This window comes from Bradyrhizobium sp. LB11.1, assembly GCF_040549385.1.
Lineage (GTDB): Bacteria > Pseudomonadota > Alphaproteobacteria > Rhizobiales > Xanthobacteraceae > Bradyrhizobium.
Map to the genome: position 1 here is coordinate 53978 of NZ_JBEPTH010000003.1, position 56206 is coordinate 110183.

The following is a 56206-nucleotide window of genomic DNA, read 5'->3' on the forward strand; positions in this document are numbered from 1 at the left end:
GGCGGAATCGGTGCTGTATGGCTCACAATTTTTCGGCGGACCCGTGAAATACGTGCTGTCCGGCTCCGGCCACATCGCCGGCGTCGTCAATCCGCCGGCCTCGAACAAGTATCAGTACTGGACCAACGACAACGTCAAGGACGTCAATGTCGCCCAGTGGATGAAGGATGCGGTGGAGCACAAGGGCTCGTGGTGGCCTGATTGGCGCGAATGGCTGGGCCGGCTCGATCCGGAGGAAGTCCCGGCACGCAGCGTCGGTACCGAGGCATTGCCCTCGATCGAGGACGCCCCCGGCAGCTATGTCAGGGTTCGCGCATAGCGCAATGGCGCGCGCTTTCGTATAAGCTCACGACATCGACTCTAGAGGGGATGGGTTATGACGCGTGAATTGTTCTGGCTGACGTGCACAGTGATCCTGACCGGGATCCTCTGGATTCCCTACACCATCAACCGCTGCCAGATTCGCGGCCTCGGCGGCGCGATGGCCAACCCATCGCGCGGCGACAAGCCTCAGGCCGAGTGGGCGAACCGCCTGATGTTCGCGCATGACAACGCAGTCGAGAACCTCGTGCTGTTCGCTCCGCTGGTGCTGATCCTGAACGCGATCGACTATTCCTCGAAATGGACGGTGCTCGCCTGCGTCGTCTATTTCTGGTCGCGCGTCGCGCATTTGATCGTCTATGCGCTCGGAGTCCCGGTGTTCCGCACCCTCGCCTTCACCGTCGGATTCCTCGCGCAGGCCGTGCTGGCGCTGGCGATCTTCCAGATCTTCTGACCGCGCCGCCCTTGGGATGCGCGGCGATGTCTGGCGAATCCAGCCGCGATTTCGTTCAGCTCCATGATCTCAGCGCGGACGCGATCCTGTCGATCATCGATCGCGCGCAGATTTTCGCGACGGCGTGGCGCGACCGCGCCATGCCGCAAAACCTCGCCGGCAAGCGCGTCGCGCTCATCGCCGACGATGGCGGATGGCGGAACACGACCGCCTTCGACCTCGGCATCCAGGCAATGGGCGGCATCTGCATCCATTCACCCGTGAAGTTCAATGCCGCCGAGGCAACGGCCGATCTGGCGCAATATCTCGACAATTGGTTCGACATCCTGGTCGTGCGCACGCGGGAACTGTCAGCTCTGCAAGAGCTCGCAGCCGGCGCCGACGCACCTGTCGTCAATGCCAGAACGCGATCGAACCACCCCTGCGAAACGCTCGGCGATCTCGCTTATGTCAGGAGCAGGAGAGCCACGCTCGACGGCCTGAAAGTCGTCGGCGTCGCGCCCGATGCCAACATCCTGCGTTCCTGGGTTGAAGCCTCCATCGCCCTGCCGATCAAGGTCACCCAAGTGTACCCCGCGGATTGGCATGTCCGGGACATTGCAAGCCCTGGGTTCTCGGCAAGCACCGGTCTCGGCGCGCTGTACGATGCGGATGTGATCATCACGGACTGCTGGCCTGAGGGCGCACGCGCGGATCAACTGCGCGACTATCAGCTATCGGCATCGCTGCTCGACAGATGCCGTCCCGATGTCATTTTCCTGCCCTGCCCGCCCGTGACCAGAGGCCAGGAGGTCAGCGCTGACGCGATGTCGCATCGCGCCTGCCAGAGCCCGGCGGCGAAGGCCTACCTGCTCCACGCACAAAACGCGCTGCTGGAATGGATCGCGGCCTGATCGGCGCGGGCGACTGTCACGCTTGCGCTGACGATCAGCCGGCCGGCTTGCGTACGACGAGATTCAACATGCTGGCCGGCGTCTGGTCGAAACTCTGGATCTCGCTGGTATCCGCTGACAGCGTGAGCCACGGACCCGCGCTGGCGTATATCGCCTCGAGCCACTGGCGCGGCGGATAGTTGTAGTAGCGCCCGAGATTGTCCCGGCCGTCGCCCTCGCCCATCTTGTAGCTGGCGTAGAACACGCCCGACGGCATGAGCGCGCGATGAATTCTGCCGAGAATCCCGGCGAGTTCCTCGCGCGGCACATGCAGGAGACAGGCGCTGGCCCAGACACCGTCATAGGTCTGTTGCGCATCGAGTTCGTCGAAGCGCATCGCCTCGACGGGGTGACCGAGCCGCTGCGACGCGATCCCGGCCATTTCGGGCGATCCGTCGGTGGCGCGCACCGAAAACCCTTCGGCCAGCATCACGGCTGCATGATTGCCGGCGCCGCAGCCGAGTTCGAGAATAGCGCCGCCGGGGGGCAGCAAAGCGAGAAAGCCCCGCAGCCGCGTCGATGGTGCCTTCGCCCATCCGGCATAAGCCTCGGCGTTATCCCGGTAGAATTGCAGCGTGGTCTCGTCCATGGCGTCGCTCGCTTCGCTCGACCAGCCTGCCTACTCCGCGGCTAACCCGACATCAACCGCAGGTGTTGCCGCAAGATGACACTTCAGAAGAAACGACCAGCTCGCCGGTTTACCCCTACAGGTTGTCACCCATCTGCACGTATATTGACGCATCGCAATTGATTGATTCGGATCAGCCATGAATTGGAAGATTATATCCGCGCTCGGCGCGATCTCACTCGCAGCCGTCGCGACCCAGGCCAACGCCGCTGACCTCGCCGCCCGCCCCTACACCAAGGCACCGCCGATGATCGCTGCGGTCTATGATTGGAGCGGCTTCTACATCGGCGCCAACGGCGGCTATGGCACGTCGCGGAATTGCTGGGACGGCACTGCCGGTTTCCCGGCCGGCATCGCCGAAGGCTGCCATGATGCGACCGGCGCCGTTGCCGGCGGCCAGATCGGCTATCGCTGGCAGAGCAGCGCCTTCGTGTTCGGCCTTGAGGCTCAGGGCGACTGGGCCGATCTCTCGGGCCGGAATGACAGCACGGTGTTCGGCGTCGCGAACCGCACCCACATCGACGCCTTCGGGCTGTTCACCGGCCAGGTCGGCTACGCCTGGAACAGTGCGCTACTCTATGTGAAGGGCGGCGCCGCGGTGACCAGCAACCAATACCGCGGGATCGGTACCGGCGGTCTGGCCGGGGCCGAGTTCGATGGTGCCAACGAGACCCGTTGGGGCGGCGCAATCGGCGTCGGCTTCGAATACGGCTTTGCCCAGAACTGGTCGGTCGGCCTCGAATACGACCACCTGTTCATGGGGCACCACGACGTCGCGCTCACGGCCAATGGCGCGCTGGCGCCGGTCGGCGCGACCTCGCGCACCGACCGCATCGGCCAGGACGTCGACCTGATCACCGCCCGCGTCAACTACCGCTTCGGCGGCCCGGTCGTCGCGAAGTACTGAGGCTTGGTGTCCCGGACGCGCGAAGCGCGAGCCCGGACCCAGAAAGACAAGCAAGCATGGGCCCCGGCTCTGCAGCGCATCACTGAAGAAGTGCTGCGCTGCGTCCGGGGCTTCAGCCTGCTCTACTCCTCCGGCAGGCCCAGCATCAGCCGCATGTTCTGCACGGCTGCGCCTGACGCACCCTTACCGAGATTGTCCAGCCGCGCGACCAGCACCGCCTGGTGGTACTTGTCGCTGGCGAAGACGTAGAGCTCGAGCATGTTGGTCTCGTTGAGCGCTTCCGGCTCGAGCTTGCCACCCTTGGTCGCTTCGTTCTGAAGCGGCATCGCCGACACGTATTTTGAACCCGCGTAGCGCTTGGCCAGCGCGGCCTGTAGATCCGCGCCCGTCGGCTTGCCCGGCAGCGTGTCGAGCTGGAGCGGCACTGACACCAGCATGCCCTGCCGGTAGTTGCCGACCGAAGGAATGAAGATCGGCCGCCGCGTCAGGTGCGAATAGAGCTGCAGCTCCGGCAGATGCTTGTGCTCGAAACCGAGGCCATAGAGCTCGAACGACGGCGCGCTGCCGTCTTCAAAGCTGGCGATCATCGACTTGCCGCCACCGGAATAGCCGCTCACCGCGTTGACGCTGATGGGATAGTCAGGCGGCAACAGACCGGCATCGACGAGCGGCCGCAGCAGCGCGATGCCGCCGGTCGGATAGCAGCCGGGATTGGAGACTTTCTTCGCGGCCCTGATCTTGCCGGCCTGGTCCGGTGCCAGCTCCGCAAAACCGTAAGCCCAGTCCGGCGCGACCCGGTAGGCGGTCGAGGCATCCAGCACCTTCGGCCCCGCAGCGCCCATGCTGTCGATCAGCGCGACCGTCTCCTTGGCAGCATCATCAGGCAGGCAGAGGATGACGAGATCGACCTCCTCCATCAGCGCCTTCTTGGCCGCAGGATCCTTGCGCTTGTCGTCGGCGATGGTCTTCACCACGACGTCGTTCTGGAGCTTGAGCCGCTCATTGATGCCGAGCCCGGTGGTGCCGGAGCCTCCGTCGACAAAGACGGTGGCGGGCTTCTTGGCGGCACTATGGGTCGGCGCTTTCGTGGTCTCAGCGAGGCTCATGGTACGCTCCTTTCGAGCTTGTCGGTTTCGTCCGCGAAAGCCTCCGGCCTCACGTCCTGCATCAGTTGCGCGATCTCCCGGGCGTCGGCAGCGGGTTGCGCGCCGAGCGCATTGGCAATCGCCGTATAGTCGGCGTCGGATTTGTGCTGATTGAGCTTGAAGCTGCCTTCGACCTCTTCAACCGTCATGACCAGACCCACGATCGCCTTCTTCAACGTCTCGAACCGGCCCGCCGTCATCTTCGACGAATTCCACGGCGTCTTCGGCAACAGCCAGCTCTCGAACTTGTCGCTGAGCGTTTCGATCTGCACCGCCAGCTCATCGTCCGACAACAGCCGCACCGGGCCGCTCAGATGCACCGACTGGTAGAGCCAGGTCGGCACCTGATCCGGCGAGACGTACCAGTCCGGCGAGACATAAGCATCGGGGCCGTTGACCGCGAGCAGCCAGGACGTCGCGCCGTCCGCAAGCTTTACCAGCGGATTGTGACGGGCGACATGAAAGGCGGCCTGCGGCGTGCCGTCAGCGGCGTAGATCAAATAGAATGGCAGCGGCGACGCGACCGGCTTTTGGCCGTCGAAGGCGCACATCGTGCCGAAGCCGCGGTCACCCGCGAATTTCAGGCTCGCGGCGCGATCCGGCTTGAAAGAGGGTGGTGTGTACATCGTGGTCTCCTGCTGGGCCTCCTCGGGGGGCCGCCGGATCAGATCGCGCTGACAGGAGAGAGAATGCCGCGGATCGGATCCAGCGGCAAAGACGATGATCTCAAACGCGATCGACCGCCCAAACCGCTAGGATGCGGCGGCGGCGACGGGCGAACAGGATGGTCGCGGCGTTGATCATGGCGCGCGGCTATAGAGCGAGATGCGGTTCTCGTCAAGGTTCGGCGGGTCAGATCACCCGCCAGATCCATTCCATGACCTTGGCGATCACGTCGCCGAACAGCAGGAGCGTGGCCGACCAGACCAGCGCCGAGACAAAATTGGCGGCCTGGAAGCTCCAGTAAGGCATCTCGAAGATACCGGCCGCGAGCGGTACCGAGGCGCGCAAGGGGCCGAAGAAGCGGCCGATGAAGATGCTGGGCACGCCCCAGCTCCGTACGAAGGCCTCGCCCTTGGGGAGGAGTTCCGGATAGCGCGAGAGCGGCCACATCTGGGCGACGCGCTCCTTGTAGCGATAGCCGAACCAGTAGGAGACCCAGTCGCCCAGCGCAGCGCCAATGCCGCCGGCGATCCAGACCGGATAGAAGCTGATGCCGCTGACGCCGATCAGCGCGCCGATCCCGACCAGGGCGCCCCAGGCCGGGATGAGAAGCGAGATGAAGGCGAGCGATTCCCCGAATGCGAGTAAGAACACAATGGGGGCCGCCCAGGCCTGATGAGCACGCACGAAATCGGCCAGTGCGTGCGCGTACTGCTCCATTCCAGATTGCCTTCCCGCCCCGCCTTGAGGTGCTGCTCGAAAAGCACTGGTAAGCCAGGGACTTGTGTGACATCAAGTCACAAAGCTTGGCTCCGGCCGGACGACAAGGTCAAATTGCCGGGAATTTGGCGAGCGGGCGGCGTAAAATCGCCGGGATTGGCTCGCAACTCCGGCTTCGCGGCCGCCCTACGGTGACCTTTCCAGGCCAGCCGTGGCATAGTCGGCTCAACCGATTCGCCGCTTACACGGCCCTCAAAACACATCAAGATATATGTCCAAGCAATTGAAATCCAAAGCAGACCTATTCCCATCGGACGAGCAGAAGCCTCGTTCCTCCGCCAAGGCAGCCCCGCGCGCAAGCAGTGCCGAAGCCGACTACACGGCAGCCGACATCGAGGTGCTTGAAGGCCTGGAACCGGTCCGGCGCCGGCCCGGCATGTATATCGGCGGCACCGACGAGAAGGCGCTGCATCATCTCTTCGCCGAGGTCATCGACAACTCGATGGACGAGGCACTTGCCGGGCATGCGACTTTCATCGGCGTCGAGCTGAGCGCGGACGGCTTCTTGACCGTCACCGACAACGGACGCGGCATCCCGATCGATCCGCATCCAAAATTCCCGAAGAAGTCGGCGCTCGAAGTCATCATGTGCACGCTGCATTCGGGTGGTAAGTTCGACAGCAAGGTCTACGAGACCTCGGGCGGTCTGCACGGCGTCGGCATCTCCGTGGTGAACGCCCTCTCCTCGCTGCTCGAGGTCGAAGTCGCGCGCAGCCAGAAACTCTACCGCATGACGTTCGAGCGCGGGCACCCGAAGGGCAAGCTCGAGGATCTCGGCAAGATCAACAACCGCCGCGGCACGCGCGTGCGGTTCAAGCCCGACACCGACATCTTCGGCGCCAAGGCCGCGTTCAAGCCGCAGCGCCTGTTCAAGATGACACGCTCGAAGGCCTATCTGTTCGGCGGCGTCGAAATCCGCTGGAACTGCGCCCCCGAACTGCTCAAGGGCGTCGAGGATGTTCCCCCGGAAGCAACCTTCCACTTCCCCGGCGGCCTGAAGGACTATCTGGCGGCCGCGATCCACGCCGACACGCTGGTGCATCCCGACATCTTCTCCGGCAAGTCGGGCCGCAACGGTGCGCATGGCGCCTGCGAATGGGCTGTGGCCTGGACCGCGGATGCCGATGGCTTCCTGTCCTCCTACACCAACACCGTGCCGACGCCCGACGGCGGCACGCACGAATCCGGCCTGCGCAGCGCGCTGTTGCGCGGCCTGAAGGATCACGCCGAGCGGGTCGGCCAGGGCAAGCGAGCCTCGTCGATCACGTCGGAAGACGTGATGGTGGGCGCGGCCGTGATGCTCTCGGTGTTTGTGCGCGAGCCCGAATTCCAGGGCCAGACCAAGGATCGTCTCGCCACTGCAGAGGCGCAGCGCATCGTCGAACAGGCGATGAAGGATCCGTTCGACCATTGGCTGTCGGGCAATCCGAACATGGCCAACAGGCTTCTCGACTTCGTGATCGACCGTGCCGAGGAGCGACTGCGCCGGCGACAAGAGAAAGAAACTGCGCGGAAAACCGCGGGCAAGAAGCTGCGCCTGCCCGGCAAGCTTGCCGACTGCACCGACGCCGGCACCGATGGCTCCGAACTCTTCATCGTCGAGGGTGACTCGGCAGGCGGCAGTGCCAAGCAGGCGCGTGACCGCAAGACCCAGGCCGTGCTGCCGCTGCGCGGCAAGATCCTCAACGTCGCCTCCGCCGGCAAGGACAAGCTGACGGCGAACGCCCAGCTCTCCGATCTCGTGCAGGCGATCGGCTGCGGCCAGCTCTTGCAGTATCGCGAAGAGGATCTGCGCTATCAGCGCATCATCATCATGACCGACGCCGACGTCGACGGCGCGCACATCGCTTCGTTGCTGATCACATTCTTCTACCGGCAGATGCCGAAGCTGATCGACGAAGGACATCTCTTCCTCGCGGTGCCGCCGCTGTACAAGCTGACCCACGGCCAGAAGTCGGTCTACGCGCGCGACGACAAGCACAAGGAAGAGCTGATCAAGAGCGCCTTCAACGCCAACGCCAAGGTCGAGGTGAATCGCTTCAAAGGCCTCGGCGAGATGATGCCGGCGCAGCTCAAGGAAACCACCATGGATCCGGCCAAGCGGACCATGCTGAAGGTGGTCCTGCTCCCCGACGACCGCGACACCACGGCAGATTCGGTCGAGCGCCTGATGGGCACCAAGGCCGAGGCACGCTTTGCATTCATCACCGACAAGGCCGAGTTCGCGAGCGACGAGTTGCTCGACGTTTAATGCGGCGATTCCCGCTGAAAAGCCCCGGCCCGAGGCCGGGGCTTTTTCGTTTTGGGGGACGTGCAGCGTTCTCCCGGTGATTGATCCGCGGCAATCCGGTCCCGAAGATGCGACTCGGCCAACGACTCACAGAGTCAGTCCAGGTCCAGGGCTGAGGCAGGATTGCCCCCATTTCGGACAAAGGCGAATTCCTAATGAAAGCTTACTCTGGGCGAGGGCTCCGACATCCGACCAACCAATTGAAATCTAATACGCGACGGCGGCACCCCATAACCCGTCAGACTGGCGTTTCCCGGCGACTGTGCCTGTGCTGCAACAGCATTTCAGAGAGAACCGTCTATAGTCGGGGCATCAGATCACACGGACTTCAGAGCGCTCGCGCCTGCTACGGACCAAGGTTGGGGATTTTATCATGAAGAAGATTGTACTCGCGCTGACCGCGATCGCGGCGATGACCGGTTCGGCTTCGGCGGCTGACCTTGCGGCCCGTCCCTACGTGAAGGCCCCGATGATGGCTCCGGTTGCCAACTGGACCGGCTTCTACATCTTCGGTGGTGCCGGCGGCGGTCTCTCGGCCTCCGACCAGCAGATCCGCGATACCGCGACTGGCACGCCGCTGACCATCACCCAGCGTCAGGGTGGTTCGGGCTGGTTCGGCACCGTCGGTCTTGGCTACGACTGGCAGTTCAGCGGTACCTGGGTCGCCGGCGTGTTCGCTGACGGTCAGTTCGGCAGCATCCGCGCCACCGTGCAGGATCCGCTCCTCGGCATCACCGGCAACCAGAAGATCGAAGACTCCTGGGCCGCCGGCGTGCGCCTCGGCTGGCTGGTCGCTCCGAACGTTCTCTCCTACGTCAACGGCGGTTACTCTGGCGCCCACTTCGGCAGCACCGGTTTCATGACCTTGGCTGGCGCTCCGGCCGGCACGCACCTCAACGGCTACAACCGCAACGGCTGGTTCGTCGGCGGCGGTGTCGAGAACAGCCTGAACATCTTCGGCATCTCCTCCCCCGGTTGGTTCATGAAGACCGAGTATCGTTCGGCCTTCTACGACGCGAAGACCCGGGACGAAATCTCCGACATCACCAACCTGCCGACCGGCGTCAACAGCATTCGCGCCAACAGCTGGAACCAGACGATCTCGACCTCGCTGGTCTACCGCTTCAACTGGACCGGCCCGGTCGTCGCCAAGTACTGAGCTGAAAAGTACTGAGCTGATCTGAACTTCAGACGTCAAAGCCCCGGCATCGTCCGGGGCTTTTTCGTTGTGCGGTGCCATTAATAATGGCCGTTGCTCGCTTTCAGCGCCCGGTACGCCTTTCCTAGCTAGCTCCGCTCTCGCTCGAATTGCTAGCCGCGACCGCCTCGCATCGAGCTTCGCAAGCGGCAATCCGTGTCGCTTTGCTCCCGGACATGCGTCCTCCCGCGGTTCTGCATCTGCAGCCATTGTATCCGAACCGGAGCTACGGCTAGTCTGGCCGGAAGTTTTCGCGGCCTACGTCGATCCTCGATGCCGTAGGCTGCGACAGAATCAGACCGACGGGAGGAATGCATGCGCAGATTTCTGCTGATCGCAGGCCTGTTTGCCCTCGCTGTCGGACTGCTCTGGATCGGACAGGGCACGGGCACCGTCGCCTGGCCCCGGTCAAGCTTCATGGTCAACCAGCTGCAATGGGCCGGCTATGGCGCCGCCATGGCAGGCTTCGGGCTGGTGCTGATCTGGCAAAGCAATCGATAGAAGAAACCAGGAAGTGAAAGCATGACATCCAATCGGTTCGATCTCCGCGGCAAGGTCGCGATCGTCACAGGAGGCAATGGCGGCATCGGGCTCGGCCTCGCGCACGGGCTCGCCGACGCCGGCGCCGATATCGCGGTGGTCGGACGCAACGAAACCAAATCGGCCGCCGCCGTCGCCGATCTCAAGGCGCGCGGCGTGAAAGCAATTGCCGTCACCACCGATGTCACCGACAAGGCGGCGATCGCCGCGATGGTGGACCGCGTGGTTGGGGATCTCGGTCGTATCGACATTCTGATCAACAACGCCGGCATGAGCATCCGCAAGCCGCCGCACGAGCTCGAGCTCGACGAGTGGAACAAGGTGATCGACACCAACCTCACCAGTGCCTTCTTGTGCTCGAAGCTGGCCTACCCTGCGCTGAAGGCGTCCGGCAACGGCAAGGTCATCAACATCGGCTCGATGATGTCGATCTTCGGCGCCAGCTTCGCGGCGGCATACGCGGCCAGCAAAGGCGGCATCGTGCAGTACACGCGCGCCTGCGCCAATGCCTGGGCACCCGACAACATCCAGGTCAACGCGATCCTACCGGGCTGGATCGATACCGATCTCACCCGCGGCGCACGGAAACAGGTGTCGGGCCTGCACGAGCGCGTGCTGGCACGCACGCCTGCGGGGCGCTGGGGCGACATCGACGACTTCGCCGGCATCGCCGTGTTTCTCGCCTCGTCCGCCTCGAACTTCGTCACGGGCACCGCGATCCCTGTCGACGGCGGATTCTCGGTGATGGCGTAAGCCGCCTCTCGCCGCATCATGAAAAAGCCCCGGCGTGAGCCGGGGCTTTTGAGACGCACACCAAATTCGGGAGAGATCAGTACTTAGCGACGACCGGCGCCGCGAAATGATAGTTCACGCCGACACGAGCGACGTGCTCGCGTACTCGCAGATCGGTCTGAAAGCTGGCGCCCGGCGCAACCTGGGGCGGCGAACCGCAGACAACCACGTTAACACAAGCATCCGCGTAGCTGGCCTTGCCAAGATCCACGTACAGGTATTCAGCCTTGACTGACCAATTTGGGGCGAACATCCATTCGCCACCGCCGCCGACGGTCCAGCCAAAACGGGTGTCATCGAGCGATCCGGCATAGGTGTCCGGTGTGGTCGTGAAGGCAACGGCCGTCGCCGACTTGACCTGGCCGAACGCGAGACCGCCCGTCGCATAAATCAGGAAGTTCGGTGTAGCAGTGATGCCGGCCCGGCCGCGCACCGTTCCGAACCACTGCAGCTTGTCAGTCTCGGCGTGGAGCATCGTGCCGGCCAATGGCGCGACAAGCGGCCGAGCAATGGCAACGCCGTCATTGACGCCGTTGTAGTTGATGTCGTCTTCGACACCGAAGACCCAGCGATCACGCTGCCAATTGTAGCCCGCCTGCACGCCACCGGTGAAAGCCGCTTGGTTCAGCCGGTTCGAGTCCGAACGGATCGGGTTGTTCACGGGGCCGCCGCCGCACGTCACGGAGCTAAGAAAAACAGCCGGTCGGAAAAACGTCGGCGCGCGAGTCGTTCCAGGTCCCACCCAGGTTGAAACCGCCCCTTATCGAAATAATCAGACAACCATTTATGGAGACCCGTTCGGGCTAGCCCAGCGGAAATGTCTCACCACGCCGGGTTCCATTGCCGCTTCTTCCCGAACGTTGCATGCTTGCCACATAAGTGTGCGCTTGTGATCTGATGGCTGCATTCATATGCACGCCGATGGTTATATTTCAGATTGGCTATCCACACCGGTGTCCGTCCGCCACACCCGACTCGGCGCAACAAAAAGCCCCGGGAGTGACCCCAGGGCCTTCGCTTCTTATGACGCCTTCGTTGAAGTCTCAGTAGCGGGCGATGACCGGCGCGTCGAACTTGTAGCTGGCTCGGACGACGGCCCACTGAATGTCGCGCGGCTTGGCATCGAAGGTGTAGTTCCCCGAGGTGCCGCCGAGCTGATAGGTCTGGCTGCCGAAGGCCGCGTAATTGTACTCGAGGCCGACGATCCAGTTGCGGGTGATGCCGTATTCCCAGCCGGCGCCCACGGTCCAGCCGTTGGCCCAGTGGGTCTGACCGCCGTTGCCCGTCGCCGGGCCGACCGTGTCGGTCACCGACAGGCGGTTGTTGACGCCGGCATAGCCGCCCTTGATGTAGAACAAATTGTTCTGAACCGCGAAGCCGGCGCGACCGACGACGGTCGCCAGGACATTCGCGCGCCAGTTGAAGACATTGCCGCCAGGAGCGAACGCGGTGTTCACGACCGTGCCCTTGTTGTCGAGGCCGGAGATCGTGCCTTCCATGCCGAACACGTAGTTGTTGGCCTGCCAGTTGTAGCCGATCTGGGCGCCGCCCATGATGCCCGACTTGCGCTGACGGAAACCTTCACCCGGCGTCAGATCGCCGAACGGCGCGCCGACGCCATTGTTGATGAACTGCTCATTGGTCCACGCGCCACCGATGTGGCCACCGACATAGAATCCAGTCCAGTTGAACAGCGGCTCCATATAGGCAGGCGCCTTCGTATAGGGACGCGCGGCGAGATCGGCGGCGGAAGCGGCGCCGGTCGAAACCAGAGCGGTCGTGCAGGCGAAGGCAGCAATCATTTTGTTACGCATGGTACACCCCGTGTCCTTTGATGGGCGCACGCTCACACGCAGTTCTTACTCAAATTTGAATCAAGAAAGTTAAGGCACCGGATTGGCGCATCGCGGTCTTTGAATCCGCAGGCGCTGTTGCACGAACGCAACGCAACGCGCGCGATTTAACGCGACGTTATCCCTACTGAATCCCTGCGCTACGACGCCAGCGCAGCCTTCGAATGCACATGCTCGGGCCGCACACCGAGCGCAAGGAAGCGCGCCGGAATCCCCTGCAGCCATGGCACTGCGGAGATCAAACGCAGGAGCAGCGGCACCTTGAGCGGCCGATCGCCGCCCTTCAGCGCGCTGCTGATGATGCGGTTCTGCACCATCACTTGCATCGCCTGCGTCATCTTCACCGGGAACTCGCGACGCCGGCGCACGGCATCGAGCTGATCCTCCGATGGACAGCCGCGCGTCAGCGCGGCCGCGAGCAGGTTTGCGGTCGCGACCGCATCCTGCACGGCCAGATTGACGCCGACGCCGCCGACCGGCGACATCGCATGCGCGGCGTCGCCGATGCAGAGCAGCCCGGGCTGTGTCCAGCGGCTCAGGCGGTTGATCGCGACTGTGAGAAGCTTGACGTCCTCAAAGCTCTTCACGTCAGCAATTCCGTGCTTGAGCACCGGCGCCATGCGCACGACCTCATCGAGCAGTGCCTGCAATCCCCTCGCCTTCACCGCATCATATTGCCCTTTGGCGATGACATAGGCGCACTGCCAGTAATCGCCGCGGTCGAACGTGACCATCATCTTGCCTGGCTCGATCCGCGCAAAGAGGTTTTCGGTCTCGTCCGGCTTGCGGCCAACGCGGAACCAGAGCACGTCCATCGGCGCACCGATCTCCTCGACACCAAGCCCTGCGCGCTCACGCACCGTCGAATGCCGACCGTCGCAGGCGATGGTCAGATCCGCCTCGATGTCGACGATGCCGTCGGGCGTCCTGGCGCGCACGCCGCCGATGGTGTCGTTGCGGCGGATCAGGTCGACGGCCTCCGTGCTCATGAGCACCTCGAGCGAGGCAAAGCGTCGGCCCGCCTCGCGCAGGAAATTGAGAAAATCCCATTGCGGCATGAAGGCGATGAACGGGTACTTCGTATTCAGCCGGCTGAGATCGGCGATCCGCACCTTGGTGCCGCCGAACAGGCCATCCATCGTCTGCAAGCGCTGATGCGGCAGCTTGAGAAAGCCGTCGATCAGGCCGAGTTCGTCCATCACCTGAAGCGTCGAAGGATGCACGGTGTCGCCACGAAAGTCCCGAAAGAAATCGGCGTGCTTTTCCAGCACCACGACATCGATGCCGGCCCGTCCCAGGAGATAGCCGAGCATCATGCCGGCAGGTCCGCCGCCGACGATGCAGCAGCGGACTTTTCGAACGCGCGATGCCGGCTGTTCCGAGGTGACTGTTTCCATGACCCGACTTTCGCTGGCGCTTCGATCCGCGATCCGGATTGTAGCGTCAGCCTGCGTCGCGGATAGGCTCAATTTGACGAGGCACGGGTTGAAACCGCTCAATTGTTGCTGCGGTTGGCCGTACGAAAACTCTTGATCTCCGACACGCTGCCATCGCGATAGGTCAATTCGACCGACATGAACTGCGTTGTTGGCGGCAGCTTCTGGTACAGCAGCATGCCGGCCGAGATCGCCGAGGGATCGCGGAGATCGCACGGCGGCAGCTTCAGCACCTTGTCCGGTACCGCCGTGTCGATGCCGATACGCGCCTCGCGGATCGCGCAGCGGTACGAGACGAGATGCGTGTAATAAACCAGCAGCCCGTTGAATTCGCGGAACGACAGCCAGCTCGTGGCGGTCATATCGAGGATCTTGCGCTGGTCGCGCACCAGCGCCGCTTCAGGGTCGAACGTGATCGGGAACGGGCCCTGCATATCGCCGGCGGCGTCGACGTAACGGACCTCGATCGTGCCGGCCTGCGCATCCGGAGGCAGCTCGATGGACGGGTTCGGCATCCGCTTGCGCGTGCGCGGATCGAGCGTGTCGATGAAGCCGGTCTCGCGGAAGTCACCATTGCCGGCCATACGCCAGGACACCCCGATCGTGGGATCGGCAAAGGAGAACGTCACGCTCCAGCCGCCATTGTGGCGTGAGAAGCTCGCGATTGGCGCGTTGGTGGTCTCCTGCTTCGGCACGCGCGGCACCGAGACCGGCGGCAGTGCCGCAACCTTCTGCGGCGGCGGATCAGCCGGTCGCGCCGCGGCGGCCGCCGCTGCATCCTTCGCGACACCGCTGAGGAAGACATCGTCGACCATCTGATCGAAATAGACCGGCACCTGCTTGTGCTTGACGGTGTCGGCCATCTCGCTGACGAGGCGGCGCGTGTGCTGTGCGACCTGCACGAGGTTCTCGCCGGGCTGCAGCAGCTCCTTGGCGAAGGTGCGCGTGAACACCGAATTGGGGTTGGCATCATCGTTGGAGAGGCGATCGAGCGCGGTCTGCCGCGGGCCTGCCGAGAACACCGAGAAGACGCCTTCAGGCAGCTGCGTCATCGGCGCAAGCCCGCCACCGCCGGCGACCGCACGCGTGCCGGAACGCTCGAACGGATTGTTGCGGCAGGCGTCGAAAACCAGGATCGAGGTGCGCGCCTTCTTGTTCTGGAGGCGCTCGACGACACGATCGGCGAGAATGGAAGCGTCGCGCACCAGCTCTTCCTGGCCTTCGGTCGCCGCCGGCACATCGGTCGGCAAGAGATAGTTCTGGCCCGCGATCTCGAAACCGTGGCCGGCGTAGAAGAAGAATGCGGTATCGCCGGGCTCGATCGCCCGGTCGAACGCGAGCAGCGTCTCGGAGAATTGCTGCCGGTTCTGGTTTTCAGCGACCATCACAGTGAAGCCGAGCTGCTTCAGCGTATCGCCCATGGTCCGGGCGTCGTTGACCGCCTTCAGGAGCTTTGGCACGTTCTTGTAGTCATTGTTGCCGACGACGAGCGCGACACGCTTTTCGGCATGCGCAACGCCGGCGAAACCGCCAAGGCTTGCCACAAGGCCGAGCGTTGCCAGAGTTCTGAAAAACCGACGCGTCATGCGAAAATTCCCCTGCCGAACGGCTCCCCGCGGGCTCCCGGAGGAACCCTACGCCGTTGATGTGATAGTCGGTCTAGCCGTAACAGCGGTTCAACCGGTCGGTCCTCGCGGTTCCATCATCTGGCCTATGGCAGACTCCCGCGGAATCTGCTTTTTCTTGGGCGGAATTCCGTTCGAGACGAGGGGCTGCCGTGTATCGCTGGTGCACCGACGAGGTCGAGCCGCACGATCGCTTCGACTTTTGGCGCGAGGTGCGCGCCAAGGGACTGTTCGGGGTCACCGCGGAGCTCGAGCGCGAACGGCGCGGCGACTTTCACGGCGAATTCTCGCTGACCCAGCTCGGCAATGGCGCCCTGGTGGAGTTGAAGGCCTCGTCCTATGCGGTCGAGCGCAGCCAGATTGATATCGGCTACGCGCCGGGTGACAGCATCTGCATCTACCAGCAGCTCGGCGGCGGCGGTTGGTTCGGGGGCATGCGCAGCAGCGATTTCGCGATCGCCAATGGCGGCTTTGCCACCAGCCATACTGACCTGCCCTACCGCACGAGGCCGCTGGGGGATTCCGGTTTCCACCTGCGGATCCTGAAGATCCCCGTCAGCGGCCTTGCGACACAGGACAAGCGCACGCGCGAGCTTGCGCCCAAGGTTTTCAACGATCCCGCTCTCGCACCTCTGCTCGATGCCTGCTTTGCCGATCTCGGCGAGGCGGCCGCGAATGATGGTTCCCCCGGCTCCGTCCCTCTGGCGCAGGCGCTCGGGCAACTGGCGCTGATCGAGCGCGGCATCGTCAGGCCGGGCAGCCGGCGCGGCCAGGCCGCGCTCCGGACCGCCCGCCTCTCGCTGGCGCGCCGCCTGATCGCGCGCCATCTGCAAGACCCCGATCTGGCGCCGACGCGGGTGGCCGACCTGCTCGGCGTCTCCGTACGCCATCTGCACATGCTGTTCGAGGTCGCCGACCGCAGCTTCTCGCAGACCGTGACGGAGGAGCGGTTGAAGCAGAGCCGCCGCCTGATGCGTGAGGCGCCGGAGCGGCTGATCGCCGACATCGCCACCGCCTGCGGTTTCGAGAGCCTGGCGACCTATTACCGGGTCTTCAACGCCGCCTATGGCATGGCGCCCGGCGATTTTCGGGCCCAGACCGCAGGGGTGGGTTAACCACCGGGCTGGCGGCCGCGGCGAAAAGCCGAGCCGCACCCGGTATTTGGTCAAAACCCTAGGGTTTTTAGGACCTTCCCGCGCCCGCTCCATTGACTTTAGCCGATTCCGCCCTATGTTCCGGGTCGACGCGGCTCAGATCGAAAAGCGATTCCTGAGCCTGGCGCTTTGTTCGCGTGAGTCAGCACCCCCAGCTTCTTTGAAAGCGCGCCGTTTCGGGGTGGAACGCGACAGCCTTATTACCCTCGATTCCGAACGGCGGTTTCGACCAGAGGCTCAATGTCCTTTTCAAATCTCGGACTTTCCGAAAAAGTCCTCGCCGCAGTGGCGGCCACCGGTTACACCACCCCCACCCCCATTCAGGAACAGGCGATCCCCCACGTCCTCGCGCGCAAGGACGTGCTCGGCATCGCCCAGACCGGCACCGGCAAGACCGCAGCCTTTGTGCTGCCGATGCTCACCATTCTCGAAAAGGGTCGCGCCCGCGCACGTATGCCGCGCACGCTGATCCTGGAGCCGACCCGCGAACTCGCAGCGCAGGTGAAGGAAAACTTCGACCGCTACGGCGCCGGCCAGAAACTCAATGTCGCCCTTTTGATCGGCGGCGTCTCCTTCGGCGACCAGGATGCCAAGCTGACGCGCGGCGTCGACGTGCTGATCGCGACGCCAGGCCGGCTGCTCGACCATACCGAGCGCGGTGGTCTGCTGCTGACCGGCGTCGAGTTGCTCGTCATCGACGAAGCCGACCGCATGCTGGATATGGGCTTCATTCCCGACATCGAACGTGTCTGCAAGCTCGTTCCCTTCACGCGGCAGACCCTGTTCTTCACCGCGACCATGCCGCCGGAAATCCGGCGCATTACCGAAACCTTCCTGCACAACCCGCAGAAGGTCGAAGTCTCCAAGCCCGCGACCACCGCCGTCACCGTCACGCAGTGTCAGGTCCCGGCAGGGCGCGAGGCGCATGAAAAACGCGAATTGCTACGACGCCTGTTGCGCGAGGCCAAGGATCTCCAAAACGCGATCATCTTCTGCAATCGCAAGCGCGAGGTCGCCGTCGTTCACAAATCGCTGCAGAAGCACGGCTTCAGCGTCGGCGCCCTGCACGGCGATATGGACCAGTCGGCCCGCACGGCGGCGCTCGAACAATTCCGCAAGGGCGAGCTCCCGCTGCTGGTCGCCTCCGACGTTGCCGCCCGAGGCCTCGACATTCCCGAGGTCAGCCACGTCTTCAATTTCGATGTCCCCCACCATCCCGACGATTACGTCCATCGCGTCGGCCGCACCGGCCGCGCAGGCCGGTCCGGCATGGCAATCTCGCTCGTCACGCCGCTCGACCAGAAGTCAATGGTCGCGATCGAGAAGCTGATCGGCCAGAGCATTCCGCGCGCTGAAGGCGATTACGAGGTGCATGCGGGTTCGGGCGAGCAGAGCGACCGTCCGCGCGAATCGCGCGGCCGCGATCGTGAACGTTCCCGCGGCGGACGCGGCAAGCCGCAGCGCGGTCGCGACCGTGAGCGCAGCCACGAACCGCGCGAAGCGCGACACTCTTCCGAGGCAGCGCCGTCGTCGGCTGCAGGGCCTGCTGCCGAAGCACGGCCTGCTCGCGAGGCAAGGCCGGCTCGCGAGGCAAGACCTCCTCGCGAGACAAGGCAGCCGTCCGAGCCACGCGGAGGATCGCGCCAGCCGGCCAATCCGTCGCATGTGCCGTCGATCGGCCGTCCCGAGCCGCGCCGCCAGCGCGAGGCCGACAGCGAGCCCGGCGATCACTCGCATCTCCCGGCTTTTCTGCTGCGACCGGTCCGCTCCCCCGCCGGGGCCTGACACCGCGGTACACGCCTGAGTTGAACGGTCGATCGTTTACCGACCGTTCACGATCGTCCGTTAGCCTACGAACATAGTTTAAGCATTGCTACGGTCGGCTGCGCCCCGACCGCCGTGAGGTATGTTCTGTGGTCAAGGTTCTCGATGAACATGAACGCACGATGGCATTCGCCGAAGTGGCACTCGGTCAGATCCGATCGCTGAAGCAAACCGCAATTCCCCGCAATTACGAGATCTGGTACGTCTACGCGACCGGCTATAATGCCCCGCTCAACAAGATCATCAACGAGACGCTGGCACGCAACGGCAAGCTGACCGAAGCCGATCTCGAGCAGATCTACGACACCTATCTCTCCCACATCAAAACGACCGAACGTATCGACAAGGTCGGTGCACGCGTCATCGGCGAGATCGACGACGTGATGACGGTCTTGAGCGAAGCGCTCGGCATGACCGGCGCCTACGACACCAGCCTGTCGGGCGCGACCGAACTGCTGTCCTCGGCCAAGAGCGCTGAGCAGATCAAGACGATCGTCGAAACGTTGCTGCGTTCGACCGGCGAGATGCGCGAGACCAACAAGGCGTTGGAAGACCGGCTGACGCTGTCCAAGAACGAGATCAGCAATCTCCAGCAGAGTCTGGAGGCGATCCGCGCCGAGAGTCTCACCGATCCGCTGACCGGCCTCGGCAACCGCAAATATTTCGACCGTATGATCGGCATGGCCGTGCAGAGTGCGCTTGCAAGCGGCGAACCGCTGTCGCTTCTGCTGTTCGACATCGACCATTTCAAGTCGTTCAACGACTCCTACGGCCACCTCACCGGCGACCAGGTGCTGCGGCTGGTCGGCCTGTCGATGAAACAGACGATCAAGGGCCAGGACATTACTGCGCGCTATGGCGGCGAGGAGTTTGCCGTCCTGCTGCCCAACACCGCGCTGCGCCAGGCCCTCACCGTCGCCGACCATATCCGCCGCGCCGTGATGGCGAAGGAATTGAAGAAGAAATCGACCGGCGAGATCCTCGGTCGCGTCACTATCTCCGTCGGCGTCTCCATGCTGAAGCAGGGTGACGACACCGACACGCTGATCGATCGTGCGGACGCCTGCCTCTACGCGGCCAAGCGCAATGGTCGCAACCGCGTGATCTGCGAAGTCGACCCCGAATACGCGGTCGAGACGCACAACCGGGTGGCGTGATCCAAAAGCCGCGGGCAGAGTGAGCCGGCCGCGCTTGACATTCCAACCTGACGAACGACATCTTGCTCGCCACTTGCGGCGCCTGATCGCGCGTATCGAGGACTTGTCGTCGTGCCCAATCCTCATGATTTTCACACGCCGCAGCCGTCCTACACCAGGGACGAGCTGCTGAGATCGAGCGAAGGCGGCTATTTCGGCCCGGGCAACGCGCAGTTGCCGGCGCCGCCGATGCTGATGATGGACCGCATCACCGAGATCAGCCTGAACGGCGGCGCGTTCGGCAAGGGCCATATCGTCGGCGAGCTCGACATTGTGCCGGACCACTGGTTTTTCGATTGTCACTATCACGGTGACACAATGATGCCGGGAAGTCTGGGCCTGGACGCGATGTGGCAGATGATCGGTTATTGGCTCGGTTGGTCAGGCTCACCGGGCAAGGGCCGCGCCATTGGCGTCGGCGAGGTCGAGGTGACAGGAGCCGCCACGCCGGAGACGCGATCCGTGCGCTACGAGGTCGCCATGCGCATGGTCCGGCGCGGCAAGCTGGTGCTCGGAATTGCCGACGGTCGCGTGCTCGCCGACGGCACCTGCGTTCTTGTGGCGAAGGACATGCGGGTGGGTTTGACGAAGGCCGTTGACTAAGCCTCCGCTCTTGTAGGGTGGGCAAAGGCGCGCGTAAGCGCCGTGCCCACCATCTCTCCACACGACTACCTTAACCGTGGGCACGCTTCGCTTTGCCCACCCTACGCACCGTTGTCTTGGCTGCTTTCTTGACCGGCCGCTTCTTGGTCTTCTTCGCCGCCGCTTTCTTCTTCGGCTGCTTCTTCACCCTGGCGCGCTGGGCAGCCGCAAGCGCCGCCCTCGCCCATTGCGCCAGCTCCTCGGAATCGTCGAACAGGCGCGCCGGCAACTCCCAATAGGAGTTCACCAGTACGGTCTTGGCACGGGTCGAGTACTGGAAAGGTTTGGAGCCTTCAGCTTCGAAGTCCGGAATGGTCACCTCATCGGCCCGGAAGAACAGGCCGGCGCGCAAGGCGAGCGCGAAATTGATGCCGTCGGCGGAGATACCGTAACCGGAGAACATCTTTCGGATGGCGACGGGGCCGAAATCGGCGAACAGGTCGATCAGGAATTCGCGGTCCATCGAGGGCTTCCCTGCGCAAGCAAGTGAGCCTTCATAGCATCCCCGTCATTGCGAGCGAAGCGAAGCAATCCAGACTGTTTCCGTGGAGGCAGCCTGGATTGCTTCGTCGCTTCGCTCCTCGCAATGGCGTCCGGGCTTACCCGTCGATCTTCGCCGGGCGCAGCTCGACGGACTCGCCGCAACCGCAGGCGGAGATCTGGTTGGGGTTGTTGAAGACGAACTGGGCCTGCATCTTGTCGGCCTTGTAATCCATCTCGGTGCCGAGCAGGAACAGCACGGCCTTGGGGTCGACCAGGATCTTGACGCCCTTGTCCTCGACGACCTCGTCGGTCGGACGGACATCGTGGGCGTATTCGACCGTGTAGGACTGGCCGGCGCAGCCGCCGTTCTTGACGCCGACGCGCAGGCCGACGATCTCGGAGTCCGCGCGATTCGTCAGTTCGCTGATGCGCTGTGCAGCGGCATCCGTCAGCCGCATCACCTGCGGGCGGGGCCGCCGCGGCTTCGGAGTGGATGCTGGTGTTGAGCCGGACGAAATCTGTGTCATGTCAGTGATGTGGTCCGTTGCTGAGCGAATTCAATGCCGGAGTTACGCGTCACCACATATTGAGGACGAGGCGGGCCTCGTCGCTCATGCGCTCCGGTGTCCAGGCCGGCTCCCAGATCACCTTGACGTCGACCACGCCGATGCCGGGAACGCTGGCGACCGCGTTTTCGACCATGGTCGGCAGCTCGCCAGCGGCCGGACAGTTCGGTGTCGTCAGCGTCATCTGCACGTCAACGGAGCGATCGTCCTTGATCTCGACCTTGTAGATCAGGCCAAGCTCGTAGATGTCGGCCGGGATCTCCGGATCGAACACGGTCTTGAGCCCCGCGATGATCTCGGTGGTCAGGCGTTCGGTCTCCTCCGGCGGCAGCGCCGAATGAGTCTCCATCGGATTGGCTTTGATTTCGGCCGTGTCACTCATGCGAACAAATCCCGCGCCTTCAACAGCGCCTGTGCCAGATGATCGACTTCTTCCCGCGTATTATACATGCCGAACGAGGCGCGGCAGGTGGCAGTCACGTTGAACCGCTCTAAAAGCGGCATTACGCAATGGGTCCCGGCGCGCACCGCGATGCCCTGGCGATCGATCACGGTGGCGACGTCATGGGCGTGCGCGCCCTTGAGTTCGAAGGAGATCACCGGGCCCTTGCCCCGCGCGGTACCGATCAGCCGCAGCGAGTTGATCTCGCGTAAGCGATCCTGGGCATAGGTGACGAGATCGTGTTCGTGCGCGGCGATGCGCTCCTTGCCGATCGAATTGACGTAATCGATGGCGGCGCCAAGACCCACGGCCTCGACGATCGCGGGTGTACCTGCCTCGAACTTGTGCGGGGGATCGCCATAGGTCACGACATCGCGGGAGACCTCGCGGATCATCTCGCCGCCGCCGTTATAGGGACGCATCGCGACGAGGTGGTCGTACTTGGCCCAGAGCACGCCGATGCCGGTCGGCCCGTACACCTTGTGACCGGTGAAGACATAGAAGTCGCAGCCGATGTCCTGGACGTCGACGGGCATATGCACCGCGCCCTGGCTGCCGTCGACCAGCACGGGAATGCCGCGCGCATGCGCGATCTTCACGACGTCCTTGACCGGCACGATGGTGCCGAGCGCGTTCGACATCTGCGTGATCGCGACCAGCTTGGTCTTCGACGTCAACAGCTTCTCGAACTCGCCGATCAGGAAATTGCCCTCATCGTCGACTGGCGCCCACTTGATCACCGCACCCTGGCGCTCCCTGAGGAAATGCCAGGGCACGATGTTGGAGTGGTGCTCCATGATCGAGATGACGATCTCGTCGCCGTCCTTGATATTCGGCTGTCCCCAGGACGACGCGACCAGATTGATCGCTTCCGTCGCGTTGCGCGTGAAGATCACTTCCTCGGTACGCGCAGCGTTGATGAACTGCGCGACCTTGGTGCGGCCGCCCTCATAGGCTTCAGTCGCGGCGTTGGCGAGGTAATGCAGGCCGCGATGCACGTTGGCGTATTCGGACTGATAAGCCTGCGTCATGCGCTCCAGCACCGCGCTCGGCTTCTGCGCCGAGGCCGCGTTGTCGAGATAGACCAGCGGCTTGCCGTAGACCTCCATGGCGAGCGCCGGAAAGTCCTGGCGCACGCGCGCCACGTCGTAGCCACCGTTCTTGACTGCGGGATGATCGCTCATTGGCGGCACTCCAGCCAGCGCTCGGCAATGCCGATCACGTGCTCGCGCAAACCATCATCGGCGATCTGCTCAATCGCTTCGCCGACGAAGGCCTGGATCAGCAATGCCTGGGCCTGCTTCTCCGGTAGGCCGCGGGCCTTCAGATAGAACAGCAGACTGTCGTCGAGCGCTCCGGCAGTGGCACCGTGGCCGCAGGAGACGTCGTCAGCAAAGATCTCGAGCTCGGGCTTGTTGTCGGCCTCGGCCTCGTCCGAAAGCAGCAGCGCCCGGATCATCATCTTGCCGTCGGTCTTCTGCGCATCGGGGCGAACGATGATGCGGCCCTGGAACACCGAGTGCGCACGATCGTCGATCACTGCGCGAAAAACCTCGCGGCTGACGCAGTTCGGGACAGCGTGGTCGACCACCAGCGTGGTATCGCCATGCTCGGTCTTCTGCAGGAGATTCACGCCGTTGGCCGAGAGCTCACTGCCCTCGCCCGCCAACGTGATGAAGCCTTGCAGGCGACTGATGGCAGCACCGGTGGTCATGTTGAAGAAATTGAGTTTGACGTTGGCGCCGACCGTCACGAAATGCGAGGTCACATTCAGCGCGTCAGGCGCATCGTCCATCAGGCGGATATGCGCGACATCGGCATCGTCGCCGACCGTGACGAGCACGGCGTCGTTGACCTGGTAGGCCTTGGCGCCGGCTGCGACGAAGCTCTCAACGATCGTAGCGTGAGCGCCCTTCCCGATCGCGACCTGCGAACGGGTGAAGGCCGACGCCGAAGCTGCGGTCGCGATGTGGAGGATCTGGATCGGTGCGGACAGCTGCGTACCGTCGGCAATCGACAGCACCACGCCATCGGTCGCCATGGCTGCATTGAGCGCGATCACAGCATCGACGGAAGCGGTCTTCAAGAGACCAGCGTCCTTCCCCAGCGTCTCCCGCAACGTCTTGAAGCTCGCCTCAGCGGTGAGTGCCTTGACGTCTGACAAATCGGCCGCGAACACGCCGTCAACCAGCACCAGCTTGCGGGCGCCGGCGATCGCATGCGCCTTCACGGCGTCGGCAGCGCGCTTCAGAGCGGCCGAATCCGGCGCGGCTGCCAACGGCAGCACTTCACCAACCAGCGCGCGAAGATCAGTATATTTCCATTCCTCGATCCGGCGGTGCGGCAGGCCGAGACGCTCATAGGTCTCGAATGCCTCGCGGCGCGCGGCGGTCACGGAAGGCGAACCCGGCAGCCGGCCTTCGGCGCTGGCGAAGAGATCGCTCACCGCACGGCCGTTTCCGGTCTTTGCCACAGCAACGTTCATCGCAAAATTCCTTACGCCGCGTCCTCGAACTGGGCGTAGCCGGACGCCTCCAGCTCCAGCGCCAGTTCCTTGCCGCCGCTCTTCACGACACGGCCCTTCGACATCACGTGCACGATGTCGGGCACGATGTAGTTCAGCAGCCGCTGATAATGGGTGATGACGACCATGGCGCGCTTGGGCGAATGCAGCGCATTGACGCCGTCGGCCGCAATGCGCAGCGCGTCGATATCGAGGCCGGAATCCATCTCGTCGAGGATGCACAGGCTCGGCTCGAACAGCGCCATCTGCAGCACCTCGTTGCGCTTCTTCTCGCCGCCGGAGAAGCCGACATTGACGCCACGCTTGAGCATGTCCTGCGGGATATTCAGCGACTTCGAGACTTCGCGGACTTTCTTCAGAAAGTCCGGCGTCGAATATTCGCTCTCGCCGCGCGCCTTGCGCTGCGCGTTCAGCGCGGTGCGCAGGAACGTCATCGTGGCCACGCCGGGAATTTCGACCGGATACTGGAACGCCAGGAACACGCCCTTGGCGGCGCGCTCTTCAGGCTTCATCTCGAGCAGATCCTCGCCCTTGAACAGGATCTGGCCGTCGGTGACTTCGTAGCCGGGCTTGCCGGCGATAACGTGCGAGAGCGTCGACTTGCCGGAGCCGTTCGGCCCCATGATCGCGTGGATCTCGCCCTCGTTCACGGTCAGCGTCAGCCCGTGGAGGATCTCACGCTCCTCGACACGAACCTTGAGGTCTTTCACTTCAAGCAAAGCCATCTTGGTGTCCAGTTTATTCAATTGATGTTGGAGCGCCACAGCGCACCGCGAGGGTCGGCGATTAGCCGACCGACCCTTCAAGCGAAATCGAGATCAGCTTCTGCGCTTCCACCGCGAATTCCATCGGCAGTTGCTGCAGCACGTCTTTCACGAAGCCGTTGACGACGAGGCCGACGGCTTCTTCTTGCGAAAGGCCGCGCTGGATGCAGTAGAACAGCACGTCCTCGGAGATCTTCGACGTCGTCGCCTCGTGCTCGAACGTCGCCGAGGAGTTCTTGGCTTCGATGTACGGCACGGTGTGCGCGCCGCATTTGTCGCCAATCAACAGGGAATCGCAGGCGGTGAAGTTACGCGCGCCGGTCGCTTTACGGTGCGCCGTCACCAGACCGCGATAGGTGTTCTGCGACTTGCCGGCGGCGATGCCCTTCGAGATGATGCGGCTCGACGTGTTCTTGCCGAGGTGGATCATCTTGGTGCCCGAGTCGACCTGCTGATAGCCGTTCGAGATCGCGATCGAGTAGAATTCACCGCGCGAATTATCGCCGCGGAGAATGCAGCTCGGATACTTCCAGGTGATCGCCGAGCCGGTCTCGACCTGGGTCCAGGAGATCTTGGAATTGTTGCCGCGGCAGTCACCACGCTTGGTGACGAAATTGTAGATGCCGCCCTTGCCTTCCGAATTGCCCGGGTACCAGTTCTGCACCGTCGAATATTTGATCTCGGCGTCGTCGTGCGCGACGAGCTCGACCACGGCGGCATGCAGCTGGTTCTCGTCGCGCTGCGGCGCGGTGCAGCCTTCGAGATAGGAGACGTAGGCGCCCTTGTCGGCGATGATCAGCGTACGCTCGAACTGGCCGGTGTTGCGCTCGTTGATGCGGAAATAGGTCGACAGCTCCATCGGGCAGCGCACGCCCGGCGGCACGTAGACGAACGAGCCGTCGGAGAACACCGCCGAATTCAGCGTCGCGTAGAAATTGTCCGAGGTCGGAACAACCGAGCCGAGATACTTCTGCACCAACTCGGGATGCTCGCGGATGGCTTCCGAGATCGGCATGAAAATTACGCCGGCCTTCTTCAGCTCCGCCTTGAAAGTGGTCGCGACCGAGACTGAGTCGAAGACGGCGTCGACGGCGATCTTGCGCCGCGCGGGATCTTGCTCGCCGGGCTTGGGCTCGACGCCCTCGAGCATCGCGACTTCCCGCAAGGGGATGCCGAGCTTCTCGTAGGTCTTCAGGATTTCCGGATCGATCTCGTCGAGCGAGGTGACCGTCTTCTTGGGCTTCGGCGCCGCGTAGTAATAGAGGTCCTGGAAGTCGATCTTGGGATAGTCGACGCGGGCCCAGGTCGGCTCGGTCATTGTCAGCCAGCGCCGATAGGCTTCAAGCCGCCACTGCAGCATCCAGGCGGGCTCGTTCTTCTTCTCGGAGATGAACCTGACGGTGTCTTCGGACAGCCCCTTGGGGGCCTTGTCGGACTCGATCTGGGTCTCAAACCCATAACGATATTGATCGACGTCGATGCGCTTGACGCGCTCGACCGTCTCCTGGACGGCTGGCATTCTATCCTCCGCTCGTGGTTTCAAGGACCACGGTGGATCAAACTCGGACGAGTATTACGATGTTTTATGGCCGAAAGCACGGGCTTAGAACCATTCAAGCCGTGTTTCGTCGCTTAGGCTCTAAGTAGGGTATTACCGAGCTTTCGCCAAGCCTCTAACGCCCTGTTGATGTCATCCGGTCCCGTGGACCAGCCCAGACTGAGGCGCACTGCTCCTTGGGCGACGGCGGGGTCGAACCCCATTGCGGCGAGCACGTGGGACGGCTGGACCTTGCCCGAGGAACAGGCCGAGCCTGATGATACGGCGATGCCTTCGAGGTCGAATCCGATCACGGCGGTCTCGGCCTTGAGCCCAGGCGCGGTGAACAGAACGGTATTTGGCAACCGATCGACGTCGTCCGAGAAGACGGTTGCCCCGGAAGTCCCGCGAATACCATTTCCCAAGCAATCCCTGAGGCTTGCCATCCGCTTCGCATCTTCCGGCAGAGCCTGAAGGGCGGCCGTCACCGCCGCACCGAAGCCGGCGATCCCCACGACATTCTCGGTTCCCGCGCGCCGGCCGAGTTCCTGCCCGCCGCCCCTCAGCACTGGTTCCAGTCCGGCCAGCCCGTCCGCCACAACCAGCGCGGCGACGCCTTTGGGGCCGCCGATCTTGTGCCCAGAAATGCTCGCAAGGTCCGCGCCTACCGCGTTAATATTGAACGTAATTTTGCCCAGCGCCTGGATCGCGTCGACGTGCAGGAGGCCGCCGGCCGCGTGAACGATCCGCGCCGCCTCCGCAACCGGCTGGAGCGCGCCGGTCTCGTTGTTGGCCGCCATGATCGAAACCAGCGCCGGCGGGCCATCAGCGAGCAGCGCGCGGAGGTGATCAAGATCGACGATCCCCGCCCGCGTGACCTGGATCTGGCTGATTCCGTTGACCGGGAATCGGCCGCCCGCGAGCACCGAGGCATGCTCGACCGCGGAAACCAGGAGTCGTCGTACCGGATCCCCCGATGGGCCGCGCAGGCCGGGCGAGAGCGCCAGCGCGTTGGCCTCAGTTCCGGCGGAGGTGAAGACGACGTTTCGCGGCAGTGCGCCCACCGCCGCTGCAAGGGCGGCACGGGCGTCCTCGACCAGCCGCCGCGCCTCCCGTCCCTCGGCATGGACCGAGGAGGGATTGCCGATCAGTTCGTACGCGGCCAGCATCGCTGCGCGCGCCTCGGCGCGCAGCGGCGTGGTCGCATTCCAGTCGAGATAGACGCGGTTCGGCATGGCGCCCTCTTAGCATCTTTTGCCCTCACGCCAATCGGCAGCCGCCGCACATCAGACCGGCTGTTGCTGCGCAATTCCACTGACGGAACCGCGCTCCATCCGCAGTCCGAACAGCGGCCGCAGCCAGGCGATCCGGCGGGCAATCTCGTAGGTGACGAGACAGGTGAGCGCAGTGCCGGCAATCACGATGGCGGCCTCGCCTCCGGCAGACATCCCGCTGCCGTGCAGCGCGTGCGCGATCACGATGATGGCGGTTTGATGCACGATGTAATAGGGAAAGATGGCATCGGTCAGGTAACGCCGCACGGGCCCATCGGCCGTCAAATGACGTCGCGCAAAGCCGAGCACTGCGGCCATCGCCAGCCATTGGTAACAGCCATAGGCCGAGCTCGCGAACCATTTCGGCACCGACGATGGCGAGACCAAGCCGATATAGACGAGCACGAAGATGGTGAAGCAACCCGCCGCACCCGTCAGCGCCACCCACCGTTGTCGCTCGATGTCGCGCCAGATGCCGCCCTCGCGTGCGAGCAAAAAGCCGAGCAGGAATGCGGACGCGTAGTCCGCGTGGTTGTACCAGTCGCCGAACAGCGCATGCGTCGACGGGAAGATCGGCGAGAGAAACAACCGCCAGGCCGCAAACAGCACGCACGGCAGCACCAGCAGCCATGGTCCGGCGAGAGCGGGAGCCAACCTCTCGCCGATCCAATCCGCGGCCGCCGGCCACAAGGACAGCACGCCGACCAGAGCCATCGTGTAGACCCAGAGGTAGAGCACGAACCAGAGGTGGTTCCATGTCGGCTGCGCGATGCAGGGGGTTGGACAGAATTGCGCGCTGAACGCCAGATAGTGTTGGAGGTAATAATCGGCGAATCCTGCGGGATAACCGAGGCTCTCGACGATCTGGAGATAAGACTGCGGCGGCACGATCACGAACATGCCGAAGATCAGCGGGATCAGCAGCCGCACCGAGCGGGCGCGGGCGAAGGCGGCGAGGCGGTACTTTCCCAGCATGAACCGGCTGGCGACCCCGGAGACCAGGAACAGCAGCGACAGCCGCCAGGGATTGAGCACCAGCATCACCGGCTCCAGCCAGGTCAGCCGATGCTCGCTCTTGATATGAAAGCCCCAGGACACGTAGAGCATGCCGACATGGTAGAGGATCAAGAGCCCGAAGGCTGAAATTCGCACCCAATCCAGATCGATACGTCGTTCCGAAGTCGAAAATTGCTGCGGTGTTGACATGGTTTTCTGCTCCTTGATGGGACGACAAACACGGTTTGCGAGCCATGGCTGACACGCAAAATGCCCCCGAAACGGAGCGCGTCGAGACGGTTTGGGATCAGGGCCGGGCGCAGGGGGACGAAGCGTCGTCAGCCGGGATAAGCGGTTGGCGCGGCAGGATCAGTGGCGGCGACTGGACGATATTCGGCGCGATCGCTGCCGTGGCGCTCGCCATCGGTATCGTCAATGCGTTCTCGGGCGCGCAGGACGCCGCCTGGCGCGGCGACAGCTATGACATTGGTCGGCGGCTGTTCTGGGAGCTGTCGAGCATCATCGTCATCCTGCTGCTGATGCCGATCCTGGTGCTGGCCGTGCGGCGCATGCGCCAAACCTTGGGCCTGGCGAGGCGGATTGGAATCGCTGCGGTTGCCCTGCTCGGCTTCTCGACCCTCCACATCACCGGCATGGTGGGGCTCCGGAAAGTCCTGCTCTGGCTCGCGGGAGGTACCTACGATTTCCATTTCTCGCCGGCCGCGGTCCTGTACGAGTTCCGCAAGGATGCCGTAACCGCTTTGCTGCTCGGAGCAACGCTCTGGCTGATCGAAAGCCGACGCGAGCTGCGGAAGGCTGCGCGCGCGGCCTCGTCACTGCCGATCGTCGCGCAGGAGCAACCGTCCCCCGATTCGATCTGGCTCCGGGACGGCGCCAGCCGCATTCGCGTCGCACCGCGCGACATCCTGTGGGTCGCCTCCGCCGGCAACTACATCGAATATTGCCTTGCCAACGGCACCCAGCACCTGATCCGCGGCACGCTGGCCGCGACCGAAAGCGAGCTCGCCCGCTTCGCCATCGTGCGCGTTCACCGGACCAGGCTTGCCAATCTCGACCGGGTGAGCGGCGTGGACTTCAAGCCGTCGGGGGATTTCGAACTCACCTTCGACAACGGCAAGACGCTTGGGGGCAGCCGCCGCTTCCGGCCCGCGGTCGCCTCGCTCGGAGACCGCACCGCACCTGTGTAAATCGTCGCCGCGAGCGCCCGACGATCGATAAACAATTGGGATTTCAATCGGTTGTCGCCACAACGTCCACCTTGGCCGCCGCCCCGGCTCGATCGCCGCAGCTGGTGCGTGACATGGGGACGAGCGGCTAAGGTCTTGAGCACATTGACGGATGTCGAAGATGCTTGCTTTTTGCCCCGCAGCCTATGTTAGAACGCGGCCGTCAAGTCACCGCGCGCCATCGCGCATCACCGCGAGGCGCACGCCTTCTCATCCTTCCATTCGCGCTTTCGTCGGCATCGCCTGCCGAGGAGGCCATAATCGGTTGATTGCCAAGGACCAACTCTCCAGCAAATCAATCAAGAGATCATCCATGCCTGAAGTTATTTTCACTGGCCCCGCTGGCCGCCTCGAAGGCCGCTATCACCCGGCCAAGCAGAAGAACGCGCCGATCGCGATGGTCCTGCATCCGCATCCGCAGTTTCATGGCACGATGAATCATCAGATCATCTACCAGTGCTACTACGCCTTCGCGCATCGCGGCTTCTCGGTGCTGCGCTTCAATTTCCGCGGCGTCGGACGCAGCCAGGGCTCGTTCGACCACGGCACCGGCGAATTGTCGGATGCGGCGGCAGCCCTCGACTGGGCGCAAACCATCAATCCCGAGGCGCGCGCCTGCTGGGTCGCCGGATTCTCCTTCGGCGCCTGGATCGGCATGCAGCTTTTGATGCGCCGTCCCGAGGTCGAAGGCTTCATCTCGATCGCGCCGCCTGCGAACCTCTACGACTTCTCGTTCCTTGCGCCCTGCCCGTCGTCGGGTCTGATCGTGCACGGCGAGAAGGACGCGGTGGTGCCGCCGAAGGACGTCAACACGCTGGTCGAGAAGCTGAAGACGCAGAAGGGCATCGTGATCGACCAGCAGGTCATCCCCGGCGCCAACCACTTCTTCGACGCCAAGCTCGAGCCGCTGATGGAAACCATCACGGCCTATCTCGACATGCGCCTCGCCAACGTGCGCTGACATTGTCATGACCGCATTCGTGGCCTTGCTGCGGGCGGTCAATGTCGGAGGCACCGGCAAGCTGCCGATGACCGAGCTCAAGGCGATGTGCGAGGAGCTCGGTTTTGGTGCCGTGCGCACCTACATCGCCAGCGGCAATGTGGCCTTCACCAGCCGCAAATCGGAAGCCGCGATCAAGGCCGCGCTGGAAAAGCGCTTGCTCGCCTATGCCGGAGCGCCGGTCGGCGTACTCGTGCGCAGCGCCTCCGAAATGGCGGACGTTCTGGCTGACAATCCGTTTCCAAAGATGGCGCCGAGCCGCACGGTCGCGATCTTCCTCGACAAGCCGCCGCCCGCGGATACGCTCGCCGGCGTTCGCGGCCGAAAGAATGAAGAGATCAAGGTCGGCCGCCGCGAGATCTATGTGCATTATGGCGACGGCATGGGGACGTCCAAGCTGGTCATCCCCGCCGCCAAGACCGGCACCGCGCGCAACATGAACACGATCGCGACGCTGGCGAAGATGGCAGCGGAGCTATAACCGATCGCCTGTTGCCGATTCGGGAGACAAGCATCGACGTGGCGTCTGCTAGGCCAGCTTGAGCGCGACGATCCCCGTCAGGACGAGCGCGATGCCCGCAAGCTTCATCGCGCTCAAGGTCTCGCCGAACAGCACGACGCCCATGACGAAGGTGCCGGCAGCCCCAATGCCGGTCCACACCGAATAGGCGACGCCGACTTCGAGCACCTTCAAGGCGCGTCCCAGCAGGAAGACGAAGGCGGCAAGCAGCACCAGCGAAACGATGCTCCAACCGATGCGCGTGTAGCCCTCCGCGTACTTCATCGAAATCGCCCAGCCGACATCGAGCGCGCCGGCGATCATCAGCATCAGCCACGCCACAGATGGCGACATGGCTCAGGCCGCGAGCTTCAGGAGATGCGCGTCGTGGCGCACGAGGAACGCGCGCAGCAATTGCGGATAGTCCGCGCCGACCGCAGTACGCACACTCGGGCGTTTCGCGAGCTCTGCGCGCCACGCCCGCACCTTCGGCACATCGCTGAAGATGCCGAGTTCGGCCAGCTCGTCGAACAGGTCGAAATAGCGGAAGACCGGCGCGAACACGGTGTCGACCAGGCTGAACGCCTCTCCTGCGAAAAATGGGCCCGCACCGAGCGCGGTCTCGACACGCGCAAATTTCGCCGTTAGCGCCTGGCGCTTGCTTTCGAATGTCGCCGGATCCGTCGTGGTCTCCAGGCCCCAGAGATCACCGAGAATCGCCGAGCCGAACTCCATCCACGCGCGGTGCTCGGCACGCTTGAGCGCGTCGGCCGGATGCAGCTTGAGGCCTGCTTGCGTTTCCTCGATGTATTCGCAGATCACGTTGCTCTCGAACAGCGCGGCCTCGCCCTTGTCGGTCGTGACCACCAGCACCGGCACCTTGCCGAGCGGCGACAGTTTCAGAAACCAGTCCGGCTTGTCGGCGAGATCGATATCGACCCGCTCGAACGGCACGCCCTTCTCGTTCAGCGCGATCACCGCGCGCTGCACATAGGGGCAAAGCTTGTGGCTAATGAGTTTCAGTGAAGCGGTCATGGCCATGATCCCGACAGATTAATGCGACTGCATCCAAGATAGATGCATTTGCATTCACTCGTCAAGATCAATGCACTTGCATCAACCCAGCGTGATGTCAGGGCCGCGCGATGACCCCGCCCGTCATCGGCATCGGCACGCCTGTCGTGGCCGGATAAGACAGCGGCAGGCCTTTCAAGCCGCGGGCGGCGAGGAAACCGAAGGCCTGCGCCTCGATGGCGTCGGAGGCCCAGCCGAGAGTCTCGGCGGCCTCTACGGTGGCCGAGCCGACCCGGTCCCGCAGCATGCGCAGCATCGTGCTGTTGCGCGCGCCGCCACCGCACACGATCCAGCTGCGCGGCCGCCGCGGCAGCAAGGGAATGATGCGCCCGATCGCAGCCGCAGTGAAGGCGGTGAGCGTCGCAGCCCCGTCGGCCGGCGGCACGTCGCCGAGCTTCAGCGCTGCGAAATCGTTGCGGTCGAGCGATTTCGGCGGCGGAGCTGTGAAGAACGGCAGCTCTAGCGCCCGCGCGATCCAGGCTTCGTCGGGTTTGCCGAGCGCGGCAAATTTGCCTTCCGCGTCGAACGCCTGGTTCATGGTGCGGTACATGAAATCGTCGAGCAGTGCGTTGCCAGGCCCGGTGTCGCAGGCGATCAGCGTATCGTTGCCGTCGATATAGGTGATGTTGGAGACGCCGCCGATATTGACCACGACGATCGGCCCCTCGCGCGCCAGCGAATTGGCGAGTGCCCGATGGTAGACCGGCACGAACGGCGCGCCCTGCCCGCCGGCCTCGACGTCGGCGGCGCGGAAGTCGTGCATCACGGGGATATGGATGGCCTTGGCCAACGCCGGCGCATCGCCGATCTGCACCGTCAGCCGCCGCTCGGGGCGGTGCAGCACGGTCTGGCCGTGGAAGCCGACGATGTCGATGTCCTCCGGCTTCATCCGGTTCTGGGCGAAGAAGGCCGCGACCGCCTCGGCATGCGCCAGCGTCACAGCGCGCTCGGCCTCGGCCAGGATCCCCGGCCGGGCATCGCGTTGCGGCAAATGCACGGCCTCGGACAGCGCCTGGCGCAGCAGACTGCGCTCGGCCGCGCTATAGGGCCGGTAGCCTGACGGCCCGAATGCCTTCACCTGTTTTCCGTCGGTTTCGATCAACGCAACGTCCACCCCGTCCAGCGAGGTGCCGCTCATCAAACCGAGTGCCGTCAACATCATGGGATCAGCGTCCTCAACCCCCCCCTCCGGCATGCCGATCTTGTGCCAGAGGGACACATCTTATAATGCCACAGCGCCAAGTGGCGGGCAGCAATCGAGTTCTCAGGAAAGACCCTTAAATTGCTCCCAAAACAGTAAACCAAGAATTGTCAGGCATGCCGACAGATGACTGCATTTAGATCGGATTTCCTCAACACCCTGCAGGAACGTGGTTTCATCCACCAGTGCTCCGATTTCGAGGGGCTGGACGCGCTCGCCGCCAAGGGCGAGGCGATCGCCTATGTCGGCTACGATTGCACCGCACCCTCGCTGCACATCGGCAACTATTTGACCATGACGCTGCTGCACTGGCTGCAGCAGTCCGGTAACAAGCCGATCACGCTGATGGGCGGCGGCACCACCATGGTCGGCGACCCCTCTGGCAAGGACGAGACACGCGCGATCCGCACCGTCGCCGAGATCGAGGCCAACAAGGCTTCGATCCGCGGCGTGTTCGCAAAAGTGCTGCGCTATGGCGAGGCCAAGAGCGACGCCATCATGCTCGACAATGCGGAGTGGCTGACCAAGCTCAACTGGATCGAGATGCTGCGCGACGTCGGCCGGCATTTCTCGGTCAACCGCATGCTGTCGATGGACTCCGTGCGCCTGCGCCTCGAGCGCGAGCAGGAGATGAGCTTCATCGAGTTCAACTACATGATCTGCCAGGCCTACGACTTCGTCGAACTCGCCAAGCGCACCGGCTGCCATTTGCAGATGGGCGGTTCGGACCAGTGGGGCAACATCATCATGGGCGTCGATCTCGGCCGCCGCATGGGCACGCATCAGCTGTTCGCGCTGACCACACCGCTGCTGACGACCGCATCCGGCGCCAAGATGGGCAAGACCGCGCAAGGCGCGGTGTGGCTCAACGCCGACCAGTTCTCGCCGTATGATTTCTGGCAATACTGGCGCAACACCGAGGACGCCGACGTTGGTAAATTCCTGAAACTGTTCACGACGCTGCCGATGAGCGAGATCAGGAAGCTCGAGGCGCTCGGCGGCTCGGAGATCAACGAGGCCAAGAAGGTGCTCGCCACGGAAGCGACCGCGCTGCTGCATGGCCGCGACGCAGCAAACGAAGCGGCCGAGACTGCACGCCGCACGTTCGAGGAAGGTGAACTGGCCGAGAGCCTGCCGACAGTGGAAATTCCGCGCGGCGAACTGGAGCCGGGACTCGGCGTGCTCAATGCTTTCGTCAAGGCGGGGCTCGTCGCCTCCAATGGCGAGGCGCGGCGCCAGATCAAGGGCGGTGGCCTGCGCGTCAACGATGAGCTTGTCACAGACGAGAAGATGGCGCTGTCAGCGGCCGATCTGACGCCCGAAGGCGTGATCAAGCTGTCCTTCGGCAAGAAGAAGCACATCCTGCTCAAGCCTGCATAGGCGCATGAGCTTTTGATGCTTGTCAGGGCGCACCGAAGCGCGCTCCCTGATGGGCGATGGACCAGAAGACGCCCAAAGACGCGACCAGGGAAGCAGCTGCGGAACAGGGAAGCACACAGCAAGGCGCGGTGCGCACCGCGCTCGTCGTGCTTGCGGTGTGCTTCATGCTGGCTGTACTCGGCCGCGGCCTGAGCGAGAGCTTCACTGTCTTCCTCAAGCCCATCTCCGAAAATTTCGGCTGGGACCGTGCGCAGGTGGTCTCGATCTATTCGCTGACCTGGCTCGTCAGCGGATTGACCGCGCCGCTGGTCGGGCGGCTGTTCGATCATTCCGGACCGCGCATCGTCTACGCGCTCGGCCTCTTGCTGCTCGGCTCGGCCTTCCTGATCGCAGGCCACGCGCGGGCGCTCTGGCAGTTCCAGCTCTCGATTGGATTGTGCGTCGGCATTGGCGTTGCCTTCATCGGCAACGTGCCGAACTCGATCCTGCTCGGCCGCTGGTTTGGGCCGAAACTGCCGACCGCGATGGCCGTGGTGTACTCGGCGATGGGCGGCGGTGTGTTGGCATTGCTCCCGGCCTCGCAGCTTCTGATCGACCATCTCGGCTGGCGCGAGACCTATCAGGTCTACGGCCTCGTCGCGCTCGGCCTGCTGGTGCCGCTGCTGCTCCTGCCCTGGCGCACATTCGCAGCCGGCTCGCCGCATGTCGCCAAGAGGACCGATCCTGATTTCATCGACAATGGCTGGACGCTGTTGAGCGCGATGCGCCACCACGCTTTCTGGGCGCTGTTCTCGACCTTCTTCTTCACCGCGGTGGGCATGTACTGCATCGCTGCGCAGATCGTCGCCTATCTGATCGATGCCGGCTTCCCGCCGCTCCTGGCCGCGACCGCCTGGGGCTTTTCGGGCGTCGTGCTGGTGTTCGGCATGATCGGTGTCTCCGCGCTCGACGGCCTGATCGGACGCCGTCCGTCTGTGCTCCTCAGCTACGCGATCTCGATCCTCGGCATCTTCCTGCTCTGGCTGCTCCAATACTATCCGAATATCGTCCTGCTCACCGGCTTCGTCGTCTGCTTCGGCAGCATGATGGGCTCGCGCGGACCGCTGATCACAGCAACCGCGATGAAGATTTTTCAGGGCAAGCGGATGGGCACCATCTTCGGCACCATCTCTATCGGCAGCGGGCTTGGATCAGCGCTAGGCTCTTGGTTTGGCGGCATAATCCACGATCTGACCCATAGCTACAATCCGCTTCTAGCGTTCGCTTTGATCAGCGTTGTACTCGGCATGATCCCGTTTTTGGTGGTACCGGCACTCCGGCGCTGACCAATATTTTCAGCCGCGCCACAGCCCAGCCAGCCGTGCGCATCCACGCGCATCAATGCACAAAGTCGCATTGTTTTTGGCAGATAGATTGGCTAAATATGCCCCACGATGATCATCGAAAACTTCGCCTTATCCTAATAATTTCTACGATTCTGATTTTTTGGCATATAGGCGGTATTTAATGACCATCGAAGCGAATATCGCAATGATCATCAGGGTGCCAAATGCCCAAAAAGGCGAAAGAATTAACCGCTTTAGCTGTGTCCCGCTTGAAACATCCCGATCCCGCCGACCCATCGGTCCCGAATAGCGGGGGTAAATTCAATGCATATCATGCAGTCGGCGGTGTATCCGGGCTGATGCTCCAGATCACCCCGAACGGCGGTCGATCGTGGGTTCTGCGAACCATCGTAGCATCCAAGCGGCGCAATATGGGGTTGGGCAGCTATCCCGAAGTCACCTTGGAAGCGGCGCGCAACTCGGCTCGCAACGCCAAGGCAACCGTCCGGGACGGGCGTGATCCCATTATTGAGCGGAAGGAAAAGAAAGCCGCTCTTGTCGCCGAACAGAAACGCGGCATGACGTTCAACGAAGCGCTAGCAGAATATCTGCCGACAAAGCTTGCATCTATTGGCAGCGAGAAAAACCGCAAGGCGCTTGAGGCGACCATCAACACATATGCCAAGCCTGAACTTGGCCGCATGTTGGTTCGCACTATCACCGTGCAAGACGTTCTACGCGTCCTAACACCGATATGGGACACCAAAACGCAAACGGCGATGCGGTTACGCGCTGAAATCGAAAACTTATTGGCATGGGCAACCGTTCACGGTCGCAGATCAGGCGATAATCCCGCACGTTGGGGCGGCAATCTCGCCCTGATCTTACCGCGACCGTCCAAGGTGATAATGACCGAAAATCATCCTGCCATCGCATTGACTGATGCAACGGCGTGGTTTCAAGCACTTCGCGGTCGAGAAGGTCCCGCCGCGCGCGCGTTGGAATTCATCGCGTTGAACGCATCCCGATCAGGCGAGGTTCGCGGAATGAAACGATCGGAATACGACGCCAAGGCAAAAATCTGGACCGTCTCGGCAGCACGCATGAAAATGCGTAAAGAACATCGTATTCCGCTGAGCGATGAAGCAACTGAAATCATCGAGCGGCAATCGAAGTTGCACGACAGCGAATACATTTTTCCATCACCAATGGGCGGGATGCTGACCGATGCCGCTCTCAGCGCCGCTATGAGGCGCATGACCAAAGACGACGGCAAACAATGGAGTGATCCAAAGAGCGGACGCCCCGCCGTTCCCCATGGTCTGCGATCAACGTTCCGCGACTACATAGGCGAGAACACCACCTATCCGAACGAAATGGCCGAACTAGCGTTAGCGCATACCGTTGGCGACAAAGTTGAGGCCGCCTATCGTCGGTCCGACATGCTCGAAAAGCGCCGACACATGATGCAGGATTGGGCGAATTTCTTGTTTGGCAACCGCGCACAATCTGACAATGTAATCGACATGACCACCGCAACGAAGAAACGCGCTTAGCGATAATCACAGCAAACAATTTGTATTTTAGCAGCTCGCTACGTTTCCCTCGTAGCGGGCATATTCTTGCCATTATAGATGCGCGCCTTGCGGGCATGGCAGTGCGAAGTAACGCGCTGCTATGAAAGGATGCCTGATGTTCTCCACCCTACTGCCTGCCGCTCTACTGCCCTCACCTCTCACCCTGGCTGCGTTCGCCAACAGCGCGCCGCCCGGCTCGGAGCGGTTCATCACTGATCTACAGCTTGCGGAGCGCTGGCACGTCCACCCCTCCACCATTTGGCGCAACGCTAAGAAATCGCCGCAGCATCCACAGCCAATAAAATTGGCGACGCGTGTGACGCGGTTTCGATTGAGTGATGTTGAACGTTTCGAACGGAAAGACGCCTGATCACCGCTTCGTCTTTTCGTGCTTTCATTTCACGCGACTAAGCGCCGTCAGCAAGTCGCTGGTCCACACGCCGTCATCACCGAATTCTGGCACGGACTGAAACGTTTCGATCTCTTCTGGCTTGTCTCGCTTCGGCGTCAAGTTCTTGGTCGGCACATACATGAAGGAGTGCCAACTGCCGGTCGATGCCTGCATTGCTACAGCGAGGAGATCGAACTCAGTGAAGCGGTATGGGCGGGTCGATTCACCGTTCTTATTCCCGGTTCTCGTCCTTTGAACCTCGACTACGTGTTGGCCCCTGCGCAACATTGGCTGGCCAGCTTCTCGCCGCTGCATCTTCACCTGAATGCGAACCCTTCGACCATCCTTAATCAAGCAGGCGTCATACGAAGCCTCGGGAACAGCCGGTTCGCTTTCCCAACCTTTCACAGTCGGTAGTACGTCCATGACGAACACGCATTCCGCGATAAGCCCTCGAACGCCGCGCTGTGTGATGTCGGGAGATCGAGCGATTGCTTCCAAAATCACTTCGGCCCGAACGTGGAAGCTGCGCTCCAAGTTGTGGATCAAAATGGAGTCCCGAACCTCCGCAAAAATCTCTTGCTTTTGCTCGGCCGTACACAGCCTGATGGCGGAAAGGAGTGCCTGCCAATCACTCATATTGCCGCCTCGGCCGACCAGCCTTTGCCGGTTCGTAACGTGCAAGATCGTCACGATTGACGAGAGTGTGGCCGCCTAAGCTCATGGTGCGAACTCGCTGGGCCTTCACGAGCTTCGCAATCGCTTGCCGCGTGACGCCCCGAATGCGGGCGGCTTCAGCTTGCGAAATCCACTCTTCGGGCCGGAAATTGGTTGACACATGCAACCCATTCTTCTACTGAATTATGGGGGATAGACTGCTGCTTACACTGATTCGTGGCAGCGCTTGAACACGTCTGAGATTACTGTCTCGGCAGCATCGCATCGTGGAGTTATTGGAAACATGAAACAGGCGGCGAAGGCCCCGAAGAAGGTCGAAGAGCAAGGCATCCTCAAGACCCTGAAGCCGTACTATGCGACCTCTCTAGGAACCGCCTATCTCACGGACAGCCTCGTGGCGCTTCGTGAGTTGCCTGAAAAGTCGGTGAACCTGATCGTCACGTCACCGCCCTACGCGCTTCACTTCAAAAAGGCGTATGGGAACGTGGCCAAGGCCGAGTATGTCGATTGGTTCGCGACGTTCGCAAAGGAAATGTTCCGTGTGCTGACCGACGACGGAAGCCTCGTGCTGAACATCGGCGGAAGCTACAACAAAGGAACGCCGACTAAATCACTCTACCACTTCCGACTGTTGCTGAAGCTTGTTGACGAGATTGGCTTCCATCTCGCGCAAGAGTGCTTCTGGTATAACCCTGCAAAAATGCCGATGCCCGCCGAGTGGGTCACCGTACGCAAAATCCGCATCAAGGAATCGGTAGAGTACGTCTGGTGGCTCTCCAAGACACCCTGGCCCAAAGCGGACAATCAAAAAGTAGCCAAGGAGACCTTTAGCGCGGATATGCTCCGCCTTCAGCAGAGGGGACTCCGCGAGACGACCCGACCCGGCGGTTACAAGATCAATGCGAGCTGGTCGCAGATCAAAAACAAGGGCGCGATCCCCTCGAATTTTGTTCAAGCCGATCTATTCGAGGCCGAGCGTGATCAGGCGGAAAATGTGATGATCATGGGTAACAATGCCGCGAACGACGCCTACACGCTCCGCTGCAAAGAGAAGGGCCTGACGATTCATCCCGCGCGTTACCCGAAGGCGCTACCGGAATTCTTTATCAAGATGCTGACCGATGAAGGCGATGTCGTGCTTGATCCGTTTGCGGGATCAAACACAACCGGCGCCGTTGCTGAAGGGCTTGGAAGACGCTGGTTAGCATTCGATGATGTCGAGGAATACCTCGTCGGGAGCAAGTTTCGCTTCGCCGGTTTTTGAGGCGCACTTCTCCAGCTCCGCGTCGATCAGGACGCCCCGCGGACCTTATCTGACAGGCCGCGACGCTCACGCCGTCATGATCGCTCTCGAAGCCGCAGCAGAAACAATCAACGCTGCCATTAGTCTGATCCGAGAACATGCCATGGCGGGACAACGATGACCGACGCGGAACTAATCGCCGGACTTGACAAGCTCAAAGCCACAATGATTTCCGTGGCTACTGGTGGGCCACCAATCCCGGGCGTCGAGCATTCATTTGTCGGTTTGTACGACGGCGTCGAAGCCGAACTGCGAGCCCGAAGGATCGATACTGTTCCGCCCTACCGATCTCTTTGGGAATGGCACGGGCGATGGAGTCAGAGCGATCTAAAAACGTACCAGTTAAGGCGCACGTTCATAAACGACATCTTTGCGCCGATCATCAAGCAAGTTCGCGATAAGCCGGGAAAATACTACGAGCCGACCGGCTGGGCTCGCGTGGATCGAACTGTCGCTGAGATGCGAACGCGTCTAGCTAGCGCCAAAACGGAAGAGCAATTTCAGGCAGTCGGATTGCTGGGACGTGAATTGCTAATATCAGCGGCGCAGGAAGTGTTCGATCCGGCAAAGCATCCGACCCTCGATGGTGTAGCGGCGAGCGCAACTGACACAAAACGTATGTTGGAAGCCTACATCGCGGTCGCACTGGGTGGCGGCGTCAACGAGTTTGTCAGAAAGCATGCGAAAGCCGCGCTTGACCTAGCTGTTCAACTTCAACACCGGCGGACCGCGTCCTTTCGCGATGCCGCGATCTGCGTCGAGGCGACAACATCTGTAGTTAACCTCGTTGCAATTATTGCCGGTCTTCGGGATCAACTCTAGGAGCGTCTCTTTGGCCCCTTCGACTTCAGTTTAGACGCTTTCTTTGTTGCCTTTGATGCGCGGGGCTTTCGCTGTTTGGGTACGGGCAATGGAAGGCCGGGTTGTTGGGATGCAGATGTGAATTCCAACACTTCAATGATTTTGTAGTGAACTTCGCCATTTGGCGTCACCGGGGGCGTTACCTCCATTCGTACTCGATACCGATCATCCCTGAACGAACCACCGCGGGTCCACGCATCTACTGCGATCGACGTTCCGGTGATGTCGGCATAGATATGCTTATCACCATACACAAATCGCCAACGCTCCGCCTTTTCGTCGAAAACGGGTGAATATACGAAGAGCGTTGCAACGATCGTCTCCGGGGGCGGTTCTTCGGGTTCCTCTATCTTCTTGGGCGCGTCAGCTGCAAGGACGATATCGCGAACATCAGCTTCGTCGATACTCGAAACGAGCTTAGCATCATCACGAAATTCAACGCGCGACGCCTCGTGCATCTCAATAGGAGCAAGAGTGTCTTTCACCGCGTTTAGAACGCGAGTGTTTTCCGCCAGCTTCAGCACATCGGGGTGAACATTGATCGTGTTGTGCTCACCACCAACAATTTGAATGGTAACGTGGGTTTGCGGTCCGTCTGCAGGCCTTGGCGCTTCAGATGGCTCAATTGCTTCAACCTGATTGTTCTTCTTCCATTTTAAATAGTCGAGCAACGAGCTACTACCGGCCACACTACGGATTACACCGATTACCTGGAGAATGTCCTTCGCAGTCTTGACGTGATCATCTTGCAAAAATGTCTTCGTCACTTCGATCGCATGCTGGATAACATCGAAGTTGATATGGAAACACTTGTGCTCGAAGTCTGAGGCGACGACTACCCGCATTCGCGACCGATCGCCATTAAGTATTGCGTTCGATTCCCGGACAAGCCGATCGAATCCCCTCAACGCTGGGACCAGCGCCTCGACACCGATGGTATGGTCGTCCGGATCGTCCGCGTGATAGGCAACTTGGAATGCTTGGCGAGTGCCCTTGGCACTCGCGTCCTTGGCTTCGTCCATTTCCCCGCCTCAAATCATAAAAAAGAGGATCATACAACTTGCCGCTGCGTTGGCTAGCACCCCTTTCGTTGAACGGGACAGTCAATCAACCTTGCAGCGTGCTGCTTGCAAAGCTGGGATGGCTTGCGCATTGGCGGATATTCCCCGACCGCAACCCTCCAGCTCTATAATCCAAGGGAATTTGAACGATCTTTTGCTAACACAGGGTCAGCCATCGCGGTCGATCGAACCGCGTTGTGGAAAGTTTTTGCCCGATCTCATGCGCAACCATGCACAACCGTGCAGCGCACTTTTCGCCGCCTTGCGCGCCGCCCACGAAGCACTGATGACTCATTGTCACCGTGAGCTAACACCAACGGAGGCGGCATGTCAGAAAACAGGAACGCATATTTTCGAGAGTATCAAGCGCGTCGGCGCCTCGAACGTCGGGCAAGCAAGCAAGTCGCCCTGGCTGCCATTGATACGATGCTGGAGCGCGCCAGCGTGGCCGGGCCGGAAGTATTCCGGGGTGTGCTTGAAGCCGCCCACACCGCGCGCAAAGCCTTAGAGGCTGCCTGAAAATGAAAGGCGGACCGGGTCGCAACCGGTCCGCCTGTAATCACTCAATGCGCCTTCCGACCAAGAAAGAACGCTTCATGTCCCTACACCTGATCGCTTCGACTTTCAAGCGTTGCCTCTCTCTCAGTGCTTTTGACAGCGGGCAAATGCCTGAAATCTGTTTCACCTATTTTGAGCGCAACAACAATCCGCAAGGCACGCGGCTTCAAAATGACTGGCCCGCGCTTTGCGCTTGGATCGAACAGAGCGTACCGACCGCAGCGACTAAAGACGAATTGCCGCTGATCAAGCTTGCGACGTTCGCGAACAATTATCGCAGCAATGCCAACATTGAAGCGATTTATGGGATTGAATGCGATTACGATGCAGAGGTGATGCAGCCGCAAGAGGCTGTATCCCGATTAACCGCGGCAAACATCATCGCCTTCATCTACACCACCCCTTCACACACACCAGAGAAGCCGCGATGGCGCGTGATCGCGCCAACATCGCAACCGCGCAGCGTATTAGAGCGGCATAATCTAGTCGGACGGATCAACGGCATCCTGGGGGGTGTTCTCGCTAATGAAAGCTTTACCGATAGTCAATCGTATTACGTCGGGCGGTTGATAAGCGGTCATCCCGTTCAATGCTTCCGCGTGAATGGAACATGCTACATCGACACGGTTGAAAGCGTAATTATCGCGCTAGCCAAAGCGAACGGATCGGGCGGACGCAAACCACTGGGTACAGATTGCGCGCCGGATTTCGAACAGGCGACGATCGCTTTGAACAGCCTTGATGTGAATTGTAATCGCAACGAATGGCGAGATATCAGTTTCGCTTTTCGCCACGCTGTAACGGGCCTCGTTCACGACAAAGCCGCCCGGCTGGTTTGGGATATATGGAATACAGGCTTTCGCGGACCGAACGAGCCGGACAAAAACGATAAGCAATGGCGGTCCGCTGATAACGGAACGAATTTCGGCTGGTCCTATCTCCGACAGCACGCAATCAAGAGCGGCAAGCTTACCGATGACCAGCGAGCGCGACTGGCGCTTGGTAGTCATCAGCAACCGCAAGCACCCCAACCAATGCCGGTGCTGCCATCCAAACAGATAGAAGAAAACGCATTCGCCACACTCATACTGATGGGAACGCATGCCGATATGGCGACAGCGTTCGCAATGAAGCATACCGGGCAACTTCTTTACAACGCTTCACGCCGGCATTGGTTGTATTGGGACGGCAAACGATGGGCCGATCTGCAACAGGAAGCCATGCTCGGAATAGTTCGGCAGTTCTGCACCAGCTTGTCAAACCCTGACATCAAGCGACCGCGAGCACTGAATTTTTGGCAGGGCGTCTTGACAACGCTAACAACGTTGCCTGAGTTTTTGCGCGATCAGAAACTATTCGACGCGGATAATTATCTGCTCAACACGCCAACCGGAACGATCGATCTTAGGACGGGGGCAGTCAATCCGCATAATCCTACGGACCATATCACCAACATAACCAATGCAGCGCCGACACCCGTCAGCGATCGATGGAAAACGTTCGTCTCCCAGATCGCCCGCAACGACCAAGAAACCGCAAAAACCTTGCAACTGATGCTAGGCGCAGCGTTGTCAGGCGCAATTGAGGAACATTGGATCGGCTTTCTGTGGGGAAATGGACGCAACGGCAAATCGGCATTGATCGAAGCGATTGCATACGCGCTAGGCGACTACGCGAAACAGGTTCCAAGCGAAGTATTTGCATCCAACAGGCATGAGCAGCACCCGACAGGGCTGACAACGCTGATGGGCGGACGATTTACATTCGCGAACGAAGTGAAGGAAGGAACGTATTTCGACACTAGCGTTTTGAAAACCGTTTCAGGCGACCAAACGATTGAAGCGCGTTACATGCAAGGCAATTTCTTTTCCTTCAAACGCACGTTCAAGCTGTTTCTAATTGGCAATGATCTACCGCAAATCAGGACGCAAGATATCGCGATCAGAAGCCGCCTCAAGATTGTGCCGTTCCGCGCTAACTTTGCTGGGAGAGAAGATCGCGAACTGCCAATGAAATTACGCGCGGACGCTGGCGCAGTCCTGCAATGGCTTTTAGACGGTCACAGAGCGTGGATCGAAGCCGGAAAGCGATTGATTGTTAGTGGGGAAATTGAGCGCGCCACGACCGCATATTTCAACTCACAAAGCACGCCCGAAATGTGGCTGTCCGAACGCGCCGAGATCATCAGGCCGGACGTTCGCGACAACAACAAGCTTCCAACAGCCGGGACTCTTTACAATGACTATGTGACTTGGAAGCGCGAGCGCGGCGAACAACCAATATCGCAGACCAAGTTCGGGACGTGGATTGCGATGCAATCCGACATCACCAAGGTTGAGAGCAGAGTTATCTATTATCGCGGCATCGAACTGAAACCACATCCGATACTCATGATGCCCGGTCAAAACACACCACCGATGCCTCACACACTGCAATAGAGAGCATGAACATCATCACAATCGAAAAGCCCACTAATCACAGGCGGGCTTTTTGCTGCGCGCAGTTCGGACGTGCTTATCGCCAATTATGGAAATATGGAAATTACGTAAGGCGATTATTCGACCCTTTCGACCCTTTCCCGAAAGTCCTATGGAACGGCGATTTCATAGGAAAGACCGGGCGAGGGTCGAAAGGGTCGAAAGACTTCTCATAATTCCATAATTTTCCATAGAAGCTTATTCTGGTGCGAGCACCCTCGCCCGTCCGATCGCCTCGCGGCTGTGCTCCCCTTAGCCACGCGCTGAATCATTTCAGACAGATAGCGATGATCCACGCGACCAATCTGCCAACTTACATTGCGATCATTGTTGCGATGGTCAAGCGATGATTTTGCGCGATTACATGCGGTCTATTTAGCGATTACTTTCCTGATCAATATTACGATGGTAAAACTATGATTATCGTGTGTATTCAAGTACTTAAATACTTGCCAGAGCTAGGCCAAATCACCTACACGTCAAACGGTTACTGAGCCGATGACCGGCCCGGAGCAACACGTCAAAGGATCAGCCGATGCCTCTGCAACACAGCATGCAACCCACCCCGCGAGGCCGCATGTCCTCGGTGGTAAACACCGACACCGGAGCGCGCGCGGGCGCGCTGTTCCGAGACGATTTCCCACCGGAGATTTCGAAGCCCGTCGCAGCGTTGCTCGCGGCCGAGGAAGGGTTCGGCGGCATCATGAACAACAACGCCGCGACGTTGCTCCCGACTGTCGTGGATCAGCACAATCGAGTAGCCGTGGTGAATACCCTCCGCGCGCCGTTTGGAGCGGTGCAGGCTGCTTTGATCGGCTATGGACAGGTGACGGCAAAGGCACAGATTGAGGCTATGAGCGTCACACCCGCGAACGCTTCGAACCAGCCGATCCGGAATCGCGCTGTGCTGGCCTTTGAGAACGCTGGCCTGCCCGACAAAGCGAGAATGCTCAATGAGTTCTCTTTCCAGCAATTGGCGGGGCTTGTTGAAGCGGGGTGTCTCGACAACGTCCCCGGCACGGTCAACTCTCTCCCCGATGACGTCGTTAGTATCGGCAAAGACCGGTACATGCTTTTCAATCACGCTGCGAAGACCGGAATGGCCGCCGATCACCCTTTAAAGCCATCGGCCGATTTCCCTGCACAATTCGGCGTGGACGAAGCGGCTGTGCTCGCTGATGCACAAACGGGCCTCAATAACCTCAAAGCGCGTTCACGTCATTTCGCCAATGGCACGCAACTTTTACGCGACGTGATCACCGTCGTGACCGTAGCCTGCAACGTGAATACCAACGACGCTTTCGCACTTCTGACAGGCAACTGATCCACACTCAACACGCAACGGCTGGACGGTCACAACACCGTCCAGCGTCGCAACCCACACGGATGAACCAACCATGACAACGCACAGCGGGCTGCACTGATGCGACGGCGCGGACCAACATTACCGCCCGTTGTCACGTTGCGCACTGGGCAATTTATGGAAGCGCATGAGATGTGCGAAGCATTGCGATGCTGCCGCGCTTCTCTCGCCCATTGGAGAAAAACGTTCGGCGCTCCGCAGTTTTCTGTGAAGAAAGGTCGGAGCGCGTTGGTTGAGACTGCGAGCGTTGCGGCGTGGCTTTACAATTTCCCCAACGTCACTGTTCGATGGATTTTAGAGCTATGACCAACGTTACTCCGCTTCCGGTGCCGTCCGATAATATCGGTCGCGATGGCCGAGGAAGGTTTGCAAAAGGCCCCGGCAATATTGGACGGCCTTACGGCGCGAAGTCACGCCACCAGCGGGATTTTTCTGCGCTCATAATCGCCATGATCCCGCGCACTGCGCAGGTAATTTCGGACGCATTGGACAATAATGAAAGATGGGCCGCTGAGCTAATTGCGAAGCTCGCGCTGCCAAACGGTTTGACTATTCCGATGCATGGGCCCGAATTGGAAGACGTTGAGCAGGCGCTCCACGAAGGCGATCTCTCGCCCGAACAGGCCGCCGCACTCGTTGCAGTCAAGAAGGCCAGCAAGGCAATCAGCGAACTTGCTGAACATCGCGCGCAACTCGAAGACATCAGAAGGTTGTTGGAACAGAAATAGCGATGATCACCGCCAGCGATCGGAAGCAGTTGGGCGCATTAATTGCGATCGTCAAACCCGCGCGGTCCCTTGCTGCACGTCTCGAAACGCTACCCGATGAACAACGCGATTATTACGCCAGATGGCAAGCACGTTACGAGCAATGGATCGAACGGTGCAAAGCGAATCATGATGACGAGATCGAAATCGAAGCGCGCCCGTACGCCAGTATGCTTGAAGGACGTGGACCGCCAATGATGAACCGCGACGTGGAAGCCGCACTTTTCAACGAAACGCCAAAGATACTATCGACCGACACGGAAACCGACGCGGCCCGCAAATGGATGGAATACCCACGATGACCACAGTATACGTTGAAAAGGCGAAACTCACTTTCACGATTGAAGACGGAAAGATTGAGGATATCGAAAAAGGTCGTCGTGGCGTTCCTGATATCAAAATTGATATGTTGGATGCGACATTCGATGCAATCCACATCGCCAACGATAGACTTTATCTCGACTGGCTGGCGCTAATCAATCTCGCGACTTTCTTCCATGGCGAAAATCGAAAGGCGAGTTGTAGGCGTCACGCCCGCAAACTGCTCGAATGCTTTCCCGGCAGCATCAACATCAAGGATGTCATGCGCGCGACAATGCGCTGTATTGCTGATCGCGAGCATTTCGCGCAAGGCGACGGGCTTTATTTTAGCGGTCGTATTAAAGCGCTGCACAGCGATGAGTTGCGGATGCTCCGGACGATGTTCGGGCAGCAGTTCGGACATCTGATCGTAACGAACGCCGACGACGTGCGCGAATGTCACTGAGATCGGTCAATTGGACGGACCGCAAATCGTCCAACAACAGCGAAGGATGAAACACCATGACAAAAATGACCACTGAGCAGCAACGTGCAGCGGGGAAATCGCATCTGAATTACTTCCGTGAAGTGCTGAAGCGCGACGGCGACGACGCGAAGTTGGAACTTCACGCCGATCATATGCGCGCGTTGCTGGCTTCCGCAACTCCCGACAAACGCTAATCCAATGCACCGGCCGTTTCGCTTTCCGGCCGGTGCATGCATCCCGGCTTGCAAGCGGGGTTTGTATTTCTGAAAGACCACCGCAATGACCGGACGAAACGAAGGGACGATTGAGTTTTTCAACCGCGTTCAAGAGCGATGCGCGAGAATCGCATCGCTAGCGCCACCGCAGCAAGATGCGGAAATTACAAAGCTCAGCAAGCAATGCTGTCTTACGCCGATAACCATCGCACCGATCGTTGAACGCTACGCCCATCAACGCGTCCCGGATTACCCATCGCTGGCGAAGCTCTTCTGTGAACGATTTGGACGCGAAAACGTCCGCGCCATGCTGACAACCAACCACGGCATACGCGACCTAAAGCACAACGTCCAAGCCACGCTTGCCAACGAACGATTGAGCCTCACAGGACCGCGCGTCGCGCTGTTCATAGACGCGATCAAAGCTGAGTTTCAAACCACGTCACCGGCCGAATTGATCCTATGGAGAAGCCCCAACCGCTCGCGCCTTTTTGGCATATAGGATAGCGGTTACCGTGGGCCGATCGCGACGAGACCCTATTTTTTACGGTGTTTTCGCGGATGATCGGATGCTCCAATACTATCCGAATATCGTCCTGCTCACCGGCTTCGTCGTCTGCTTCGGCAGCATGATGGGCTCGCGCGGACCGCTGATCACAGCAACCGCGATGAAGATTTTTCAGGGCAAGCGGATGGGCACCATCTTCGGCACGATCTCGATCGGCAGCGGGCTGGGCTCGGCCTTTGGCTCCTGGAGCGGCGGCATGATCCACGACGCCACCCACGGCTACAACGCATTGCTCATCTTCGCACTTGCGAGTGTGGTGCTCGGGATGATCCCGTTCCTGATCGTGCCCGCTTTGCGACGCTAGGTCTCCCGGAGGTAACCTGCGCTCATTCGCGATACCGGGGAACTACGGGTGGCGCGGCGCGTAGACGTTGAAAAAAATGCGGACGACACGCGGCTGAAATCGCAGCCTGCGGTGTTTTGTCCGACATGACAAAATTGTCAGCGCAAATTGACTTGGCGCAGCTTGCAGGGCGGAACCGAATGCGGTCCTAGTCGCAGCATTGGATGGAAGGGCACAACCCAATGAACTTTCCCTATCTCACTCGCTTTCAACCGGTCCTCTTGAGCCTGTTCCGCTTCATCACTGGACTGCTGCTGTTCCAGTATGGCGTGGCCAAACTGTTCAAGTTTCCGGTGCTTCCCTACTTCGCAGACATCCCGCCGCTGATCTATGTCGCCGGTACGCTCGAGCTGGTGCTCGGCGCGACCCTGATGATCGGCCTGTTCACCCGCCTCACGGCGTTCATCCTGGCCGGTGAAATGGCCTTCGCCTACTTCATGGGCCATGTCATGAAGACCGGCACGCCGGTGCTCCTGCCGCTGCTCAACGGCGGCACCGCCGCGATCCTGTTCTGCTTCGCATGCCTCTACATCTCGGCCGCGGGCGGCGGCTCCGTTAGCGTCGATGCGCTGATCGGCAAGGAGAACGAAGCGCCGGGCGGCGCCTTCGCGCGGCGCTGACGCGCTCGCAATCGACCCGCATGGAGCGGCGCCGGCGAGTGGCCGGTGCCGAGTCAACGTGAGCCCAGCACGTTCCAGATCAGGACGAGGGCCGCTACGAGCAGCACGGACATGATGATGCGATGAACGAATCGGTTCATTGCCCGTCCAGCCAAGCTCGATCACCACCAAAGTCTGAGATCGTTTTCCTCCCGCAAGAATACGGGTGCGCGGCATTGCATGGCGTTTTGCCTGCAGGCTTTCGCACGGGGCTGCGAAGGATGACCCGCGCGGCAGCCGCGCGCACGCCTGTCTTCATCATTGGTAAGAACTTCATGTTAGCAATGTTGACAATAACAACCATTCCGTAGGGGCTGTGATGAAGCTGCTGAGTCATCTGAAGATCCGCACCAAGCTTGCCAGCATGGTCTGCCTCGCAGCTCTTACTGTCACGGCCATCATCGCGGTATCGGCCGTCCTCAGCAAGAGCCGCATGATGGACGACCGGGTCCAGCAGATGAAGGCCGCGGTCGATCTGCTCCACGGCCTCGCTCAGAATTTCCAGGATGACGTCGCCGCCGGCAAGATGTCGGTGGATGACGCCAAGCTCCAGTTTCGCCAGCGTGGGCGCAACATGAAGTTCGGCGGCGGCCAGGGCTATCCGGTCGTCTACAATTCCGACACGTCGATTCTGGTCAATGGCGCCAATCCGCAGCTGGAGGGCAAGATCACAGGCGCCACGGATTCAAATGGCGTCTTGATTGCCGATGCTCAGCTGAACGCCGCCAGGCAGGCGTTGCAAGGCGGCGTCACATCCTATCTCTACCCGCGCCCCGGCCAGACCGTGCCCGTCCGCAAGACCGTATTCGTCCGCCAGTTCACGCCCTGGAACGCCACGATCAGCTACGGTCTCTATGTCGACGACATCGACGCCGACGTGCGCGCATTGACGCTGGAGCTCGCCGCGGTCGGCGTCGGCCTGATGCTGCTGATGGCGACGCTGTCCTGGCTGATCGCCCGCGACGTGCTCAGCGCACTCGACCGTCAAAAGACCCGCATGCAGGACATCGCCGAGGGCGCCATCGACAAGCCGGTCGAGGAGACCGATCGCGGCGACGAGATCGGCCGCATGGCCGAGACGCTCGAAGTATTGCGGCAGACCGCTCTGACGGCGCGCACGCTGGAGGCCGAGCAGGTCGCGGCCAAGACCCGCGGCGAGCAGGACAAGCGCGACGCCTTGATCTCGCTCGCCGATCGCTTCGATGCATCCGTCGGTCAGCTCGTGGGCATGATGGCCTCGGGCTCCGGCGAGCTGGAAACCACGGCGAAGTCGATGTCGTCGACCGCAGAGGGCACCAACCGCCGTGCCGCCGTGGTCGGCTCCGCCGCCACCGAAGCCAGCCAGCGCGTCCAGACGGTGGCGGCCGCCGCGGAAGAGCTCTCCTCCTCCATCACCGAAATCAGCCGCCAGGTTGCGCAATCGGCCGAAGTCACCGGCCGTGCAGTGGAGAGCGCGCGCCGCACCGACACCATCGTCCGCGCACTCTCGGACGGCGCTCAGCAGATCGAGCACGTCGCCGAGCTGATCTCCAGCATCGCCGCACAGACCAATCTGCTCGCGCTTAACGCCACCATCGAGGCCGCGCGCGCCGGTGAAGCCGGCCGCGGTTTTGCCGTCGTCGCCTCCGAGGTGAAATCGCTGGCGAGCCAGACCGCGGAAGCCACCCGCGAGATCGGCGACAAGATTACCCAGATCCAGGGCGCGACCAAGGAAGCCGTAGACGCCATCGGCGGTATCACCGCCACCATCGAGGAGGTCAGCCGCATCGCCACCTCGATCGGCGCCGCGATCGAGGAGCAAGGTGCTGCTACCGCCGAGATCGCCCGCAGCGTCTCGCAGACCGCCGAGGCCACCAAGGAGGTCACCATCAATATCGGTGGCGTCAGCGCGGCGGCCAACGAAACCGGAAACGCCGCCGGCATGGTGCTCAGTGCCGCAACGAACCTCTCCAAACAGGCCGAACAGCTCTCGGGCGAAGTCGGGACATTCCTGGCGGGCGTACGCGCGGCGTAGGCGGCGCGGCGTCCTTTTATCCAGACCGTCGTGACCAAATCCTGAGGGCTCGCCGGAGGCGGGCGTCTCGAAGGCTGGCCACAGGTGATCTTCCCGCCGCGATCAAGCAGCCCCTCGGCTAACGCCGCGCGACGCTGCATCCGCTCGACAGCGGCCTTGCCACTCCCGTCGGGCTGTCGCCGGAGTGCGCCGACGGCAGCTCGTCGATCGGCGTGTTCTGCTTGCCGGTGTTGAATTCGAAGATCTTGCGGAACACGCCCGGCACCATCGCGGAGATCGGATTGACGCGCATCACGGGAGCCGCAGGCGTGCCGACGACCTCGTAGGTGACGCCGATCAGCCCCTCCTTGTCGCCGCCGCCGAGGAAGAGACCGAACAACGGGATCTGGCCGAATATGTTGTTCACGCCATACATCGGCACGAAGGTCCCGCTCATGCACACCTGGTTGCCGGGATAGTCGATCGACCCCTCAATGGTAGCGCCGATCATCGGCCCCTTGACCAGGCCATCGCGGACCGTGAGTGCGCCGTTCTGCCGGGTGAACTCCGCACGCAAGGCGCTGAAAGAGACACCGCCGCCACCCGGAGTGCCGTTCGGCGCGCCCGCGGCGACGCGCTCAAGCTGCGCCTCGCCCTTCACCGTGAAGTCGCGCACGTTGATGAGGCCTTCGCGAGCCGTGGCCGGCTCGGAGGTCGGCGGTTCCATCGCCACCACCATCTGGCCGCCGATCGCCTTGGTGTAGGTGTCGGTGAAACGAAGCAGCGCGCCGGCGTCGTTGGTCTGGAGATAGATCACCTCGCGGCTGCCCTGCGCACGTCCACCGCGTAGATCCGCCGCCACCGGCGTATTGCTCCCGATCTTGCCGCTCAGGGAGAAGGCCTTGATGGCGCCGCTGCGGTTCGACATCTTGGCGTCGACGCTGCGCATCGCCTCGCCATTGAAGCCCGCAACCGTACCGAGCTTCACGTCGATGTCGAAATCGACGTTCTTCAGCTTGCTCTTGCTGTCGTCCTTGGAATTGCCTGAGATCGCCGACTTCAGGAAGCCGCGGCCGTCGAACACGTCGCCGCGCATCGTGCCGCGGACCACGCCGTCCTGACCGCGCTCGACCTTCAGCGACGTCTTGTCGCCGTCAGACGGTGAATAGGTCGGGAAGTTCGCATTCATGAGGTCGCCGTTCGGGTCGACTTCCAGCGAGCCCTTGATCGAGGCGCCGCCGCCTTCGATGACGATGTCCTCGAGCCGCGTCGATTGTGCCGTCGGCACAACCTTGAACGTCGCCTTGCTCGACTTGCCCGGCAGCTTGACCCAGCCGGGAAGGATGTTGTCGAGCTTGACCGAGGTCAGATCGGCCTCGATGCCGAGCTTTGTTGTCTGCTCGGGACCGCCGGCAATCTTGCCCGACACCTTGATCGGCACCGACCCGCTGACGGCCGGACTGAGGTCAAAGCCCAGCCGTGCACGGCCGGCGTCGTCCAGCGTCGTCTGCAGCTTGACGTCCGCGTCGCCATCGGTCGCCTTGCGGTAGTCGAGCGAGGCCGCCTGCCCGTTGATCTTGACGTCGCCTTTGACCTGGTAGCCCTGGTTGTTGGCGATGATCTTGAGATTGTTGGCCTCGAGCTTCTGGTTCATCACCAGCTTGTCGGCCGCAAAGCCGTTGAGATCGGCGGTGACGGCGTAGACGGTGTCCGCCTTGGTCAGTTCGCCCTTGACCGGCAGGCCGAGCTGGATGTTCGCCGTGAACGTGCCCTTGCTGGTGTTGGGATCGACGACGGTCGACGACAGGTCGCTCAGCCGATCGTTGGACAGCATTTCGGCCGCAGCCGGCACCGGGCCCTCGACGCGGAATCTCGTCCGCGACGGTGAGGGTTTCGGCGCCATGTCCGGCACCTCGAAGGTGAAGTCGGAGATCGTGACCTTGCGGCCCGCGGGCGTGTCGGCAATGCCCTGCCCGATATTCACAGTGGCGGTGCGTCCGGTCACGTGCGCCTTCAGATCGGCGTCGTGCACCACCGGCATGCCGTCAACCGGACGAACAGCGACGCCGCTCGCCACGATGTTGACCGACAGGCCGTCGTCGGGAATGGGCGGTCCCTTGCGCGGAAGGTTTCGCGTCGGCGAGTTGATCCCGACCTCAATGCGTTGAAGCGTGCCGCGCTCGATCCGTTCGATCACCCATTGGCGCAATTCGGGCACGACCAGCGTCGGCCACATCCGCTTCAGCGCGGAGGCCGACATCGGCGTCCCCGCAAAGCCAAGCGTCAGGCGCGGCTCGCCGGAATAGTCGATCGCGCCGGTGCCGGCGACGCCGATCTCGCCGTTGGAGATATCGGCCTGCGTCAGCAGCAGGCGCTTGTGATCGGTGTCGAAGCGGAAGCCGATCGCGATGCGGTTGAACACGAGCGGCGGCTCGTTGTCGATGCCGCCGAGAAGGATCGAACCGCCGCTGAAGCCGAGCTGCCAGTCGTTGGTGGTGCCGTTCGGCGGCTCGAGATGGGCCAGCAGCGTCAGGCGATTGGCCCCGGAGAGGATCTTGAACGGAGCGACCAGCACCCGCCGTCCCGCATCCCATTCGACGTTGATCTCGGCCGAGTCGATCGCCATCGGATAATCGGGCGTGTCGGTGTCGATGATGTTGCCCGCGCCGACCATAACCTTGCCGCGGAAGAATGTCGGCACACCGTCGCGGCCGACCTCGCCCTTGAGTTCGCCGGTCAGAGGGAGGTCGGCCGTATAGGTGAGGTCCTTGACGCGCAGCGCCAGCAGGATGTTGGCGGTCGACACCTTGTCGGCGCGGATATCGATAGAGCGCACGCCATTCTCGCTCGGTCCGATCGTGGCGCGCAGCGACCATGGGCGCGCGCCCTCTTCGCCGAAACTGAGCGCAACGCCGCCATGGGTCGGCCGGCGCAGGCTGAGCGTGATGTTCTCAAACGTCCATTTGCTGCCGCGCTGCTGATCGTCGACGATCAGATTGCCGTTCTTGAGACCGATCTCGTTGAGGTTCTGACCGTCGAGGCCGGTCAGGCTCAGGCTGTCGAGCCAGTCGAGGCCTTGAAGAATTCCACTCTGTGCGGCGGGCTGAGGTGCCGCCTGAGACGCGTCCGGCGATGCAGGCGCCATCCCGAACGGCGGCGGCGGAACGCCGCTACGCGGGAATGTCGGCGGCAGGCCCGCTTCCTTCTTGGACGCGACCCCAGTTGCGAGCGGTTTTGCCGTGTCGCCGGCGGACACCGTGACGGTCCCGTCAGGTGCGATCCGGATCGCGAGTTCGGCATCGACGAGGTTGAGGCTTTCAGCCCGCAGGTGCCCCGTCAGAAGCCCGGCCCCCGACAGCCGCACTTCGGCCTTCGGGGCGCTGGCGACGATGGCATGATCATGGTCGCGGACGATGATGTCGCGGATACGCACGGCGATCCGGATTCGCCCGGCACGCTCGATCTGGGTGCCGCCGACCTCCACGGTGTTGCCGTGGCCGATATTGTCTTCGATCGCGGCGGCAAGCCAGGGCGTCGCCATGTCGAGATTGATGGGACCGGCGCCGAGCCGCCACCACAGCGCTCCAAAACAGCCGACAAAGATGACGATCAGGGCGCCGAGGACGACGGCGGTCCGGCGCAGCCAGCGTCCGCTCGGCAGCGCCCGTCGAAATGCCGAGAAGCCGCCGTCACCGACGCGGAAGCGCGAGTTGGAACGCGACAACAGGCGGCGTGCACGATGACCCGCCTCCTCCTCCTCCTGGTCTTGATCCCAGTCGGCCTCGTCCCATTCCGGCGGCTCGTGATGGCCGCCGCGCGGATCGAAATCCCGATTGTGATCCTGGGGCGACGTATTCCTTGCCATTGCCTCTCGATACAGGCGCCCATCGTAGGATTGACCGCCATCGGGACC

General features: G+C 61.7%; 54 protein-coding genes and 1 pseudogene (2 of these 55 cut by a window edge). 32 read left to right on the plus strand and 23 right to left on the minus strand.

All coding sequences use genetic code 11. From position 1 onward, the window contains the following. The 3 genes in view from ABIA96_RS07980 to ABIA96_RS07990 are tightly spaced (at most 57 nt apart) and all read left to right on the plus strand, a layout consistent with a single transcriptional unit that may run on beyond the window. A protein-coding gene (locus ABIA96_RS07980; RefSeq protein WP_354136497.1) for a PHA/PHB synthase family protein crosses the window boundary here: on the plus strand, positions 1-319 show its final stretch. It extends 1502 nt beyond the left edge of the window; the window shows 319 of its 1821 coding nt (coding positions 1503-1821); the start codon falls outside the window, past its left edge; its stop codon occupies positions 317-319. Positions 320-376: 57 nt separating this feature from the next. Next, positions 377-775 carry an MAPEG family protein gene (locus ABIA96_RS07985; RefSeq protein WP_354136498.1) on the plus strand — a complete coding sequence of 133 codons (399 nt, stop codon included), beginning with the start codon at positions 377-379 and terminating at the stop codon, positions 773-775. A 26-nt stretch (positions 776-801) separates the two neighbouring features. Beyond that, a complete protein-coding gene (locus tag ABIA96_RS07990) occupies positions 802-1668 on the plus strand; it encodes an ornithine carbamoyltransferase (protein ID WP_354136499.1) in 867 nt (288 codons plus the stop codon). Between the two features lie 34 nt (positions 1669-1702). Here ABIA96_RS07990 and ABIA96_RS07995 read toward each other — a convergent pair whose 3' ends face one another. After that, a complete protein-coding gene (locus ABIA96_RS07995; RefSeq protein ID WP_354136500.1) occupies positions 1703-2296 on the minus strand; it encodes a class I SAM-dependent methyltransferase in 594 nt (197 codons plus the stop codon). A 178-nt stretch (positions 2297-2474) separates the two neighbouring features. Here ABIA96_RS07995 and ABIA96_RS08000 point away from each other — a divergent pair, with 178 nt between their 5' ends. Next, on the plus strand, positions 2475-3242 hold the full coding sequence (locus ABIA96_RS08000) for an outer membrane protein (RefSeq protein WP_354136501.1): 768 nt from the start codon (positions 2475-2477) through the stop codon (positions 3240-3242). Positions 3243-3364: 122 nt separating this feature from the next. Here the strand turns inward: ABIA96_RS08000 and argC are convergent, their stop codons facing one another. From argC to ABIA96_RS08015, 3 genes are all read right to left on the minus strand, one after another. After that, positions 3365-4348, minus strand: coding sequence for an N-acetyl-gamma-glutamyl-phosphate reductase (gene argC / locus ABIA96_RS08005; RefSeq protein WP_354136502.1), 984 nt, complete (start codon positions 4346-4348; stop codon positions 3365-3367). Further along, the gene (locus ABIA96_RS08010) at positions 4345-5013 is read right to left on the minus strand and encodes an FMN-binding negative transcriptional regulator (protein ID WP_354136503.1); all 669 of its coding nucleotides are present in this window, start codon (positions 5011-5013) and stop codon (positions 4345-4347) included. The genes argC and ABIA96_RS08010 overlap by 4 nt, the downstream gene beginning before the upstream one ends. Before the next feature lie 226 nt (positions 5014-5239). Further along, positions 5240-5770, minus strand: a complete 531-nt coding sequence (locus tag ABIA96_RS08015; protein ID WP_354136504.1) for a DedA family protein — start codon at positions 5768-5770, stop codon at positions 5240-5242. A gap of 271 nt (positions 5771-6041) precedes the next feature. Between ABIA96_RS08015 and parE the strand changes: the two genes are divergently transcribed. From parE to ABIA96_RS08035, 4 genes are all read left to right on the plus strand, one after another. Then, entirely contained in the window at positions 6042-8081 is a 2040-nt protein-coding gene (gene parE, locus ABIA96_RS08020) for a DNA topoisomerase IV subunit B (protein ID WP_354136505.1), read from the plus strand. A gap of 412 nt (positions 8082-8493) precedes the next feature. After that, complete coding sequence (locus ABIA96_RS08025) at positions 8494-9279, plus strand: outer membrane protein (protein ID WP_354136506.1); 786 nt, start codon at positions 8494-8496, stop codon at positions 9277-9279. A gap of 354 nt (positions 9280-9633) precedes the next feature. Further along, positions 9634-9819 (plus strand): hypothetical protein, encoded by a 186-nt coding sequence (locus ABIA96_RS08030; protein WP_354136507.1) that lies wholly within the window; start codon positions 9634-9636, stop codon positions 9817-9819. A 21-nt stretch (positions 9820-9840) separates the two neighbouring features. Then, on the plus strand, positions 9841-10611 hold the full coding sequence (locus tag ABIA96_RS08035; RefSeq protein WP_354136508.1) for an SDR family NAD(P)-dependent oxidoreductase: 771 nt from the start codon (positions 9841-9843) through the stop codon (positions 10609-10611). A 76-nt stretch (positions 10612-10687) separates the two neighbouring features. On the opposite strand, the gene ABIA96_RS08040 is transcribed toward ABIA96_RS08035, so the two are convergent. The 4 genes from ABIA96_RS08040 to ABIA96_RS08055 form a co-directional block, all read right to left on the minus strand. Further along, the gene (locus tag ABIA96_RS08040; RefSeq protein WP_354136509.1) at positions 10688-11311 is read right to left on the minus strand and encodes an outer membrane protein; all 624 of its coding nucleotides are present in this window, start codon (positions 11309-11311) and stop codon (positions 10688-10690) included. Positions 11312-11693: 382 nt separating this feature from the next. After that, complete coding sequence (locus tag ABIA96_RS08045; RefSeq protein ID WP_354136510.1) at positions 11694-12464, minus strand: outer membrane protein; 771 nt, start codon at positions 12462-12464, stop codon at positions 11694-11696. A gap of 179 nt (positions 12465-12643) precedes the next feature. Beyond that, a complete protein-coding gene (locus ABIA96_RS08050; protein WP_354136511.1) occupies positions 12644-13900 on the minus strand; it encodes an FAD-dependent oxidoreductase in 1257 nt (418 codons plus the stop codon). A 98-nt stretch (positions 13901-13998) separates the two neighbouring features. Further along, positions 13999-15525: a caspase family protein gene (locus tag ABIA96_RS08055; protein ID WP_354136512.1), complete on the minus strand. Its 1527-nt coding sequence runs from the start codon at positions 15523-15525 to the stop codon at positions 13999-14001. A 191-nt stretch (positions 15526-15716) separates the two neighbouring features. Between ABIA96_RS08055 and ABIA96_RS08060 the strand changes: the two genes are divergently transcribed. From ABIA96_RS08060 to fabA, 4 genes are all read left to right on the plus strand, one after another. Beyond that, the gene (locus tag ABIA96_RS08060) at positions 15717-16679 is read left to right on the plus strand and encodes a helix-turn-helix transcriptional regulator (protein ID WP_354136513.1); all 963 of its coding nucleotides are present in this window, start codon (positions 15717-15719) and stop codon (positions 16677-16679) included. Between the two features lie 279 nt (positions 16680-16958). Beyond that, the gene (locus ABIA96_RS08065; RefSeq protein WP_354136514.1) at positions 16959-18503 is read left to right on the plus strand and encodes a DEAD/DEAH box helicase; all 1545 of its coding nucleotides are present in this window, start codon (positions 16959-16961) and stop codon (positions 18501-18503) included. Between the two features lie 128 nt (positions 18504-18631). Next, positions 18632-19699 carry a GGDEF domain-containing protein gene (locus ABIA96_RS08070; protein ID WP_354136515.1) on the plus strand — a complete coding sequence of 356 codons (1068 nt, stop codon included), beginning with the start codon at positions 18632-18634 and terminating at the stop codon, positions 19697-19699. A 111-nt stretch (positions 19700-19810) separates the two neighbouring features. After that, positions 19811-20341 carry a bifunctional 3-hydroxydecanoyl-ACP dehydratase/trans-2-decenoyl-ACP isomerase gene (fabA, locus tag ABIA96_RS08075; RefSeq protein ID WP_354136516.1) on the plus strand — a complete coding sequence of 177 codons (531 nt, stop codon included), beginning with the start codon at positions 19811-19813 and terminating at the stop codon, positions 20339-20341. A 70-nt stretch (positions 20342-20411) separates the two neighbouring features. Here the strand turns inward: fabA and ABIA96_RS08080 are convergent, their stop codons facing one another. The 9 genes from ABIA96_RS08080 to ABIA96_RS08120 form a co-directional block, all read right to left on the minus strand. Next, entirely contained in the window at positions 20412-20843 is a 432-nt protein-coding gene (locus ABIA96_RS08080) for a TfoX/Sxy family protein (RefSeq protein WP_354136517.1), read from the minus strand. Positions 20844-20979: 136 nt separating this feature from the next. After that, a complete protein-coding gene (locus tag ABIA96_RS08085; protein WP_094974332.1) occupies positions 20980-21390 on the minus strand; it encodes a HesB/IscA family protein in 411 nt (136 codons plus the stop codon). A gap of 49 nt (positions 21391-21439) precedes the next feature. Further along, positions 21440-21811, minus strand: a complete 372-nt coding sequence (locus tag ABIA96_RS08090) for an SUF system Fe-S cluster assembly protein (protein WP_354136518.1) — start codon at positions 21809-21811, stop codon at positions 21440-21442. After that, the gene (locus tag ABIA96_RS08095; RefSeq protein ID WP_354136519.1) at positions 21808-23055 is read right to left on the minus strand and encodes a cysteine desulfurase; all 1248 of its coding nucleotides are present in this window, start codon (positions 23053-23055) and stop codon (positions 21808-21810) included. The genes ABIA96_RS08090 and ABIA96_RS08095 overlap by 4 nt, the downstream gene beginning before the upstream one ends. Then, the gene (gene sufD, locus ABIA96_RS08100) at positions 23052-24356 is read right to left on the minus strand and encodes a Fe-S cluster assembly protein SufD (protein ID WP_354136520.1); all 1305 of its coding nucleotides are present in this window, start codon (positions 24354-24356) and stop codon (positions 23052-23054) included. Before sufD ends, ABIA96_RS08095 begins: the two co-directional genes overlap by 4 nt. An 11-nt stretch (positions 24357-24367) precedes the next feature. Beyond that, positions 24368-25120, minus strand: a complete 753-nt coding sequence (gene sufC / locus ABIA96_RS08105; RefSeq protein WP_354136521.1) for a Fe-S cluster assembly ATPase SufC — start codon at positions 25118-25120, stop codon at positions 24368-24370. 61 nt (positions 25121-25181) lie between these two features. Beyond that, a complete protein-coding gene (gene sufB, locus ABIA96_RS08110) occupies positions 25182-26678 on the minus strand; it encodes a Fe-S cluster assembly protein SufB (protein ID WP_354136522.1) in 1497 nt (498 codons plus the stop codon). Between the two features lie 113 nt (positions 26679-26791). Then, complete coding sequence (locus tag ABIA96_RS08115; protein WP_354136523.1) at positions 26792-27931, minus strand: cysteine desulfurase family protein; 1140 nt, start codon at positions 27929-27931, stop codon at positions 26792-26794. A gap of 51 nt (positions 27932-27982) precedes the next feature. Beyond that, positions 27983-29176 (minus strand): acyltransferase family protein, encoded by a 1194-nt coding sequence (locus ABIA96_RS08120; protein ID WP_354136524.1) that lies wholly within the window; start codon positions 29174-29176, stop codon positions 27983-27985. Between the two features lie 44 nt (positions 29177-29220). Between ABIA96_RS08120 and ABIA96_RS08125 the strand changes: the two genes are divergently transcribed. The 3 genes from ABIA96_RS08125 to ABIA96_RS08135 all read left to right on the plus strand — a co-directional run bounded on the left by ABIA96_RS08125 (position 29221) and on the right by ABIA96_RS08135 (position 31694). Then, complete coding sequence (locus tag ABIA96_RS08125) at positions 29221-30174, plus strand: LytTR family DNA-binding domain-containing protein (RefSeq protein ID WP_354136525.1); 954 nt, start codon at positions 29221-29223, stop codon at positions 30172-30174. Positions 30175-30526: 352 nt separating this feature from the next. After that, entirely contained in the window at positions 30527-31174 is a 648-nt protein-coding gene (locus ABIA96_RS08130) for an alpha/beta hydrolase (RefSeq protein ID WP_007591562.1), read from the plus strand. Positions 31175-31181: 7 nt separating this feature from the next. Next, on the plus strand, positions 31182-31694 hold the full coding sequence (locus ABIA96_RS08135) for a DUF1697 domain-containing protein (RefSeq protein ID WP_354136526.1): 513 nt from the start codon (positions 31182-31184) through the stop codon (positions 31692-31694). A 48-nt stretch (positions 31695-31742) separates the two neighbouring features. On the opposite strand, the gene ABIA96_RS08140 is transcribed toward ABIA96_RS08135, so the two are convergent. From ABIA96_RS08140 to ABIA96_RS08150, 3 genes are all read right to left on the minus strand, one after another. After that, positions 31743-32066 (minus strand): DMT family transporter, encoded by a 324-nt coding sequence (locus ABIA96_RS08140; protein WP_354136527.1) that lies wholly within the window; start codon positions 32064-32066, stop codon positions 31743-31745. Positions 32067-32069: 3 nt separating this feature from the next. Beyond that, entirely contained in the window at positions 32070-32747 is a 678-nt protein-coding gene (locus ABIA96_RS08145; RefSeq protein WP_354136528.1) for a glutathione S-transferase family protein, read from the minus strand. Positions 32748-32844: 97 nt separating this feature from the next. Next, positions 32845-33948 (minus strand): anhydro-N-acetylmuramic acid kinase, encoded by a 1104-nt coding sequence (locus ABIA96_RS08150; RefSeq protein WP_354136529.1) that lies wholly within the window; start codon positions 33946-33948, stop codon positions 32845-32847. Positions 33949-34113: 165 nt separating this feature from the next. Between ABIA96_RS08150 and tyrS the strand changes: the two genes are divergently transcribed. The 4 genes from tyrS (at position 34114) to ABIA96_RS08170 (ending at position 38639) form a co-directional block, all read left to right on the plus strand. Then, entirely contained in the window at positions 34114-35367 is a 1254-nt protein-coding gene (gene tyrS / locus ABIA96_RS08155; protein ID WP_354136530.1) for a tyrosine--tRNA ligase, read from the plus strand. 56 nt (positions 35368-35423) lie between these two features. Next, positions 35424-36692 carry an MFS transporter gene (locus tag ABIA96_RS08160; RefSeq protein ID WP_354136531.1) on the plus strand — a complete coding sequence of 423 codons (1269 nt, stop codon included), beginning with the start codon at positions 35424-35426 and terminating at the stop codon, positions 36690-36692. 224 nt (positions 36693-36916) lie between these two features. Then, positions 36917-38248 (plus strand): tyrosine-type recombinase/integrase, encoded by a 1332-nt coding sequence (locus ABIA96_RS08165; protein ID WP_354136532.1) that lies wholly within the window; start codon positions 36917-36919, stop codon positions 38246-38248. 136 nt (positions 38249-38384) lie between these two features. Next, positions 38385-38639 carry a helix-turn-helix transcriptional regulator gene (locus ABIA96_RS08170; RefSeq protein ID WP_354136533.1) on the plus strand — a complete coding sequence of 85 codons (255 nt, stop codon included), beginning with the start codon at positions 38385-38387 and terminating at the stop codon, positions 38637-38639. Between the two features lie 24 nt (positions 38640-38663). Here the strand turns inward: ABIA96_RS08170 and ABIA96_RS08175 are convergent, their stop codons facing one another. Further along, a complete protein-coding gene (locus ABIA96_RS08175; RefSeq protein ID WP_354136534.1) occupies positions 38664-39299 on the minus strand; it encodes a PDDEXK-like family protein in 636 nt (211 codons plus the stop codon). Between the two features lie 322 nt (positions 39300-39621). Here ABIA96_RS08175 and ABIA96_RS08180 point away from each other — a divergent pair, with 322 nt between their 5' ends. Then, positions 39622-40602 (plus strand): DNA-methyltransferase, encoded by a 981-nt coding sequence (locus ABIA96_RS08180; RefSeq protein ID WP_354136535.1) that lies wholly within the window; start codon positions 39622-39624, stop codon positions 40600-40602. Between the two features lie 156 nt (positions 40603-40758). Next, complete coding sequence (locus ABIA96_RS08185; protein ID WP_354136536.1) at positions 40759-41463, plus strand: hypothetical protein; 705 nt, start codon at positions 40759-40761, stop codon at positions 41461-41463. Here the strand turns inward: ABIA96_RS08185 and ABIA96_RS08190 are convergent. After that, entirely contained in the window at positions 41460-42524 is a 1065-nt protein-coding gene (locus tag ABIA96_RS08190; protein WP_354136537.1) for an LAPAL motif-containing putative phage structural protein, read from the minus strand. The genes ABIA96_RS08185 and ABIA96_RS08190 overlap by 4 nt on opposite strands. A 366-nt stretch (positions 42525-42890) precedes the next feature. Between ABIA96_RS08190 and ABIA96_RS08195 the strand changes: the two genes are divergently transcribed. From ABIA96_RS08195 to ABIA96_RS08245, 11 genes and pseudogenes are all read left to right on the plus strand, one after another. Next, a complete protein-coding gene (locus ABIA96_RS08195) occupies positions 42891-43082 on the plus strand; it encodes a hypothetical protein (protein ID WP_354136538.1) in 192 nt (63 codons plus the stop codon). Between the two features lie 77 nt (positions 43083-43159). After that, positions 43160-45559, plus strand: a complete 2400-nt coding sequence (locus ABIA96_RS08200) for a phage/plasmid primase, P4 family (protein ID WP_354136539.1) — start codon at positions 43160-43162, stop codon at positions 45557-45559. A gap of 616 nt (positions 45560-46175) precedes the next feature. Then, complete coding sequence (locus tag ABIA96_RS08205; protein ID WP_354136540.1) at positions 46176-46922, plus strand: hypothetical protein; 747 nt, start codon at positions 46176-46178, stop codon at positions 46920-46922. Between the two features lie 341 nt (positions 46923-47263). Beyond that, positions 47264-47689 (plus strand): hypothetical protein, encoded by a 426-nt coding sequence (locus tag ABIA96_RS08210; protein ID WP_354136541.1) that lies wholly within the window; start codon positions 47264-47266, stop codon positions 47687-47689. Positions 47690-47691: 2 nt separating this feature from the next. Next, on the plus strand, positions 47692-48030 hold the full coding sequence (locus tag ABIA96_RS08215; RefSeq protein ID WP_354136542.1) for a hypothetical protein: 339 nt from the start codon (positions 47692-47694) through the stop codon (positions 48028-48030). Then, positions 48027-48494: a hypothetical protein gene (locus ABIA96_RS08220; protein ID WP_354136543.1), complete on the plus strand. Its 468-nt coding sequence runs from the start codon at positions 48027-48029 to the stop codon at positions 48492-48494. Before ABIA96_RS08215 ends, ABIA96_RS08220 begins: the two co-directional genes overlap by 4 nt. A gap of 56 nt (positions 48495-48550) precedes the next feature. Beyond that, complete coding sequence (locus tag ABIA96_RS08225; protein ID WP_354136544.1) at positions 48551-48709, plus strand: hypothetical protein; 159 nt, start codon at positions 48551-48553, stop codon at positions 48707-48709. A gap of 85 nt (positions 48710-48794) precedes the next feature. Then, positions 48795-49232, plus strand: a complete 438-nt coding sequence (locus ABIA96_RS08230) for a hypothetical protein (protein ID WP_354136545.1) — start codon at positions 48795-48797, stop codon at positions 49230-49232. Positions 49233-49299: 67 nt separating this feature from the next. Further along, a pseudogene (locus tag ABIA96_RS08235) lies at positions 49300-49602 on the plus strand (MFS transporter); the annotation flags it as partial. Positions 49603-49823: 221 nt separating this feature from the next. Further along, positions 49824-50261 carry a DoxX family protein gene (locus ABIA96_RS08240; protein ID WP_354136546.1) on the plus strand — a complete coding sequence of 146 codons (438 nt, stop codon included), beginning with the start codon at positions 49824-49826 and terminating at the stop codon, positions 50259-50261. A 358-nt stretch (positions 50262-50619) separates the two neighbouring features. Then, positions 50620-52314: a methyl-accepting chemotaxis protein gene (locus ABIA96_RS08245; protein WP_354136547.1), complete on the plus strand. Its 1695-nt coding sequence runs from the start codon at positions 50620-50622 to the stop codon at positions 52312-52314. A 118-nt stretch (positions 52315-52432) separates the two neighbouring features. Here the strand turns inward: ABIA96_RS08245 and ABIA96_RS08250 are convergent, their stop codons facing one another. Continuing rightward, on the minus strand, positions 52433-56206 hold the 3' portion of the coding sequence (locus ABIA96_RS08250; RefSeq protein WP_354136548.1) for a YhdP family protein. It continues 48 nt past the right edge of the window; 3774 of the gene's 3822 nt are visible here — the last part of the coding sequence; its start codon lies off the right edge, out of view; its stop codon occupies positions 52433-52435.

Bases quoted from the DNA above. Each gene is read 5' to 3' on its own strand.
- ABIA96_RS08090 (WP_354136518.1), bottom strand. From the start codon at position 21,811: ATGAGTGACACGGCCGAAATCAAAGCCAATCCGATGGAGACTCATTCG.
- parE (WP_354136505.1), top strand. From the start codon at position 6,042: ATGTCCAAGCAATTGAAATCCAAAGCAGACCTATTCCCATCGGACGAG.
- ABIA96_RS08065 (WP_354136514.1), top strand. From the start codon at position 16,959: ATGTCCTTTTCAAATCTCGGACTTTCCGAAAAAGTCCTCGCCGCAGTG.
- ABIA96_RS08045 (WP_354136510.1), bottom strand. From the start codon at position 12,464: ATGCGTAACAAAATGATTGCTGCCTTCGCCTGCACGACCGCTCTGGTT.
- ABIA96_RS08225 (WP_354136544.1), top strand. From the start codon at position 48,551: ATGACAAAAATGACCACTGAGCAGCAACGTGCAGCGGGGAAATCGCAT.
- ABIA96_RS08165 (WP_354136532.1), top strand. From the start codon at position 36,917: ATGCCCAAAAAGGCGAAAGAATTAACCGCTTTAGCTGTGTCCCGCTTG.
- sufB (WP_354136522.1), bottom strand. From the start codon at position 26,678: ATGCCAGCCGTCCAGGAGACGGTCGAGCGCGTCAAGCGCATCGACGTC.
- ABIA96_RS08190 (WP_354136537.1), bottom strand. From the start codon at position 42,524: ATGGACGAAGCCAAGGACGCGAGTGCCAAGGGCACTCGCCAAGCATTC.
- ABIA96_RS08195 (WP_354136538.1), top strand. From the start codon at position 42,891: ATGTCAGAAAACAGGAACGCATATTTTCGAGAGTATCAAGCGCGTCGG.
- ABIA96_RS08240 (WP_354136546.1), top strand. From the start codon at position 49,824: ATGAACTTTCCCTATCTCACTCGCTTTCAACCGGTCCTCTTGAGCCTG.
- ABIA96_RS08215 (WP_354136542.1), top strand. From the start codon at position 47,692: ATGATCACCGCCAGCGATCGGAAGCAGTTGGGCGCATTAATTGCGATC.
- sufC (WP_354136521.1), bottom strand. From the start codon at position 25,120: ATGGCTTTGCTTGAAGTGAAAGACCTCAAGGTTCGTGTCGAGGAGCGT.
- ABIA96_RS08230 (WP_354136545.1), top strand. From the start codon at position 48,795: ATGACCGGACGAAACGAAGGGACGATTGAGTTTTTCAACCGCGTTCAA.
- ABIA96_RS08125 (WP_354136525.1), top strand. From the start codon at position 29,221: ATGGCTGACACGCAAAATGCCCCCGAAACGGAGCGCGTCGAGACGGTT.
- ABIA96_RS08050 (WP_354136511.1), bottom strand. From the start codon at position 13,900: ATGGAAACAGTCACCTCGGAACAGCCGGCATCGCGCGTTCGAAAAGTC.
- ABIA96_RS08120 (WP_354136524.1), bottom strand. From the start codon at position 29,176: ATGTCAACACCGCAGCAATTTTCGACTTCGGAACGACGTATCGATCTG.
- ABIA96_RS08220 (WP_354136543.1), top strand. From the start codon at position 48,027: ATGACCACAGTATACGTTGAAAAGGCGAAACTCACTTTCACGATTGAA.
- tyrS (WP_354136530.1), top strand. From the start codon at position 34,114: ATGACTGCATTTAGATCGGATTTCCTCAACACCCTGCAGGAACGTGGT.
- ABIA96_RS08145 (WP_354136528.1), bottom strand. From the start codon at position 32,747: ATGACCGCTTCACTGAAACTCATTAGCCACAAGCTTTGCCCCTATGTG.
- ABIA96_RS08035 (WP_354136508.1), top strand. From the start codon at position 9,841: ATGACATCCAATCGGTTCGATCTCCGCGGCAAGGTCGCGATCGTCACA.
- ABIA96_RS08210 (WP_354136541.1), top strand. From the start codon at position 47,264: ATGACCAACGTTACTCCGCTTCCGGTGCCGTCCGATAATATCGGTCGC.
- ABIA96_RS08175 (WP_354136534.1), bottom strand. From the start codon at position 39,299: ATGAGTGATTGGCAGGCACTCCTTTCCGCCATCAGGCTGTGTACGGCC.
- ABIA96_RS08200 (WP_354136539.1), top strand. From the start codon at position 43,160: ATGTCCCTACACCTGATCGCTTCGACTTTCAAGCGTTGCCTCTCTCTC.
- ABIA96_RS08160 (WP_354136531.1), top strand. From the start codon at position 35,424: ATGGACCAGAAGACGCCCAAAGACGCGACCAGGGAAGCAGCTGCGGAA.
- ABIA96_RS08085 (WP_094974332.1), bottom strand. From the start codon at position 21,390: ATGACACAGATTTCGTCCGGCTCAACACCAGCATCCACTCCGAAGCCG.
- ABIA96_RS08055 (WP_354136512.1), bottom strand. From the start codon at position 15,525: ATGACGCGTCGGTTTTTCAGAACTCTGGCAACGCTCGGCCTTGTGGCA.
- ABIA96_RS08080 (WP_354136517.1), bottom strand. From the start codon at position 20,843: ATGGACCGCGAATTCCTGATCGACCTGTTCGCCGATTTCGGCCCCGTC.
- argC (WP_354136502.1), bottom strand. From the start codon at position 4,348: ATGAGCCTCGCTGAGACCACGAAAGCGCCGACCCATAGTGCCGCCAAG.
- ABIA96_RS08015 (WP_354136504.1), bottom strand. From the start codon at position 5,770: ATGGAGCAGTACGCGCACGCACTGGCCGATTTCGTGCGTGCTCATCAG.
- sufD (WP_354136520.1), bottom strand. From the start codon at position 24,356: ATGAACGTTGCTGTGGCAAAGACCGGAAACGGCCGTGCGGTGAGCGAT.
- ABIA96_RS08130 (WP_007591562.1), top strand. From the start codon at position 30,527: ATGCCTGAAGTTATTTTCACTGGCCCCGCTGGCCGCCTCGAAGGCCGC.
- ABIA96_RS08010 (WP_354136503.1), bottom strand. From the start codon at position 5,013: ATGTACACACCACCCTCTTTCAAGCCGGATCGCGCCGCGAGCCTGAAA.
- ABIA96_RS08030 (WP_354136507.1), top strand. From the start codon at position 9,634: ATGCGCAGATTTCTGCTGATCGCAGGCCTGTTTGCCCTCGCTGTCGGA.
- ABIA96_RS08000 (WP_354136501.1), top strand. From the start codon at position 2,475: ATGAATTGGAAGATTATATCCGCGCTCGGCGCGATCTCACTCGCAGCC.
- ABIA96_RS08140 (WP_354136527.1), bottom strand. From the start codon at position 32,066: ATGTCGCCATCTGTGGCGTGGCTGATGCTGATGATCGCCGGCGCGCTC.
- ABIA96_RS08245 (WP_354136547.1), top strand. From the start codon at position 50,620: ATGAAGCTGCTGAGTCATCTGAAGATCCGCACCAAGCTTGCCAGCATG.
- ABIA96_RS07995 (WP_354136500.1), bottom strand. From the start codon at position 2,296: ATGGACGAGACCACGCTGCAATTCTACCGGGATAACGCCGAGGCTTAT.
- ABIA96_RS08025 (WP_354136506.1), top strand. From the start codon at position 8,494: ATGAAGAAGATTGTACTCGCGCTGACCGCGATCGCGGCGATGACCGGT.
- ABIA96_RS08135 (WP_354136526.1), top strand. From the start codon at position 31,182: ATGACCGCATTCGTGGCCTTGCTGCGGGCGGTCAATGTCGGAGGCACC.
- ABIA96_RS08150 (WP_354136529.1), bottom strand. From the start codon at position 33,948: ATGATGTTGACGGCACTCGGTTTGATGAGCGGCACCTCGCTGGACGGG.
- ABIA96_RS07990 (WP_354136499.1), top strand. From the start codon at position 802: ATGTCTGGCGAATCCAGCCGCGATTTCGTTCAGCTCCATGATCTCAGC.
- ABIA96_RS08115 (WP_354136523.1), bottom strand. From the start codon at position 27,931: ATGCCGAACCGCGTCTATCTCGACTGGAATGCGACCACGCCGCTGCGC.
- ABIA96_RS08095 (WP_354136519.1), bottom strand. From the start codon at position 23,055: ATGAGCGATCATCCCGCAGTCAAGAACGGTGGCTACGACGTGGCGCGC.
- ABIA96_RS08180 (WP_354136535.1), top strand. From the start codon at position 39,622: ATGAAACAGGCGGCGAAGGCCCCGAAGAAGGTCGAAGAGCAAGGCATC.
- ABIA96_RS08185 (WP_354136536.1), top strand. From the start codon at position 40,759: ATGACCGACGCGGAACTAATCGCCGGACTTGACAAGCTCAAAGCCACA.
- ABIA96_RS08170 (WP_354136533.1), top strand. From the start codon at position 38,385: ATGTTCTCCACCCTACTGCCTGCCGCTCTACTGCCCTCACCTCTCACC.
- ABIA96_RS08205 (WP_354136540.1), top strand. From the start codon at position 46,176: ATGTCCTCGGTGGTAAACACCGACACCGGAGCGCGCGCGGGCGCGCTG.
- ABIA96_RS07985 (WP_354136498.1), top strand. From the start codon at position 377: ATGACGCGTGAATTGTTCTGGCTGACGTGCACAGTGATCCTGACCGGG.